The sequence below is a fragment of the Azotobacter armeniacus genome (assembly GCF_054779355.1).
Window position 1 is genome coordinate 1 of sequence record NZ_BAAGYK010000132.1, and the last position, 51,281, is coordinate 51,281.

Annotated in this window: 50 protein-coding genes and 5 pseudogenes; 22 read left to right on the plus strand and 33 right to left on the minus strand. The window is 64.0% G+C overall.

Annotated elements, in window-relative coordinates; translation table 11 throughout:
- The 3 genes from tnpB to ACYVD0_RS17470 all read right to left on the minus strand — a co-directional run.
- Positions 1-245: IS66 family insertion sequence element accessory protein TnpB (gene tnpB, locus ACYVD0_RS17460; RefSeq protein WP_460427986.1), on the minus strand; the 245-nt coding region annotated here is incomplete at its 3' end.
- Positions 246-412: 167 nt separating this feature from the next.
- A complete protein-coding gene (locus tag ACYVD0_RS17465; protein WP_460427987.1) occupies positions 413-1,648 on the minus strand; it encodes a PDDEXK-like family protein in 1,236 nt (411 codons plus the stop codon).
- Between the two features lie 167 nt (positions 1,649-1,815).
- A complete protein-coding gene (locus ACYVD0_RS17470) occupies positions 1,816-1,965 on the minus strand; it encodes a hypothetical protein (RefSeq protein ID WP_460427988.1) in 150 nt (49 codons plus the stop codon).
- A gap of 48 nt (positions 1,966-2,013) precedes the next feature.
- On the opposite strand from ACYVD0_RS17470, the gene ACYVD0_RS17475 reads away from it, so the two are divergent.
- A complete protein-coding gene (locus tag ACYVD0_RS17475) occupies positions 2,014-2,181 on the plus strand; it encodes a hypothetical protein (RefSeq protein ID WP_460427989.1) in 168 nt (55 codons plus the stop codon).
- A 393-nt stretch (positions 2,182-2,574) separates the two neighbouring features.
- Here the strand turns inward: ACYVD0_RS17475 and ACYVD0_RS17480 are convergent, their stop codons facing one another.
- Positions 2,575-3,426 carry a CAP domain-containing protein gene (locus ACYVD0_RS17480; protein WP_460427990.1) on the minus strand — a complete coding sequence of 284 codons (852 nt, stop codon included), beginning with the start codon at positions 3,424-3,426 and terminating at the stop codon, positions 2,575-2,577.
- 243 nt (positions 3,427-3,669) lie between these two features.
- Between ACYVD0_RS17480 and ACYVD0_RS17485 the strand changes: the two genes are divergently transcribed.
- The 6 genes from ACYVD0_RS17485 (at position 3,670) to ACYVD0_RS17510 (ending at position 8,845) form a co-directional block, all read left to right on the plus strand.
- Positions 3,670-4,203, plus strand: a complete 534-nt coding sequence (locus ACYVD0_RS17485) for an REP-associated tyrosine transposase (RefSeq protein WP_460427991.1) — start codon at positions 3,670-3,672, stop codon at positions 4,201-4,203.
- A 91-nt stretch (positions 4,204-4,294) separates the two neighbouring features.
- Positions 4,295-4,696: a hypothetical protein gene (locus tag ACYVD0_RS17490; protein WP_460427992.1), complete on the plus strand. Its 402-nt coding sequence runs from the start codon at positions 4,295-4,297 to the stop codon at positions 4,694-4,696.
- A 281-nt stretch (positions 4,697-4,977) separates the two neighbouring features.
- Positions 4,978-6,978 (plus strand): peptidase U32 family protein, encoded by a 2,001-nt coding sequence (locus ACYVD0_RS17495; RefSeq protein WP_460427993.1) that lies wholly within the window; start codon positions 4,978-4,980, stop codon positions 6,976-6,978.
- Positions 6,979-7,644: 666 nt separating this feature from the next.
- Positions 7,645-7,974 carry a hypothetical protein gene (locus tag ACYVD0_RS17500; RefSeq protein ID WP_460427994.1) on the plus strand — a complete coding sequence of 110 codons (330 nt, stop codon included), beginning with the start codon at positions 7,645-7,647 and terminating at the stop codon, positions 7,972-7,974.
- Between the two features lie 330 nt (positions 7,975-8,304).
- Entirely contained in the window at positions 8,305-8,436 is a 132-nt protein-coding gene (locus ACYVD0_RS17505; RefSeq protein WP_460427995.1) for a hypothetical protein, read from the plus strand.
- A gap of 127 nt (positions 8,437-8,563) precedes the next feature.
- Positions 8,564-8,845: a peptidylprolyl isomerase gene (locus tag ACYVD0_RS17510; protein WP_460427996.1), complete on the plus strand. Its 282-nt coding sequence runs from the start codon at positions 8,564-8,566 to the stop codon at positions 8,843-8,845.
- Between the two features lie 149 nt (positions 8,846-8,994).
- Here the strand turns inward: ACYVD0_RS17510 and ACYVD0_RS17515 are convergent, their stop codons facing one another.
- From ACYVD0_RS17515 to ACYVD0_RS17545, 7 genes and pseudogenes are all read right to left on the minus strand, one after another.
- A complete protein-coding gene (locus tag ACYVD0_RS17515) occupies positions 8,995-9,276 on the minus strand; it encodes a cell division protein ZapA (RefSeq protein WP_460427997.1) in 282 nt (93 codons plus the stop codon).
- Positions 9,273-9,500: a hypothetical protein gene (locus ACYVD0_RS17520; protein ID WP_460427998.1), complete on the minus strand. Its 228-nt coding sequence runs from the start codon at positions 9,498-9,500 to the stop codon at positions 9,273-9,275. The genes ACYVD0_RS17515 and ACYVD0_RS17520 overlap by 4 nt, the downstream gene beginning before the upstream one ends.
- 117 nt (positions 9,501-9,617) lie before the next feature.
- On the minus strand, positions 9,618-9,734 hold the full coding sequence (locus ACYVD0_RS17525; RefSeq protein WP_460427999.1) for a transposase DNA-binding-containing protein: 117 nt from the start codon (positions 9,732-9,734) through the stop codon (positions 9,618-9,620).
- A 557-nt stretch (positions 9,735-10,291) separates the two neighbouring features.
- Positions 10,292-10,705: an HPF/RaiA family ribosome-associated protein gene (locus tag ACYVD0_RS17530; RefSeq protein WP_460428000.1), complete on the minus strand. Its 414-nt coding sequence runs from the start codon at positions 10,703-10,705 to the stop codon at positions 10,292-10,294.
- A gap of 253 nt (positions 10,706-10,958) precedes the next feature.
- Positions 10,959-11,162: pseudogene (locus tag ACYVD0_RS17535) on the minus strand (MBL fold metallo-hydrolase); the annotation flags it as partial.
- Positions 11,163-11,308: 146 nt separating this feature from the next.
- Complete coding sequence (locus ACYVD0_RS17540) at positions 11,309-12,067, minus strand: DUF1176 domain-containing protein (protein WP_460428001.1); 759 nt, start codon at positions 12,065-12,067, stop codon at positions 11,309-11,311.
- Positions 12,067-12,429, minus strand: coding sequence for a DUF1176 domain-containing protein (locus ACYVD0_RS17545; protein WP_460428002.1), 363 nt, complete (start codon positions 12,427-12,429; stop codon positions 12,067-12,069). The genes ACYVD0_RS17540 and ACYVD0_RS17545 overlap by 1 nt, the downstream gene beginning before the upstream one ends.
- A 202-nt stretch (positions 12,430-12,631) precedes the next feature.
- Here ACYVD0_RS17545 and ACYVD0_RS17550 point away from each other — a divergent pair, with 202 nt between their 5' ends.
- Together ACYVD0_RS17550 and ACYVD0_RS17555 are read left to right on the plus strand one after the other, a co-directional pair.
- Positions 12,632-13,018: a DUF3597 domain-containing protein gene (locus tag ACYVD0_RS17550; RefSeq protein ID WP_460428003.1), complete on the plus strand. Its 387-nt coding sequence runs from the start codon at positions 12,632-12,634 to the stop codon at positions 13,016-13,018.
- A 358-nt stretch (positions 13,019-13,376) separates the two neighbouring features.
- Positions 13,377-14,075: a YebC/PmpR family DNA-binding transcriptional regulator gene (locus tag ACYVD0_RS17555; protein WP_460428004.1), complete on the plus strand. Its 699-nt coding sequence runs from the start codon at positions 13,377-13,379 to the stop codon at positions 14,073-14,075.
- Between the two features lie 123 nt (positions 14,076-14,198).
- Here the strand turns inward: ACYVD0_RS17555 and ACYVD0_RS17560 are convergent, their stop codons facing one another.
- Positions 14,199-14,444, minus strand: coding sequence for a hypothetical protein (locus tag ACYVD0_RS17560; RefSeq protein ID WP_460428005.1), 246 nt, complete (start codon positions 14,442-14,444; stop codon positions 14,199-14,201).
- A 223-nt stretch (positions 14,445-14,667) separates the two neighbouring features.
- Between ACYVD0_RS17560 and ACYVD0_RS17565 the strand changes: the two genes are divergently transcribed.
- A complete protein-coding gene (locus ACYVD0_RS17565; RefSeq protein WP_460428006.1) occupies positions 14,668-14,943 on the plus strand; it encodes a DUF3144 domain-containing protein in 276 nt (91 codons plus the stop codon).
- A gap of 77 nt (positions 14,944-15,020) precedes the next feature.
- Here the strand turns inward: ACYVD0_RS17565 and ACYVD0_RS17570 are convergent, their stop codons facing one another.
- The gene (locus ACYVD0_RS17570; RefSeq protein ID WP_460428007.1) at positions 15,021-15,485 is read right to left on the minus strand and encodes a MaoC/PaaZ C-terminal domain-containing protein; all 465 of its coding nucleotides are present in this window, start codon (positions 15,483-15,485) and stop codon (positions 15,021-15,023) included.
- 389 nt (positions 15,486-15,874) lie between these two features.
- Between ACYVD0_RS17570 and ACYVD0_RS17575 the strand changes: the two are divergent.
- A pseudogene (locus ACYVD0_RS17575) lies at positions 15,875-17,133 on the plus strand (IS701 family transposase).
- Positions 17,134-17,230: 97 nt separating this feature from the next.
- Here ACYVD0_RS17575 and ACYVD0_RS17580 read toward each other — a convergent pair.
- Positions 17,231-18,493, minus strand: coding sequence for an OprD family porin (locus ACYVD0_RS17580; protein WP_460428008.1), 1,263 nt, complete (start codon positions 18,491-18,493; stop codon positions 17,231-17,233).
- A gap of 706 nt (positions 18,494-19,199) precedes the next feature.
- A complete protein-coding gene (locus ACYVD0_RS17585) occupies positions 19,200-19,460 on the minus strand; it encodes a hypothetical protein (RefSeq protein ID WP_460428009.1) in 261 nt (86 codons plus the stop codon).
- Between the two features lie 344 nt (positions 19,461-19,804).
- Here ACYVD0_RS17585 and ACYVD0_RS17590 point away from each other — a divergent pair, with 344 nt between their 5' ends.
- Positions 19,805-20,161: a heavy-metal-associated domain-containing protein gene (locus ACYVD0_RS17590; RefSeq protein ID WP_460428010.1), complete on the plus strand. Its 357-nt coding sequence runs from the start codon at positions 19,805-19,807 to the stop codon at positions 20,159-20,161.
- 180 nt (positions 20,162-20,341) lie between these two features.
- Entirely contained in the window at positions 20,342-20,686 is a 345-nt protein-coding gene (locus ACYVD0_RS17595) for an alkylphosphonate utilization protein (RefSeq protein ID WP_460428011.1), read from the plus strand.
- Between the two features lie 180 nt (positions 20,687-20,866).
- Here ACYVD0_RS17595 and ACYVD0_RS17600 read toward each other — a convergent pair whose 3' ends face one another.
- Positions 20,867-21,574 (minus strand): DUF2076 domain-containing protein, encoded by a 708-nt coding sequence (locus ACYVD0_RS17600; protein ID WP_460428012.1) that lies wholly within the window; start codon positions 21,572-21,574, stop codon positions 20,867-20,869.
- 125 nt (positions 21,575-21,699) lie between these two features.
- Between ACYVD0_RS17600 and ACYVD0_RS17605 the strand changes: the two genes are divergently transcribed.
- Complete coding sequence (locus tag ACYVD0_RS17605) at positions 21,700-21,900, plus strand: hypothetical protein (RefSeq protein WP_460428013.1); 201 nt, start codon at positions 21,700-21,702, stop codon at positions 21,898-21,900.
- Between the two features lie 156 nt (positions 21,901-22,056).
- On the plus strand, positions 22,057-22,497 hold the full coding sequence (locus ACYVD0_RS17610; protein ID WP_460428014.1) for a DUF1772 domain-containing protein: 441 nt from the start codon (positions 22,057-22,059) through the stop codon (positions 22,495-22,497).
- 42 nt (positions 22,498-22,539) lie between these two features.
- Here the strand turns inward: ACYVD0_RS17610 and ACYVD0_RS17615 are convergent, their stop codons facing one another.
- Together ACYVD0_RS17615 and ACYVD0_RS17620 are read right to left on the minus strand one after the other, a co-directional pair.
- Entirely contained in the window at positions 22,540-23,139 is a 600-nt protein-coding gene (locus tag ACYVD0_RS17615) for an NADPH-dependent F420 reductase (protein WP_460428015.1), read from the minus strand.
- A 25-nt stretch (positions 23,140-23,164) separates the two neighbouring features.
- Positions 23,165-23,915: pseudogene (locus ACYVD0_RS17620) on the minus strand (3-oxoacyl-ACP reductase family protein).
- 112 nt (positions 23,916-24,027) lie between these two features.
- Here ACYVD0_RS17620 and ACYVD0_RS17625 point away from each other — a divergent pair.
- From ACYVD0_RS17625 to ACYVD0_RS17635, 3 genes are all read left to right on the plus strand, one after another.
- Positions 24,028-24,990: a LysR family transcriptional regulator gene (locus ACYVD0_RS17625; RefSeq protein WP_460428016.1), complete on the plus strand. Its 963-nt coding sequence runs from the start codon at positions 24,028-24,030 to the stop codon at positions 24,988-24,990.
- A gap of 105 nt (positions 24,991-25,095) precedes the next feature.
- Positions 25,096-26,799 carry an ATP-binding protein gene (locus tag ACYVD0_RS17630; protein ID WP_460428017.1) on the plus strand — a complete coding sequence of 568 codons (1,704 nt, stop codon included), beginning with the start codon at positions 25,096-25,098 and terminating at the stop codon, positions 26,797-26,799.
- A 99-nt stretch (positions 26,800-26,898) separates the two neighbouring features.
- The gene (locus ACYVD0_RS17635; protein ID WP_460428018.1) at positions 26,899-27,294 is read left to right on the plus strand and encodes a group II truncated hemoglobin; all 396 of its coding nucleotides are present in this window, start codon (positions 26,899-26,901) and stop codon (positions 27,292-27,294) included.
- 138 nt (positions 27,295-27,432) lie between these two features.
- On the opposite strand, the gene ACYVD0_RS17640 is transcribed toward ACYVD0_RS17635, so the two are convergent.
- From ACYVD0_RS17640 to ACYVD0_RS17670, 7 genes and pseudogenes are all read right to left on the minus strand, one after another.
- On the minus strand, positions 27,433-27,816 hold the full coding sequence (locus ACYVD0_RS17640) for a DUF1850 domain-containing protein (protein ID WP_460428019.1): 384 nt from the start codon (positions 27,814-27,816) through the stop codon (positions 27,433-27,435).
- Positions 27,813-29,840, minus strand: a complete 2,028-nt coding sequence (locus ACYVD0_RS17645; RefSeq protein ID WP_460428020.1) for a TRAP transporter permease — start codon at positions 29,838-29,840, stop codon at positions 27,813-27,815. The genes ACYVD0_RS17640 and ACYVD0_RS17645 overlap by 4 nt, the downstream gene beginning before the upstream one ends.
- A 177-nt stretch (positions 29,841-30,017) precedes the next feature.
- Positions 30,018-30,974: a TAXI family TRAP transporter solute-binding subunit gene (locus ACYVD0_RS17650; protein ID WP_460428021.1), complete on the minus strand. Its 957-nt coding sequence runs from the start codon at positions 30,972-30,974 to the stop codon at positions 30,018-30,020.
- 311 nt (positions 30,975-31,285) lie between these two features.
- Positions 31,286-31,663 (minus strand): annotated as a pseudogene (locus tag ACYVD0_RS17655) (MFS transporter); the annotation flags it as partial.
- Positions 31,664-31,767: 104 nt separating this feature from the next.
- The gene (locus tag ACYVD0_RS17660) at positions 31,768-33,099 is read right to left on the minus strand and encodes a sigma-54-dependent transcriptional regulator (RefSeq protein WP_460428022.1); all 1,332 of its coding nucleotides are present in this window, start codon (positions 33,097-33,099) and stop codon (positions 31,768-31,770) included.
- Positions 33,100-33,101: 2 nt separating this feature from the next.
- Positions 33,102-34,886: an ATP-binding protein gene (locus ACYVD0_RS17665; RefSeq protein ID WP_460428023.1), complete on the minus strand. Its 1,785-nt coding sequence runs from the start codon at positions 34,884-34,886 to the stop codon at positions 33,102-33,104.
- A 10-nt stretch (positions 34,887-34,896) separates the two neighbouring features.
- Positions 34,897-38,979 (minus strand): SNF2-related protein, encoded by a 4,083-nt coding sequence (locus ACYVD0_RS17670; RefSeq protein WP_460428024.1) that lies wholly within the window; start codon positions 38,977-38,979, stop codon positions 34,897-34,899.
- 211 nt (positions 38,980-39,190) lie between these two features.
- On the opposite strand from ACYVD0_RS17670, the gene ACYVD0_RS17675 reads away from it, so the two are divergent.
- A complete protein-coding gene (locus tag ACYVD0_RS17675) occupies positions 39,191-39,535 on the plus strand; it encodes an HNH endonuclease signature motif containing protein (protein WP_460428025.1) in 345 nt (114 codons plus the stop codon).
- A 258-nt stretch (positions 39,536-39,793) separates the two neighbouring features.
- Complete coding sequence (locus tag ACYVD0_RS17680) at positions 39,794-40,348, plus strand: magnesium transporter (RefSeq protein ID WP_460428026.1); 555 nt, start codon at positions 39,794-39,796, stop codon at positions 40,346-40,348.
- A gap of 164 nt (positions 40,349-40,512) precedes the next feature.
- On the opposite strand, the gene ACYVD0_RS17685 is transcribed toward ACYVD0_RS17680, so the two are convergent.
- Both ACYVD0_RS17685 and ACYVD0_RS17690 read right to left on the minus strand, forming a co-directional pair.
- The gene (locus tag ACYVD0_RS17685; RefSeq protein ID WP_460428027.1) at positions 40,513-40,941 is read right to left on the minus strand and encodes a universal stress protein; all 429 of its coding nucleotides are present in this window, start codon (positions 40,939-40,941) and stop codon (positions 40,513-40,515) included.
- Between the two features lie 75 nt (positions 40,942-41,016).
- On the minus strand, positions 41,017-41,253 hold the full coding sequence (locus ACYVD0_RS17690; RefSeq protein ID WP_460428028.1) for a DUF2789 domain-containing protein: 237 nt from the start codon (positions 41,251-41,253) through the stop codon (positions 41,017-41,019).
- A gap of 322 nt (positions 41,254-41,575) precedes the next feature.
- Between ACYVD0_RS17690 and ACYVD0_RS17695 the strand changes: the two genes are divergently transcribed.
- Positions 41,576-41,785 carry a cold-shock protein gene (locus tag ACYVD0_RS17695; RefSeq protein WP_460428029.1) on the plus strand — a complete coding sequence of 70 codons (210 nt, stop codon included), beginning with the start codon at positions 41,576-41,578 and terminating at the stop codon, positions 41,783-41,785.
- A 79-nt stretch (positions 41,786-41,864) separates the two neighbouring features.
- Positions 41,865-42,056: a hypothetical protein gene (locus ACYVD0_RS17700; RefSeq protein ID WP_460428030.1), complete on the plus strand. Its 192-nt coding sequence runs from the start codon at positions 41,865-41,867 to the stop codon at positions 42,054-42,056.
- Between the two features lie 14 nt (positions 42,057-42,070).
- Here the strand turns inward: ACYVD0_RS17700 and ACYVD0_RS17705 are convergent, their stop codons facing one another.
- The 6 genes and pseudogenes from ACYVD0_RS17705 to ACYVD0_RS17730 form a co-directional block, all read right to left on the minus strand.
- Positions 42,071-43,063: a lysylphosphatidylglycerol synthase transmembrane domain-containing protein gene (locus tag ACYVD0_RS17705; RefSeq protein ID WP_460428031.1), complete on the minus strand. Its 993-nt coding sequence runs from the start codon at positions 43,061-43,063 to the stop codon at positions 42,071-42,073.
- Positions 43,060-43,830, minus strand: coding sequence for a DUF2334 domain-containing protein (locus tag ACYVD0_RS17710; RefSeq protein ID WP_460428032.1), 771 nt, complete (start codon positions 43,828-43,830; stop codon positions 43,060-43,062). Before ACYVD0_RS17710 ends, ACYVD0_RS17705 begins: the two co-directional genes overlap by 4 nt.
- Positions 43,823-44,938: a glycosyltransferase family 4 protein gene (locus ACYVD0_RS17715; protein WP_460428033.1), complete on the minus strand. Its 1,116-nt coding sequence runs from the start codon at positions 44,936-44,938 to the stop codon at positions 43,823-43,825. The genes ACYVD0_RS17710 and ACYVD0_RS17715 overlap by 8 nt, the downstream gene beginning before the upstream one ends.
- A 613-nt stretch (positions 44,939-45,551) precedes the next feature.
- The gene (locus ACYVD0_RS17720; protein ID WP_460428034.1) at positions 45,552-47,150 is read right to left on the minus strand and encodes a SulP family inorganic anion transporter; all 1,599 of its coding nucleotides are present in this window, start codon (positions 47,148-47,150) and stop codon (positions 45,552-45,554) included.
- A gap of 83 nt (positions 47,151-47,233) precedes the next feature.
- The gene (locus tag ACYVD0_RS17725) at positions 47,234-48,925 is read right to left on the minus strand and encodes a proton-conducting transporter transmembrane domain-containing protein (RefSeq protein ID WP_460428035.1); all 1,692 of its coding nucleotides are present in this window, start codon (positions 48,923-48,925) and stop codon (positions 47,234-47,236) included.
- A 186-nt stretch (positions 48,926-49,111) separates the two neighbouring features.
- A pseudogene (locus ACYVD0_RS17730) lies at positions 49,112-51,181 on the minus strand (YbcC family protein); the annotation flags it as partial.
- Positions 51,182-51,281 lie beyond the last annotated feature (100 nt).

The following is a 51,281-nucleotide window of genomic DNA, read 5'->3' on the forward strand; positions in this document are numbered from 1 at the left end:
TCCGGCGGCGCCTTGAAGCGCTCGGCCTCCAGGCGCTTGAGCCAGAGACAGAAGCCGTTGCGCTCCCAGTACAGGATCTTCACCCGGTTGCGCGCCCGGTTGAGGAAGACGAACAGCACCGGATCGAACACCGCCACCCGGATGTCCAGCTCGACCAGGGCGGCGAGGCCGTCGATGGATTTACGGAAGTCGACGGGCTTGGGGTAGAGATAGACCTTTTCGACCTTGGCGTCGGGTCGCATCATGATGACGGGCTCCAGAAAGAAATCGGGAGCACAGCATCTGCGGGCCTTTACCTCGGTTGAAGATGGGGTTCATGGATCACTTACCTTGCTCCCACCGGGAGCCATTGGACGATAGCACTGTAAAAGATCGACACGACCGTCAACAGATGGGGTTTATGGATCGCATTCTAAAGACTGGTGGAACAGCCTGCACTTACCCCGTACTCAACTGCCCTTCTCTTGACATCCTCCATGAATACGTAAATCCCATCAGATTGCTTTTTCAGCAAATCCCTGACATCACCACCTCTAACCCTATTAGCCTTTGCCTCATCCCCCGCCCACAGATGCTTTCCACTATCCAAAACACCAAAATATGCATACTTCTCAGCGAGCACAAAGCCGATGCGCCTCCCCTCAGCGTTATAAATAACAAACCCAACGCGTTTCCAGTCTCCTCTGCCACCCCTCAACCAACTCTTCAGGTTTTCTGGCGTAAACAGCTTGAAGTCGCCACTGTTCTCAAGCGACTGCTCACCAAACATTTCGACCATGCCAGAAAACAGCTTATTCTGGATAAACTGATCAATCAGCTTACTAGCCTCAATCATGAAGGCGTACATTTCCTTTTGTTCCTGCTCAGGCTGCGCCATCATGTATTCATCAAGATTCATAATTTTTTTCCATTTACCCTTACCCTTCAAACGCTCAAGCACCAGCAGGTACTCGTCAAAGGCATTGCGTACTCCACCCAGAGGAGCGATTTCAGCGCACTTCCGGGCCCACTCATTTAATCCCGGAAAATAAGGCAAGTGAACGAATGGCATACGAGTGCCAGGAGCAAGATTTGGCCTACTGCCAGCCGGGAGCTTTGTCTCGTCGTCAGGCACGCCAACCCAATGAAGTACACTATTATCCAGCTCAAAGCCAATAAGGCTTTTTGAATCTACACTTGGACGAACCCTGATCTTTGAAAGGTAGACAATGGCAATACGATCGGAGAGGTCCTCACCTTCGATAAACAGTCTATCCTGAACATATCTGACATATCGCGTTATTTGATAGAGCTGATCCTTTGCATGCACCTTGTTTTCAATGATCAAAGCGCGTGCATCATCGTGAATCAAGAGATCCACACCTCCTTTCTCGCGATTCACCCGAGCGCGCTCTGGATTGATAAACCCTTTCAAACAATTCGGCAACTGATCGAGGAACAACTTCAGGAAGACATTTCCCTGGTAGTGCAACCCCTGAGAATTCAACATTGAGTAGAGAAACCTTGAATGAAGGTTCACTTCGTTTGAAGGCTTGAGCAGCGATGCAATCAAACTGTAGTCATGAACGCCTTCTTTTTTTCGCTGCTCATTAATAGCGAGCATCTGGCGATAATGCCCTAGACACCGCCTGGCAACCGAGCCATCCATTTTTGCTTTCCCTAATCCTTGAATAGAAATTTTGCTTGGGAAGAATATCTGCTTTTGATCGTTTTGATCGCTCCCACGCTTCCGCGTGGGAACGCGACCGCGAGAGTCAGTCCACCCTTCACCCAGCTGCTCCCAAACCAATTCAGGGCCAGTAACAGGAAGACCTGTTATTGCCCAGCCCTAGCCTCATAAACCGGATTTCCCTCAATCTCGAAATAATCCTGACCATAGATAAGCGGGATATACCAAGCCCCGCGCTTGACCGTCACATCCGAAAGGGCAACAGCCCCCGGCGCTTTTTCTATGGCGTTATCCATGGCTTCTTTCATATTCGGATACAAGCCGGTCGGAATGAAGGAAATGATATGGATAACATCCCGGCCCTGGACTCTTCGCCTCGTATCGACACGATGCTCCTCGGATTTGATATCGATATTTTTTGTCGAAGCGACGGTGAAATCACCAATTCGGTTAAGTGCTCGAAGAAAAATAAACCGATATTTTTCCCCTGTATTGCCCGTGCAAGCCTCTGAAATACAGGGGTTAGCCTGGTTCGGAGCAGCAGAAAATCCGGGAAAATTTCGTTCGAGTACTTAACGCAGCCTGGCAGAGCAGACAAGCAAGCACAGACAGCAGCAGCTTTTTCATTTCCAATCCTTTGCTCGTTGATGTGGAGTCGTTCCCATAGGCGCCTGACGATGAGGCGGGCACAGCGCTGAACGAACACGCATGATATCAATTTGGCATCCATTACTCTCATGCCACAGCGTGACGCAGAGTGTCACCCACCCTGCTCCCACGCTGGAGCGTGGGAGCAATCGGGGGAACAGGTACGGATCATCCTCGGGTCGCAGCAATAGGCGGATATCATGCCGGAGCTTGGCGGACTGCTGCGTTGCGGTGAGTCCACCCTGTGCACCGAGCGCTCAAGGCGCCCCGAACAGCGCCGTCCAGTAGATCCCCGCATCGCTCTTCGGATCGATCGCGTAGGCGGCGCCCAGCTCGCTGAACTGCGGGTTCATCAGGTTGGCGCAGTGACCGGGACTGGCCAGCCAGCCGTCGACCACCTTGCTCGCGCTGTCCAGCGCGGCGGCGATGTTCTCGCCGACCAGAGCGCCGCTGTAGCCGGCCAGTTCCGCCCGGTCGCTCGGGGTGCGGCCGTCGCGGTCCTTATGATCGAAGAAGTTGCCGTTGGCCATGGCCCGGCTGTGGCTTTCGGCCGCGGTCGCCAGCGTGGCATTCCAGGCCAGCGGCGCCGCCGCGGCGAAGTGGTGCCCGCCGCACTGGCGAGGCTGCGCGCGGGCGGCGTTGATCTGTTCGAGCACCTTCTGTCCTTCCGCCTGCCAGTCGCCCATGCGCCCGGCCAGCAGCGGCCGCGCCAGCACGATGCGCCAGTCGTGCCCCGCGCGACTGACACCGATATCGACGAACTGCGGGTCCAGCAATACCTGGCAGAAGCTCTGTTGCAACGCCGTCATGGCCGCCTGCGCGTCACGCGGCCCGGACAGGCTGATCGCCTGTGCGTTGACCAGCGGATAGGCAGCGAGGCTCAGGGCCTCCCGCAAGTCCCCGCTATCGCCAGCCGGCAGGACCAGCCGCGGATCGTCCGCCAGCGGCGGCAGCTCCCCGGACGCCTGGCCGGTACAGCGCTGCACCTGCGCTCGGTAGGCGTTGATCGACTCCACCAACTGCGCCTCTTCGCTGGCCCCGGCAGCGACGGCCAACACCAACCCCAGCGACAAAGCGGCAAGCCGCGCCACGAATGAAATAATGCGCATGGAAACCTCCTTGATCTGACTACATCCATGATGCGTGATTGCAGGCCTTTTGATCACACCCAGGGTCCTACGCAAGAACGCAAAACGAGGCGCAGCGAGGTAGCCTGGAGGTTCATGGAGGGCAAAGCTGCGCCGTTGCCCTCCCTACGCACTGCGCAGGGTGCCAGGGGTTGGTAGGGTGGACAACGCTTCGCTTGTCCACCGACCATGGCCGCGGCTGGCGCAAGGCTCAGGGAGGAGCGCATGTCCAATTACCGACGTGCCCGGGTGCCGGGAGCGACCTGGTTCTTCACCGTGAATCTGCACGACCGGCGCAGCGAACTGCTGGTACGGGAGATCGATCTGCTGCGCGCCACGGTGCGGGCGACCCGGGCACGGCATCCCTTCCATATCGATGCCTGGGTGGTGCTGCCGGATCATATGCACTGCCTGTGGATGCTGCCGCCGGGTGACGCGGACTTCGCCTTGCGCTGGCAGGTCATCAAGTTCGGCTTTTCCAGGCGGCTGCCGGCGACCGAGGTGCGCAGCGACACGAACCTGCGCCGGCGCGAGCGTGGGATCTGGCAGCGGCGCTACTGGGAACACCTGATCCGCGACGACCTCGATTACCGGCGGCACTTCGATTACATCCACGTCAATCCGCTCAAGCATGGGCATGTGGCGCGGGTGGCCGACTGGCCGTATTCGAGCTTCCACCGAGCGGTGCGGGAGGATTTGTATCCGTTCGATTGGGGCGGGAGCGTCGAGGTGGCGGGACTGGTGGCCAGGGAAGCTTGAGGCGGACAAGGCTGCGCGTTGTCCGCCCTACGAGGCTGAGGCATTGCGGCCGCCTGGGAAGCCTCGAACGGGGCGGCTATGATCGAGCACCATGAACAGTTCACCGCCGATCCGCCAACCCTGCCCGCCCGGCGCCTGCACCTGCAGGCGCGAGGAGCTGCTGGAAAGCCAGGACGGCGATCTGCGCATCCTGCTGCTGACCCGCCACGAGGAAAAGCGCCTGCTTGAACGCCTGGAAAACCTGCAGAGCCTGGCCGATATCGAGCACATGCAGCAGCGCATGTACGAGCAGCTGGGCATCCGCCTGACCATCGCCCCCAGCCTCAACGAAGTGCGCAGCATGCGCGGCATCGCCATACAGCTCGCCGAGCAGCCTGGACTGTGCCGCATGACTCGCCGGTCGATCCCGGCAGCGATTCGTCGCGCCCTGGAGAGCCGCCCGGAAATCGCCTACCGCCTGCTCGACGCCCACGATCTACTGCACGACACCTGAGCGAGTCGGCCCGGACCTTCGCGGCGGGCAAGACTTCGCCCCCTTTCCGTCCTGCGGGGCTACGCCGAGGGCGTGGCGACGAGCGGTGGACAAGGCTGCGCCGTTGTCCACCCTACGGGGCATCATTCTCCTTCATCGCGTTCCTTGGCTACGGATGGCGGACAAGGCTGCGCCGTTGTCCGCCCTACGGCATCCCTGGCATGCCCACGCATCACGCGAATGCTCCCAAAGCGCGCCGGGCCGCTACAATGGCCGCCCTGTTTCGTACCGATTTCAAAGCCATGTCATTATCCAAGCACCATCTGGAACTGCTGAGCCCGGCACGGGATGTGTCCATTGCCAAGGAGGCCATTCTGCATGGCGCCGATGCCGTGTATATCGGCGGCCCCAGCTTCGGTGCGCGGCACAATGCCGGCAACAGCGTGGCGGACATTGCCGATCTGGTGGAATTCGCCCATCTGTTCCGTGCCCGGGTGTTCGTCACCCTCAACACCATCCTGCATGATGACGAACTGGAGCCGGCCCGCCAGTTGATCCGGCAGCTGTACGATGCGGGTATCGATGCGCTGATCGTGCAGGACATGGGCATCCTGGAGATGGACATTCCGCCCATCGAGCTGCATGCCAGCACGCAAACCGATATTCGCACCCTGGAAAAGGCGAAGTTCCTGGCGGATGCCGGCTTTTCCCAGCTGGTACTGGCGCGTGAGCTCAACCTGCAGGAGGTCCGCGCCATCAGCGCGCAGGTGGACTCGACCATCGAATACTTCATCCATGGCGCGCTGTGCGTGGCGTTTTCCGGGCAGTGCTACATCTCCCACGCGCAGACCGGGCGCAGCGCCAATCGGGGCGACTGCTCGCAGGCCTGTCGCCTGCCGTACACCCTGAAGGACGATCAGGGGCGCGTGGTGGCCTACGACAAGCACCTGCTGTCGATGAAGGACAACAACCAGAGCGACAACCTGCGGGCGCTGATCGATGCCGGCGTGCGCTCTTTCAAGATCGAAGGCCGCTACAAGGACATGAGCTATGTGAAGAACATCACAGCCTATTACCGGCAGCTGCTGGATAAGGTCCTTGACGAGCGTCCTGAGCTGGCCCGCGCCTCCAGCGGCATTACCGAGCACTTCTTCGTGCCGGATCCGGACAAGACCTTCCACCGGGGCAGCACGGATTACTTCGTCAGCGAGCGCAAGATCGATATCGGCGCCTTCGATTCGCCGACCTTCACCGGCCTGCCGGTGGGCGAGATCATCAAGGTCGGCAAGAAGGACCTGATTGCCAATACCCATGAGCCACTCAGCAACGGCGATGGCCTGAACGTGCTGTACAAGCGCGAAGTGGTGGGCTTCCGCGCCAGCATCGTCGAGCAGCTCGGCCAGTTCGAGCAGGACGGCAAGCCCCGCTGGCAGTACCGCATCGAACCCAACGAGATGCCGGCGGAGCTGAAACAGCTGCGCCCGCAGCATGCGCTCAACCGCAACCTGGACCACAACTGGCAGCAGGCGCTGCTGAAGACTTCCGCCGAGCGCCGTGTGGCGGTCAGTTGGCAGGCCCATCTGCGCGAAGAACAGCTCAGCCTGACGGTGACCAGCGAGGAAGGCATCAGCGCCTCGGTGAGCCTGGCCGGGCCGTTCGGTCTGGCGAAGAAGCCGGAGCAGGCACTCGCCCAGTTGAGCGACCTGCTCAGTCAGCTGGGCACCACCATCTACCATGCCGAAGGCGTGGAGATCGACGCGCCGCAGGCCTTCTTCGTCCCCAACTCCCAGCTCAAGTCCCTGCGCCGCGAAGCCATCGATGTGCTGACCGCCGCCCGCCTGGCGGCCCACCCGCGCGGCAGCCGCAAGCCGGTCAGCGTGCCGCCGCCGGTGTATCCGGAATCGCACCTCAGCTTCCTGGCGAATGTGTACAACGAAAAGGCCCGCGCGTTCTATCAGCGCTACGGCGTGCAGCTGATCGATGCGGCCTACGAGGCCCATGAGGAAACCGGCGAAGTGCCGGTGATGATCACCAAGCACTGCCTGCGCTTCTCCTTCAACCTGTGCCCAAAACAGGCCAAGGGCGTGCAGGGCGTGCGCACCAAGGTCGCGCCGATGCAGCTGGTGCATCAGGACGAGGTGCTGACCCTGACCTTCGACTGCAAGGCCTGCGAAATGCACGTCGTCGGCAAGATGAAAGGCCACATCCTCAACCTGCCACAGCCCGGCAGCACGGCAAGCATCGTCGGCCACATCAGCCCCGAGGATCTGGTCAAGACCATCGGGAACAAGCCGCAGAGGTGATCCTGGCTGCTCCTCTGCCTTGAAGGGGCTGATTGATCGCTCCCACGCCACACCGTGACGCAAAGCGTCACTCATTCTGCTCCCACGCAGGAACGCAGGATCACCAACGATCAAGTGCGTAAGTCATATTGATCGTTCCCACACCCCTGCATGGGAACGATCGGTTTCCGGGGCGGTTCAGTAAACACTCCATGTAGCACTGCAAAAAAAACACTACAAAACCGTTGACACCGCCGTGCTTGTCCTTGGATGATGAAATCGCTTCCCTAACAGGGAGCCCTGGTAAGGGTGTTCGCAGTTTGCTCGGCCCACTCGCCGAGCCAGCTCGCGACTGTACTGCCCACAAGGCGGACTGATGAAGTTGACTGGCAGTAATCGTCTTTGGCGGCGAGAAGTGCGGGCGAGACATTCTGATGATGCTTGTGGCTGGCTGTACGAACCCTTGCGGTTCGCTACCCAATATCATCGGGTGCTCGTCCTCTTCCCCCCTCGCGATCCTGTCATGGCTTCTCCAGGCTCTACCTTGTGTAGTTAGCCAAGATCGGCGCTACATAAGGCTCATGTTGTGATCTGAACCTGGCTGGCACGGCATGCAGGCCACCGGCCTGAATCCGAACGACAGCACACGTTTTTCGCGAAACGTTCGATCAATAGAGGACCTTGAACATGAACCTGAACAACACACTCTCCCCCGATGACTTGGCTCGGCTGTTCGCCCAGCACAGAGACAAGGATGAAAGCCATATCCTTTGGGTCAGCGAGTCAGGTGAAGTCCATCTCGATTGTCTTCCGGCAGGCATGGTGGAAGAGGAATTCGAGAAACGCATCCCCAACATGCGCGTCAGGCTCAGAACCTATCGCCGGGGGAAGGGCTACGTCGGGAAAAAGGCCGCGGCTGACAGGGACTTCATCGGGCGCGTTCATCAGACCCTGACGGAACACTGGCGCGTCGCACGGAGCAATCCTGGCGTTTACTATCTGGACAGGTACTGCTGATCGCCTCGGTACGAACTGTGCCTACCCGAACCCGGAGCCAGCGATCCTCCGCCTCCTTCGCTGAAGGGTTTCACCGACTCGGGTAGGCTCGCTCCTTCTCGATCTCTTTGATCCTTGACGTTCCCACGCTCCCGCGTGGGAACGCCGCTCCGGACGCTCCGGCGTCCATCCAGCGGGTTCACAAAGGCACTCATCCACTGACAACCCAACGCCGCCCGCCCCGTACTAGACTGAAATCAACTCCACAACCAAGGCCCACGCCAGGGAGGTGACGATGCACGACCCGCGCATCCCCAACTGATCCATTCCCCCTCCCCGGAGACCACCGCCATGAGCAAAAGCCACGAATCACACAAGAAAGCCAAGAAGAAACCGCTGAAGAACGCCCAGGAAAAACGCCTGGCCAAGCGCGCCAAGAAGTCCGACAACACCCTGCTGGGCAGCCACAGCTCCACGCCCTGAACAGCGGCATGACCCGGCGCCGCGCGCCGGGTCGCAGGCCTGCGCATCGCGCCTGCACGATCCCGACGACTTGCATGGCCACCGCATTAGGGTAGGCTGGGCGCCTTCATTGAACAGGAGCTTCCTCATGGCCCGCGCCACTGCCCGTCATATCCTGGTTTCCACCGAAGCCAAGTGCCTCGAACTGAAAACCACCATCGAAGCCGGCGCCGACTTCGCGCAGGTTGCCCGTGACAACTCCACCTGCCCGTCCGGCCGAGACGGCGGCAACCTCGGCTCGTTCAGCCGGGGCCAGATGGTGAAGGAATTCGACGCCGTGGTGTTCAGTGCCCCGCTCAATGTCGTGCAGGGACCGGTCAAAACCCAGTTCGGCTACCATCTGCTCGAAGTCATCAGCCGTCAGGATTGAGCTGTCTGGCGCCACGCCGAGAAGCCCCGGCGTGGCGCTGACGATCTTGAGCGTTACCACACTGCACCGTGACGCAGAGCGTCACCCATTCTGCTCCCACGCAGTAGCGTAGGAACGATCACTAACGATCAAGTGCGGAAGTCATCAATCTAGTCTTGCAACTGACGGGTGATTCGCTCGAGGCAGGCGGCGAGGCGCTGCTCGACTTCGCGCAGCTGTTGGCCCTGCTGAAGCAGTGGGACGCAGAGGTTGAGTGCCGTAAGCACCAGCAAATCATCTTTACTGGCACTGGGGAATCGCCGCTGGCTCTCCACAAGACGCTCCTGGAGCAACTCTGCGGCCTCCTGCAGGACGCTCCCCTCGCTGGCAGAAGCCCTGATCGAGTAATCGCGCCCGAGAATCGTCAGGACACGGACGCCATTCCCCCTCATGCGGCGCTACTGGCACCGGCACGTTCCACCAGCGCCTGCAAACGGGCGAGAGCAGCGGCCTGCTTTTCTTCCTGTTCAAGGGCTGCCAGCTGAAGGTTGTCGTTCTCCTCCCTGGCCTGGCGCAGTTCCTGCTCAAGCTGGTTGCAGTTTTCGGTCAGCGTCCGGTTTTGTTGCAGCAGATCGGCCACAACGCGTTCGAGTTGCGCGAGGGTTGTTTCAAGCATGGGAAATATCTGAAGCCCGTAGAAAGAGGGGGGGAAGGTTAACCAAGAACACAGGCAAAGGGGAAACTTTTCGATTTCATCATCCGACAGCAGCCGATACGCCGTACGCATCTCGGCTCAGCCGCCACAAGCCGCCGGAATACTTGCCGTTGGTTCGACCAGCAACACGGCGCGCCGGCTCAAGCACTTGTCGCCCAGATCGATGGTTTCAAACTCGCCGGCAGCCCAGCTCATGCGCGTGATCAGGGAGAAAATTCAGTATGTTACGGGATGACTGTGGAATTGGGTTGCTCAAATCCTTTTGCAAGCGGGGCTGTGATCTAGAGCGGCTTCACCCTGACCGGCCATAACCGCAATGACGGATAGAGCATTCGCACTCGCCGGAAGTGAATCGGTCCAGCCGCGTGCCGATAGCCGACCATAAGGCATCGACCGTGCGGGCTGCGGTCTTTCGCAGCAGCACCTTCAGCTTCGCGAACACCTGCCCGCAGGCTTGCCCTCGACGCCATCCCATGAGCACACCTCCCGCGGTTGCCGAACGCAGACTTCCTTTTCAGCTTGGCAGTCCGCTTCAGCCGCGGCCACAACAGCCAGTCAGGTGAAAATGGCTCTAGAAGCACGGGAAGCAGGCCTGCGTTGCGGTCTCTGAAATTGGTGCAAGCTCGGTATCTGGAATAAGTGCCTGTCAGCGCAGGCTGAGCATCTCAGTGGCAAACGTAGCTGCGCGCAGATTGCCGCCAGGGATAGTAGGCAGCAGGCAGAGCAGCGACCTGCTGCCTTGGGACCAGCCCTTACGAAGTGTGGTCTTGTTCGTCGGCAAGGAAATCTTCTTGCAGTAACGCATCCTGATTTTCAGGATCGAGGTTGTCGCCCTGCGGCTGCGTAGCCGTGCGCTTGCTGCGTAATTTACCGTACTGGTGGTTCAAAGCATTGCCGAGTTTGTCGATGGCACCATCCACCGCCAGATCCAGTGACCCGGCTTTATGCGTGACGGAGATCGGCTGCAGCCCCTTGGGCCGGGCCTCTATCTGACAACGTTTGTCATACGAGCCGGCCTTTTCCCCGTTCTCGTCATTCAAATGGATGACAACACGAGTCAATTCGTCGTTAAAACGCTCCAGCTTGCTGGCGACATTGGCACTTACCCACTCTACAAGCCGGGCGCTGCCTTCGATGTGGTTATCGCTGTGAACCTGGATTTGCATACGTCTTCCTTTTCCGTCGTGGGCCACTGCTATTTTTCAAACAGCTTGCGCCACCATCCCACCCTTCGTGCGTTTGGGCAAGGCCGAAATATTTAATCGTTTCAAGCGCGCCCACGACAAGAAGGACCGTACCTAAGCCTTGGCTTTGCTCGGGTTCTGGCTATGGATAAAACCCAGTTCCCGGGCGGCTGTCGCCGCATCACGGAGCAGTGGCGCACCATGCCTGCATCCGCTCAAGCTCCTTGGCATCGTGGCGGCAGAAGCGGCTCAGGCGCTGGCCCGGCGCACTTACGTCCTGGCTGCCAAACCCGCTATCCACCAGCACCAGCCCGTGGTGCTCCGTCACTATCAGCAGGCAGTGGCAGACCAGAGAGGCGGTCAGCCCCTTGCTGAACCCGTCGACCAGGGCGCCACCGAGGGGACACATGCAGCCGCAGTTCAGGTGATGGACATGCATGGAGGGGCTCCTCCGGCCAGATGAGGGCGAGCCGTCGCCGATGCCATGCAGGTGAGAGGTGGATGACGGAAGGAGTTCAGCGAATGGCCTGGACATCGCTGGTGTGCCGTAAGCAGCGGAAACAGGAGGCAGACAAGCCCCCGCCCTCACCGCTTGGCCATTCGCCACAGCTCCGGCCAGTCGTCGGGGTTGCTGCCGGCGCAACGCTGCATCATCAGTGCGGACTGCAACTGGAAACGCTCGCCGTCGAACAGCCAGCTGCCAGCGTCACCGCAATCGGCAAGGCCACGGCCCTTCATGAAGCAGCCCAGTTCCCCTGTACCTTCGTTGTAGTCGACCCAGCCGCCAAGGCTTTCGCCGCCGAGTGGCAGGGGCTCGATGCGCAACGGCTGCTGCGGATAAAGCGCCTTGCGGGCGACCCGGTAGAGGGCGAAGTTACAGTTGTAGGCCGCACATGAAGTCTGGATCAGCACCAGCGCCTCCCGCTCGTTCAGTGCATAGGCTTCGGCCTCGGACTCTTGATTGTCCATGTCGGCTTCCTGCCACTCGTTGCGGGTGGCTGCCATCACCGCCTGGGCGATGCGCTGGCGCTCGGTACCGGCCAGCGGCACGACACCGGGGAAGGGGTGCAGTTGCGGCAGCGGCGGCGCTTCGGGCACCTCGCGGTTGTCGCGCTCGCCAGGGCGGTACAGCGCGCCGCGGGAATCCAGCCGGCCCTGCACCGAGTCCATCAGCAGCAGCGCAGCAGACAGGCCAGCGAGGGAAACCACTGCCTCCTCTCCTGCTGCCACATCCATGCGCAGGGGCTCACCGTTGCGCCACTCGGCCAGCAGGCCGCGCGCCGTGTCGCCTTCGGCGCTGAGGCTCAACTCGTCCTTGCTCGCTTCATGCTGCAGGGCGTCCATCAGCGCATCCGGCAGCAGGCGGTCGTCGGTCGTCGGTCGTCGGTCGTCGGTCGTCGGTCGTCGGTTGACAGCGGGAAGTAGTCGGTCTGCCCGATATAGGTCAGGCGAACCCAGGGCTGTGCCTTGGGTCCCGCATCGCGGCTGACCACCAGCCTGAGCGGGCTGTAGTAGTAGCCAAAGGCTGCGGCGCTGATGGCCTGACAGCTGCGCAGGTTGTCGCAGACCACCACCCAATCCTTGATCCCGCGATACAGCAGCACCGGCTCCGGCGCGGCCAGGACGGCGGTTCCGAGCAGAAGAAGGGGCATCGGCAGCAGGCGCAACATGGGGGCCCCGTTCTTATGGGCGGTTTTGCCGCGCATCTTGCGCTCCGGGCCATGGTGCTACAAGCGCGACCGCTGACTGCTTCTGGCTGTCGCCTGCGGCACGCCCTTCCCCGCTCCTTGCCAGATATCGCTACTTTCCGGCCAATTGCCAGCAGATCCCTGCCGCTACCGCCAGGATAAACAGCGCTCCCCTGATCTATGCTCCCCTCGCCACAATCAAAAACCGGAGGGAAACCCCATGGGTCTGTTCAGCAAGATTCTCAATTCGCTCGGTTTCGGCTCGAAAGCGCAGGCGACGGAGGCAGCGCCCACCAGCACGCCGACGGCGACGCCTGCACCGTCCGCCCCGGCAGACACCGGCATGGTGGATGTGGTGAGCAAGCTGGAAGGAATGGCAGCCGGGCATCCGGAAAAGCTCAACTGGAGAGCTTCCATCGTCGACCTGCTCAAGCTGCTCGATCTGGACAGCAGCCTGCAGGCGCGCAAGGAACTGGCCGGCGAGCTGGGCTGCCCGCCGGAAAAGATGGGCGACTCGGCGCAGATGAACATATGGCTGCACAAGACCGTGCTGCAGAAGCTGGCGGAAAACGGCGGCAACGTGCCGCCCGAGTTGCTGCACCGATAGGCCGGCGCGCCTGACAGCCGCTCTCTCCTGAGGGGATGCGGGCACCGCGCCCCAGGGCAATCGCATGAACGACTTTTCATGGGAGACGACTGCATGGATGCAGGAGGTAGGGCGACGCAGGAAGCCAAAGCCGAGGGGCCGGGGGAGCGGGCAAATGAGCAGCGATGGCTTGTTTTCCCTCTCCCCAGCCCTCTCCCGCACGCGGGAGAGGGAGTGAGCGGCTGCACCTGCCCCTTCATGCGATTGCCCTGCCCCGCACCCGACCGGCAGGTGCCGGCCTGCCCGCGAGGCGCTAGAATCGCCCACTTTCCGTTCCCGGGTCGGCCCGGGACTCAACCGCCACAGCGAGAGAACCGATATGGGCGCCCAGTGGAAAGCCAGACCTAAAGAAATTGCCGCCAACGCCAAGGGCAAAATCTTCGGCAAGCTAGTCAAGGAAATCATGATTGCCGCGCGCAACGGCGCGGATCCGGACATGAACCCCAAGCTGCGCCTGGCGGTGCATCAGGCCAAGAAGGCATCGATGCCCAAGGACACCCTGGAGCGCGCGATCAAGAAAGGTGCGGGCCTCTCCGGCGAGGAGGTCAACTACGAGCGCACCCTCTATGAAGGCTTCGCCCCGCACCACGTGCCGGTGATCGTCGAGTGCCTGACCGACAATGTGAACCGCACCGTGGCGGAAATCCGCGTGCTGTTCCGCAAGGGCCAACTGGGCACCTCGGGCTCGGTGAGCTGGGACTTCGACCACCTTGGCCTGATCGAGGCGACCCCCGAAGGCGGTGCCGATCCGGAACTGGCCGCCATCGAGGCCGGCGCCCAGGACTTCGAGCCTGCCGAGGAAGGCGCCACCCTGTTCTACACCGAGCCGACCGACCTGGACGCCGTCTGCCGCGCCCTGCCGGAGTTCGGTTTCACCGTGCAGTCAGCCCAACTGGGCTACAAGGCGAAGAACCCGGTGAGCCTGTCGGGCGCCGAACTCGAGGAAGTCGAAGCCTTCCTCGAAGCCCTCGACGGTCACGACGATGTGCAGAATGTCTACGTCGGCCTGAGCAGCTGAGCCCTTTCTCATGGATTGCTCCCATGCCGCCCTGTGGGAGCAGCTCCGAACGCTCAGGCACGCTTTCGCCGGGGCCGCTACTCTGGCCCTGTCCCTAGTAAGCTCACTGCACTGCCTGGCGCCTCACATCGCATTGGGCTCCCAGATCAGCTCCCCGTCGTCGCGGACTTCGATTACCTTGGTTAGCGCAGCCTCAGCCACCGCGTCGGCTTCGGAGGCCAGGTCGTAGCGCTGGCCGTTGGCTACATGATGCACGCGGGCGTTTTCGTCGACACCCCGGCGCTTGACGGCGATGACAGCTTCGAAGGCCTCGTCGACAGGAACGGCCGAGGAAATGGCGTCAAACTTGGCGAAATGCTTGCGGGCCATACGGCTCTCCCTTGGTGGTCGCTGTGCAGTAATTAATGGACAACGCAAGCAAGGGAAAGCTTCGACGGCCAGCGGCGACAGCTTCGATTTCGCGAGTTCCCATGCAATGGCCGGCCCCTGAGCGTAGCATTGCTGCTGCATGCCAACCGTTTACTTGCAAATCCGCGCCACGTATAAACGGAACAAACCTCCGCTCAACCTTTAATGCCAACAGGATCTGAACATGTCCGAAAACCCGGTAAACATGGAAATCTTCGACATGGCTGATGAGTTCATCGCCGTTGCCAACCGTCTGCTCGAGGAGGAACAGAAGGATCTGGGGCACATCAGCACCGCCATCCGCTACGCCGCGGCCAGGTTCAGCGCCCACGAAGCCACGTGCCGCTCCGGCGACCTGGCGACCGACAAGGAAAAAGCGCACAGTTGGTACAGCGACCAGTTCAACAAGATGCTGGAGGAAAACCTCGACCAGCATATTGAGATGTCGAAACAGCGCTAAAGAGGCGCCGGACAGGCGAGGCTCCTGCCGAGCCCGCCTGTAGCGGTGTCGATCTCGGCGATATCCCCCCGCTGGAGCTACGCAGGTCGGCGGAACACGACCAGCTTGGCCAGCAGCCTCTGCACCACCTCGCCACGTTGATTCAGCGTCAGGCTTTCCAGGGCGACGATGCCGCATCTGGCCTGGATTGCGACGGTGTGATCGCCTGGATGCAGCTCTCCACATGCAGAATGTCCCCCCGCCCGCATGGGCCTGGGCCAGTCGATCTCGCCGCCGGCACCGATCAGCCCGTCGGCCAGCGGCATGCCGCTGGTGACCAGGAGGCGCATGGTGATGGCTGCGGTATGCCAGCCGCTGGCCGCCAGCCCGCCGAACAGGGTCTGCCTGGCCGCCTCGTCATCCAGATGAAAGGGCTGGGGAACGAACTGCGCGGCGAAGGCCTTGAGACCGGCCTCGTCCAGCACGAACTCGTCGCTGCGAAAACGCGCGCCCGCCACCAGATCGTCCAGGTACAGGGTTGCTTGCCGTCGGCTGTCGTTCATGGTGCATTCCTCTTGTCCCATTGCGGGCATCCTCCCGTGCAGGCCTGCCCCATGGCCTGTTAACACTACTCTCCGCGAGCCGCGTTGCCGCGCCAAATGGTGCCAGGCGAGGCGCGGGACGCAGGGAATGGCATTCCCTTGCCAAGTCCCGCAACGACGCATGGCGCCATTTGGCGCGCAACCCGCAGGGACGGGCCTGTTTTTGCGCGGTGTGTCGTTGCTCGTCGTTCGTTTGGAATGACCAAACTTCTCTCCTCGCGCCTAACCCCGCGCAAAAACAGGCTCCGTCGTGGCCGCGCGGAGTAGTGTTAACAGGTAATAGCACTACAGTTGCATATTTAGCCTTCATCTGCCTTGCTTGATGTATTCCCTTGCCTGGGAGAGACCGGATGACAAGTGCATCGTTCGAGACAACCCTGGAGCTGTGGGCTTCATCGCTGCGCGAAGTCAAGGCGCGTATGCGCCCTCTGTTTACCCAGGAGCGGGGGGCGGCCTCTGCCGGCTGGTTCCTCGATGGCCTGCTGGGCAACGAGCCACGCAAGACCGGCTGGATGCGCGCCGAGGCCGCCGGCGATCCCGGCCCCTGGCGTCAGCAGGCCATTCTCGGCCGCGGCCGCGGGGAGGCCGATGCCCTGCGTGATCTGGTGCGCGCCTATGTGCTCGAGCATCTGGCCGACGACGAGGCCGTCCTGGTTCTGGACGAGACCGGCTTTCTCAAGCAGGGTCACGCCTCCTGCGGCGTGGCCCGCCAGTACAGCGGGTCGGCCGGCAAGATCACCAACTGCCAGATCGGTGTTTTCGCGGCCTATGTCTCGCGTCACGGGCATGCCTTCATCGACCGGGCGCTGTATCTGCCCGAAGCCTGGACGGATGATCCCTTGCGTCTGGCTGCCGCCCAGGTACTGAAAGGTATCGGGTTTTCAACCAGACCCCGGATGGCCCAGGACATGATCGAGCGGGCCATCGCGGCGAATACGCCTTTTGCCTGGGTGGCTGCCGACAGCGTCTACGGCGTGGGTCATCTCGAGACCGCCCTGCGACGTGCCGGGAAGGGCTACGTGTTGGGTGTCAAGGGCACTCATACCGTCAAGGCCTGGATTGACAGGCCCTGGATCTCCGGCACGGCCGAGCAGGTGGCGCAGGCGTTACCGCTTTCGGCCTGGAGATGCTGCTCGGCAGGCGAAGGCACTCAGGGACCACGTCTGCACGAGTGGGCCTATCTGGAACTGGCAGACCTGGAGGCCAGTGACTATGGCCTATCCGCGACAGGACTGTGGACACGGGGCCTGCTGATTCGCCGCCGCCTGGTCGATGGAGAGCTGACCTATTTCACCACCTGGGCGCCGGCTGGAACGCCCCTGGAAAAGCTGGCCTGGGTAGAAGGGCATCGTTGGGCGATCGAAAGTGCCTTCGAAACGGCCAAGCACGCGTGGGGGCTCGATCATAACGAGACCCGCTCCTGGCATGGCTGGCATCGCCATGTGTCGCTGGCCATGCTGGCGTTTGCCCTGCTGGCCGCGATCCGCCACCGTGCCAATGCCCTGCCGTGCTCAAAAAACAGACACAGCCTCTCGTCCCCGTGCAGAGTTGATCCGCTGGTCCATGCAGGAAATCCGCCGCATCGCCACCCGCCTGGCACAGCGCCTGATCGATCCGGCACAGATCATTGCCTGGTCATGTTGGCGAAGGGCTCATCAGGCCGGGGCCAGGCGGGCTCATCTCATTTCCAAAATGCAACTGTAGTGCTAGAGCAAGGGCATGGTATAGGTGACGACCAGGCGGTTCTCGTCGAGGTCGTTGCCCCTGCCGTCGTTGCGCAGCGTGGCGTTGCGCCATTGCAGGCTGAGGTTCTTGAGGGGGCCGCTCTGGAACACGTAGTCGATATAGGTGTCGCGCTCCCACTCCTCCCCCTTGCTGCCATCGGCCCGGCGGATGTCGCGACCGCTGATGTAGCGGGTCATGAAATTCAGTCCCGGAATGCCCAGGGCGGCGAAGTCGTAGGTGTAGCGCACCTGCCAGGACTTTTCGCCGGGGTTGGCGAAGTCGTTCACCTGGGCGAAGTTGACCAGATAGGGGTCGGTTCCTGTGATGTAGGCGAAGCCGGTGTCGCCGATCATCTTCTGATAGCCCAGGCCGAAGCTGTGGGCCGCCAGCTTGTAGACGAACATGGCGTTGATCGCCTTGTTGTCCACGTTGCTGTCGCCGTCGTCGGAGGAGCGCGCGAAGCGCAGGTCCGTCGCCAGGGACTGTCCGGCAACGATGGGCAGCAGATGGTTCAGGGTGAAGAAATGCTGGTGGTAGTTGTTGTCCAGGTTGGCGTAGTCGTAGGCGGTGGTCAGGTTGTCGCTCCACTTGTACTTGGCCCCGGCGAAGTCGAACTGGTCGGTGGCATCCAGTCCCCTCATGCCCTTGTTGTTCATGGTGATGTCTTCGCTGGCACTGGAGTTGCGCTCGATCAGGTGGGTCAGGCGACCGACATTCAGGGTCAGGCCGTCGATCTCCTGGGAAACCAGGCTCCCGCCACGGAAGTAGGTGGGGAACAGGCGCGTCTCGTTGGGCATGACCGTCGGCATCCTGGGAAACAGGCTGCCGTAGCGCAGCAGGCTCTGGGAGTAGCGCAGCTTGAGCGTGGCGCCCACCTTGCCGTAATCGTTGGGCACGTCGCCGTCGTTGTGCACCGGCAGCAGGCCGGTGCCCGCCCGGCCGGGACTGGAGTCGAGGCGGATGCCCCACATGCCGACGGCATCAATGCCGAAGCCCAGTGCGCCTTCGGTGAAGCCGGATTCGTAATTCAGGATGAAGCCCTGGGCCCATTCGTCGGCGTGGGACTGTCCCGTGCTGCTGCCGCCCTCCTGGCGGAAATCGCGGTTGTAGTAGTAGTTGCGTATCAGCAGGCTGGCCTTGCTGTCGGCGAAGAAGTCGGCCAGTACCGGCGAGGGCGTGCCGCCGGCCAGCGCCAGGCCGGAAAGGGGAAACATCATGCTCCTGAGGTGGGGAGACTTGAACATCGCATCGGGGTCCTTCTGTCTTGTTGTTCTTGTCGGGCACGGTGGGCATCGCCACCGCTCGGCCATGACCGGCCGCCGCGCCGGGTAACCGCGCAGGCAAAGGCTGGCCGTCACGCCCATTCGGCCGAATCGGGCGAGTTCCGCTTCGGATCGGTGTCCACGGCAGGGCCGGCGACGTGCCTGTCGCTTGCGAGCCGGCCGTACCGGCTCAGCGCAGCGACAGAGCGACGCCCGGCATCCCGAGGGGCAGCCGGCTCAGGCGGGATCGATGGAAATTCGGCAGGAGCTCCGGGCCTGGCCGGAGAGCGGAGTAGCGAAAGGCTGACTGTTCCGGCCATGAACGCCGGAGCCGGATCGGCGGGGATACGACTGTTCAGGCCACCGCCATGGCCCTCGGTCGCTGGAGACATTCCCGTGGGAAGGACTGCTTTCCATGCTTGCATGAGTCTTTTTTCCGAATGATTGTTGTGAACTCATTGCCAGAACTACTGCCCGCCATGGGGTTGGCCGGATCGCCAGCCAGGCGGAGTGGCATTAGAGTGGCTGGCGGGCAAGGGCGCGACAATAACGCTTGCAGCCTAATCCTTGACATTAACGGACAGGAGATCGCGGCAAAGCCTTTGCGACACCGGGGATCGCGGTGGTCAGGGGTGGAAAAGCACCTTGCGGCTTTTCCACCCGATCCTGAGGCGAGGATGCCAGCCGTTCAGGCGACCTGGGGAAAGAGCGGCTTGCCATGGTCGAGGCACTGGTCGACCAGCCACTTGCCGTGGGCGATGGAGGCGTGCTGAGCCTGCTCCAGCTCGGCCATGAAGGCGTACCCGAGCGGCAGGGGCAGCCGCCGGGTGGTGCGGCCGTCGGGTGCGGTGATATGGCAGCCGCCGGCCCAGGGCATCGGGCTGCCCTCATGCTCCAGGACGTCGGCGGTGATGGTGTGGTCGCGGTAGGTGCATTGCATCAGGGTCATGGTCTGAACCTCGCTGTCTGCAGGCCGCCCGCGGGTCGGCCGACGGCATCCGCTTCGTTGGCACGGCCGGCGATACGGCCCGGATGGCGCCGCCGGATTTCGGCAGCTCAAGCGCCGGCAGGGATCGCAGTCCTTGCGCCCTCCTCCTGTCCAGAGAGGGTATAGCACAGGCCATTGCCGGCGAGCCGCCGTCAGTCGGCAGCCGGCTTGGCGGTCTTCTATAGTTGCTGGTGAACCAGGCAGCGACTCGGTCTTTGATTGATTTCCAGGGTACGGAGCCGAAGCTCCCTGACGTTCAGGCACCGCCATAACAGGATGCAACTCAAGCGCGGGAGAAAAAACTCATGTCTGATATGGATCACAGACCGGGAGTTCACGAAGCCTACCTGGTGAAGCGTCATCTCAAACTCGAAGCGCTGAATGCAGTCCGGGCCGCAGCCATTGCGCAGGAGATCGATCAGTTGCTGGGCGTGGACAGCGTCGCACTCGACAAGGCCACCGGCCGTCTGGATGTCGCCTACGATGCCTCGCACATGCGCATCGAGCAGGTGGAGGAGATCGTACGCAAACACGGTAGCGATCTCGATCATGGCTGGTGGACGCACTTCAAGGAGGGCTGGTACCGCTTCACCGACCAGAACCTCAGGGACAACGCCCATCACGAGCCCTGGTCCCACCACAAGGTACTGCCCAGGAGATAAGGGCTGCGAAAAAACAGGCGGCGCAACGACCGCCGCGCGGGACCCCGTCCGCGCTGACCAACGCCATTCGCCCGCCAGGCTTCCTGCCGATGGCCTGGCGGGCCAAGTGCGGCCGCTTCCCTGCCCTGCCAAAACCTATACAATCCCCGCCCCTTTCATCCCTGTACCGGAGGAGTCCTCATGAGCACCCTGCCGCCCTGCCCCAAATGCGCTTCCGAATACACCTACGAGGACGGCACGCAGCTGGTCTGCCCGGAATGCGCCCATGAGTGGTCCGCTGATGAGACGACCAAGGCGACGGCCGAAGGCGACAAGGTTATCAAGGACTCGGTCGGCAACGTCCTGCAGGACGGCGATACCGTCACCGTGATCAAGGATCTGAAAGTCAAGGGCTCGTCCCTGGTGGTGAAGGTCGGCACCAAGGTGAAGAACATCCGTCTGTGCGACGGCGATCACGACATCGACTGCAAGATCGACGGGATCGGCGCGATGAAGCTGAAGTCGGAGTTCGTGAAAAAAGTTTGAAGCGAGGAGCCGGGAGCATTGCGCTCAAGGGCGCCGCCACCCGGCATCTCCTGGATGGGCAGGGCGCAAGCCGTAACCCATCCACAGCCGCAGGTGCTTTCTCTGGCAGCGTCGCCGCCGACCACCCGCGGCAAGCGGAAACTGCCACTGGCAGCTCCCGGCGCCTGCCAAAAGAACCGATCAGACGAAGTCTTCGTCGTCCCCGCCGAAGAAATCGCCACCTTCCTCGCCACTGTCAGCGAAGTAGTCCTCTTCCGGTGCCTGGCTCTCTTCCGCGATCTGGGGTGCCGGCTCCGCTGCCGGCTCGTGCGCGGCCTCGGTTGCGGCCACCTGCTCCTCGTCCCCCTGGAACAGGTCCATCAGCACGTTCCCCAGCACCATACCGCCGGCCACGCCGGCAGCGGTCTGCAGGGCCCCGGAAAGGAAGCCGCCACCGCCCGCCTGGGGAGCATAAGCGCCGCGCTGGAAGCCCGGCTGCTGGCCGAAGCCACCCTGGTTGCCGTGGCCGGGCTCGCTCCACCCCGAAGTCGCCGGACGGGCCGCCGGCTGCGGGCGAGCGACGGGCTGCTGGGGCTGCGGCTCGCTGCGGCCACCGCCGAACAGACCGGCCAGGAAGCCGCCGCCGCTCTGCTGGCGGCTGGCGCTCTGGGCCTGCTGCTTCAGCTGTTCGATCTGCGCCTCCAGCTCCTTGGTGCGACCGTCGAGCTGCTGGATGGCGTTTTCCTGGACGATGATCGCCTGGGCCATGTAGTAGGGAGCAGCCGGCTGACGGGCAACGTGCTCCCTGATTACGCCTTCAGCCTGTGGATCGCGCGACGCGGATTGGCCTTCGACATCGCGGAGGCGGGAAAACAGGCCATCGATCAGATTCTTTTCTTCAGACTGCATGGTTTTCTCTTGACTGGGTTGCCGATAGAAGATCGCATACCCGAAAAGTATGCGCGACCTACATATAAGGTCAAATACTGGAAAATCAAACGCACTTCGTGTCGAAACTTTGCAAAACCTTGAAAGTGGACGCCAAAATCCATAAAAATCAGCAAATTTTAAGCAAAAAGCAGAGAACTGGCATAAATTGCCAAACCGGAAAATATAGCGCAATACTGCAATCCCGCCTTGGGAATGTCAAAGCTCAGCTATTACAAAACTTGTCCTCCAAGTGGCTGCATGTAATTGAACTGAATGCCATGCAGCCAACAATAAAAGCCGCCTGATCTGAAAACAGAAATGAATAGATGCTGTTTCAGATTTGCAAGCCATATATAGGGTCCGGTGCGATACGCACCCATGCCGCAGCCGACTGCCGAGCAGAACCGCCCCCGGCTAGACTTGAGGCTCCGGCATCCCAGCCCCACGGCGGGAGAGCATCCATGCTCCAAGCGGCCCAGTTCCTCGCCACCCTCTGCTGCACCCTGTTCACCGGTGCGGCAGTCTACATCAACCTCGTCGAGCATCCGGCACGGATGGGCTGCGCCACCGAAATTGCCGCGACGGTATGGGCGCCGAGCTACCGGCGGGCCACGCTCATGCAGGCTTCGCTGGCAGTCACCAGCCTCCTTGCCGGCATCCTGGCCTGGCTGCTCGGCGGGGGCATCGCCTGGCTCGGCGAGGCACTGCTGATCGGTCTGGTGGTGCCCTTCACCTTCGTCGCGATCATGCCGACCAATCATCGCCTGCTCGAGCCCGGACGCGATCTGTCGTCGACGGAAACCCGCCAGTTGCTCGACAACTGGGGCCGGCTGCACGGGGTGCGCAGCGCCCTGGGCCTGGCCGCCTCCGTGGTGTATCTGGTACGGCTGCTCGGCGCCTGACGCCCGCTGCGTCAGCCGGCTGGCGCAGCGCACCGGCCGGCCTCAGTCGAACCTGACCAGATTCAGCGCTGGCAGCGGGCCACCGGGGAACTGGGCGAGGCGACCGCCTGCGGCCAGTGAACCGAGGTCGACGCCGAAGAAGCCGAGCTGCTCGATAAGCCGCGCCACCTTGGCCTTGGCCCTGGCGTCGTCGCCAGAGAAGAACAGCACGCGGCGGCCGCCCTCGGCCTGCGGATCGGCGGACAACAGTTCGGGCCGCAGGTGGTTGAAGGCCTTCACCACCTGCGCGCCGGGCAACAACCCGGCGACCACCTCGCTGGAGGTGCGCCCGCCCAACTCGAAGGGCCTGAACAGCGGCGCCTCGATGGGGTTGTTGGTGTCGATCACGATGCGCCCATTCCAGGGTCCCAGCTCCTCTACCGCCGCGGGGATCTTCGACCAGTTCACCGCGAGGAACACCAGGTCCGCCCGGGCGGCCTCCTCCACGCTCACCGCGCTGATCCGCGGCCCGAGTTCGGCGACCAGCGCCGCCAGGCTCTGCGGCCCGCGACTGTTGGCGATGGACGCCGGGATTCCGGCGCGGGTCAGGCCCCGTGCGATGGCCGAACCGATGGCGCCGGCGCCGATGATGCCAATGTTCATGTTGTCTCTCCTGTGCAGTCGGGAATCAGGCGGTGAAGCCGCCGTCCACCAGCAGCTCGGCGCCGCTGACGAAGGAGGCCTGGGGGGCTGGCGAGCCAGGCCACGGCGCTGGCGATGTCCTGGCCGCGGCCATAGCGCTGCACGGCGATGTTCGGCCGCACGAAGTCGGCCACCGGGCCGTCCGCCGGGTTCATGTCACTGTCGGTCGGCCCCGGGTGCACAGTGTTCACGGTGATGCCACGTGGCCCCAGGTCGCGCACCAGGCCACGGCTGAAACCGGCCAGCGCGCCCTTGGTCAGGGTATAGGCGGAGGCGGTGGCAAAGGCCGCGTACTGCACCATGGAGCTGCCAATATGGACGATCCGCCCGCCCTCGCCCATGTGCCGCAGCGCTTCCTGGGTGGCGACGAAGACACCAGTGACGTTCACCGCGAGAATGCGCTGGAAGTCCTCGAAGGCGATTTCCTCCGGTGCGCCGAGCACGCTGATGCCGGCGTTGTTGACCAGAATGTCGATCCGGCCGAAGGTTTCCGCCACCTGGCGGACCGCGGCGCGTACCGCCTCGGGATCGCCGGCATCGGCCCGGATCGCGATGGCGCGGCCGCCGGCGCGCTCGATTGAGGCGACCAGCGCGGCGGCCTTGTCCGCCGAGGCGTGGTAGGTGATGGCGATGCTGGCGCCGTCGGCGGCCAGGCGTGTGGCGATGGCGGCGCCAATACCGCGCGATGCGCCGGTGACGATGGCGACCTTGCCGTGCAGGGGTTGGAGAGTGTTCATGTGGGTGACCTCGGGGTTGGGGAGTGGATGGGTCCACTATGCAACCTGGATATCCCGGTCAGTAGCGGGCAATGGTTAGAATCACTTTCAAGCAATACTTGAAGGTGAACCCATGGAAACCCTCACCAATCTCGAATCCTTCGTGCGCAGCGCCGAAACCGGCAGCTTCTCCGCCGCCGCCCGGCGGCTGGCACTGACCCCTGCCGCGGTGAGCCGCAACGTCGCCCGGCTGGAGGCCAACCTCGGCGTGCGCCTGTTCCAGCGCAGCACCCGCCGGCTGACCCTGACCGAAGCCGGCGAACGCTTCCTCCAGGCGGTCTCCGGCGGACTGGCGAGCATCCAGGCAGCGATCGCCGAGCTGAGCGGCGCGGCCGGCGAGCCCGCCGGGGTACTCAAGCTCAGTACCGCCCCCGGCTTCGGCCGCGACTACCTGCTGCCGCTGATGCCAGACTTCATGGCCCGCTACCCGGCGGTGACGCCGGACTGGCAGTTCGAAAACCGCCAGGTGGACCTGATCGCCGAGGGCTTCGACGCCGCCATCGGCGGCGGCATCGAGCTGACGCCGGGGCTGGTGGCGCGTGAACTGGCCAGGGTGCATATCGTTGCCGTGGCCGCGCCCGCCTGGCTGCAGGGCCGGCCGCTACCGCAGCGCCCGGAGCAGCTCAGGGACTGGGACGGCGTACTGATGCGCTCGGCGCTGAGTGGGCGGCTGCGCCTGTGGTCGCTGCGCGACAGCGCAGGCGCGGAACAGCCAGTGGAGCTCAGGGCGCGGCTGCTGGTGAACGACCCCGACGCCCTCTGCCATGCCGTGCGGCTGGGCCTGGGCGTGGGTCTGCTGGCCCTGCCGGATGTCCTGCCGCACCTGCACAGTGGCGCCCTGGTGCGCCTGCTGCCGGACTGGCACGCCGACGCCGGGCCGCTGTCCCTGTACTTCGCCGGCGGCCGGCTGCTGCCGGCCAAGATCCGAGCCTTCGTCGACCATGTCACCAGCAGCTTCGAGGAACGCCACCTGGCCCGGCTCTTCAGCGCCAGCGGTTTGTCCTCTACCCCACACAGGCACCGACCCGTTATGTAGAGAAACGCACAGTAAACCTGAAATAATCTTGCAAAATCAAAAACTTATCCAATGGCATGGAGCTTGCTAGAACACTTGCCCCGTGATTACCAAGGCTGGTCCGGCATGAAACTTCTCATCGATCGACCCCACGTCGAAGCGTTGGTCAGCGAATTCCCCGAGCTGTCGGCGCTGACCCATCAACTGAAACTCGGCAACCGGGCCGAAGTAGTCTTCGAGCAACTGACGATGGCGCAGCTGGACCATCTGCACCGGCTCTACCTCGCCGCCGGGCCGAGCATGGAGCTGCGCGCGGCGCAGATCGCCACCCTGCGGCGGGCGGTGAGCGACGGCGGCGAGCGCTTCGGCGAACGCGACCTGGAGCGGATGGTGCCGGCGGTTGCCGAGTTCCTGATCCGGGGCGCAATCCGCGGCTGGCTGTTCAAGATCAACATGGCCGGCAAGCCGCTCGCCTATCTGGTGTCGCGCATCGACTTCACCCCGCCAGGCGAGGAGGAAAGCGGGCGCATCCTGATCGAGCTGAAGGCCAACTCCATGGCGCGGGTCACATCGCTGACCCTGACCATCCTGGAGCGCGACATCGTCGGCCGGACCATCGCGGAAATCCTCATCGCCAAGGGCTTCCTCAAGGAAACCGCGGAGCTTATCGCCGCCTACGCCCACTCCACGGCGCGCTTCTTCGAGTTCCGCTCCGACTACGGCCGGCAGTTCTCCGCCAGCGGCACCGGCATCTTCGCCGACGACCCCACCGCCACCCATCGCAACACCGACTGGACCCGCAAGGAGCGGGTGGTGCTGTCCTCCACCGGCGGCAGCGCGCGGCTGGTCAACGACGAGGAGATCCTCAAGGACCGCGCCCTCGTGCTCGACGCCAGCGGCGACGTGCTCGGCAAGTACTTGCGCAAGGCCGGGCGCAGCGTGAAGTACGACGAGCGCGTGGAGAAGGCCACCGAGGCCGTGCGCGGCGACATCCCCGAGGGGGTGTTCGCCGAGCTGCCGGTGCACGGCTACATCCTGATGTTCCACCTGGACCTGCACCACCACTTGTGGGTGCACGTCGACGACATGCAGCCCTACGTCTACCAGCCGAAGCTCAAGGACAAGCTGATCCTGCCGCCGGAGCAGACCGATCTGATCGACATCCTCACCGCCGAGATGGACGTGCTGATGGACGACATCGTCGAGGGCAAGTCCGGCGGCACCACGGTGCTCTGCGCCGGCCCGCCCGGGGTGGGCAAGACGCTGACCGCCGAGGTGTATTCGGAGATCATCAAGCGCCCGCTGTACCGCGTGCATTCCGGGCAGCTCGGCCTGAACGTCGCGGAGATGGAGAAGACCCTCAAGGCCACCCTGACCCGCGCCCAGCGTTGGGGCGCGGTGATGCTGATCGACGAGGCCGACGTGTACATCAAGCGGCGCGATGACAACATCACAGCCAACGCGGTGGTCGGCGTGTTCCTGCGCGTGCTGGAGTACTTCAACGGGCTGCTGTTCCTCACCACCAACCGGGTGGACGACATCGACGAGGCGGTAGTGTCGCGTTGCATCGCGCTGATCAAGTACCACCCGCCCGGTCCGGAAGACCGCCGGCGGATCTGGCAAGTGATGACCGAGCAGTTCGGCCTCAAGGTCGCCGCCGAGCTCACCGAGCGCCTGGCCACCCTCTTCCCCCAGGCCAGCGGCCGCGACATCAAGGGCCTGGCCAAGCTAGTGGCCAAGTACTGCCACCACAAGTCGGTGGAGCCGAGCCTGGCGGTGTTCGAACGCTGCAGCATCTTCCGCGGCATGGACATGGGCGGGCATGACTGAGGGCAAAGACGGCACGCTGTCGCCAGTGACTCAGGTCAAGGTCGCCCTGCTGCCAATCGGCAGCAGGGCGGCAATCGAAATATCAACGGAGTGTTTTGCATGATCAACGTCCTCACCCCCTATCAACTGCTCGGCGGCGAGGAAGGCGTGCGCCGGCTGTGCAACGCCTTCTACGACAACATGGAGCGTCTGCCCGAGGTGGAGGACATCCGCCGCATGCATGGCGCGGACACCACGCCGGTGCGCGAGAAACTCTTCGAGTACCTCTCCGGCTGGCTCGGCGGCCCCAAGCTGTACCTGGAGAAGTACGGCACGGTCTGCATGACCCCGGCACACAAGCCCTTCGCCATCGGCCCGAAGGAGCGCGACCAGTGGATGCTGTGCCTGAACAAAGCGCTGGACGATGTCGGCGCCAGCGAGGCGGCCAAGGCGCTGATCAAGGACCCGATCTACGCCTTCGCCAACCGCGTGCGCAACCGCGCGACCTCGGACTGAGCCCGAAACCTTTCAATGGCTTGCCGTAGGGTGGAAAACCGCGAAGCGTTTTCCACCATGACCGCGCCGATGGTGGGAAAGGCCTGCGGCCGTTTCCCACCCTACAAAAAACCCTATGGCCTTGACAGCACGATGGAATCACTGCGCGCAACTCCACAACTCCACCGTCGGCAGCTCGGTCCGGGGTGGACCGAGCCATTCGCCCAGCGGATGACAGGCGTCGTCGAAGCACAGCTGGTAGTCGCCCGCCTCGGGCGTGCGCCCCAGGCGCAGGGGCTGCAGCGGCGGCAGCTGGCGCCGGTAGTGCCAGCTGCCGTCGTGCAGCACGGCGCCGTCCGGGATCTCCATGCCGGCGCCGCTGCCCCTGACCCGTGCCTCGCCGAGCAGCAAGCCCTCCGGCGTGACGCGGTAGTCCTCCTCCCAGCGGATCTTCTCGATGCTGTGGTCCCAGGCCAGGGTGAAGGCCGGCACGGGCAGCTGTGCCCACACCGCGCCGGCCAGCCCCAGGCACAGGCCGATCACGCACCGACCACCGCAGTGGCCCGGCGTGCCCGCCAGACGTGCAGGACCAGCACCAGCGCGCCAAGGGCGAAGCCGAGCTCGTCGGTGACCGGCAGGGCGAGGATCAGGCTGGTGCCAGCGGCGAAGGCCAGCAGGCGCTCCCACCAGTCCAGCCGGCGCTGCAGATAGCCAATCGAGGCCACGCCCCACAGGGTGATGGCGAACAGCGCCTTGACCGTCACGTAGGCGGTCGCAGCCAAGCTGTCGCCCTGCAGCATCAGCGCCGGACTGTATACCGCCATGAACGGCACGACGAAGCCGGCCACCGCGATGCGCACCGCCCACAGGCTGATCTTCAGGCCCTTCTCGCCGGCGATCGGCGCCGCGGCGAAGGCCGCCAGCGCCACCGGCGGGGTGAGGTCGGCGAGGATGCCGAAGTAGAAGACGAACATGTGCGAGACGATCAGCGGCACGCCGAGATCGAGCAGCGCGGGAGCGGCGATCGAGCTGGTGATGATGTAGTTGGGGATGGTCGGGATGCCCATGCCCAGCACCAGGCAGGTGATCATGGTCAGCACCAGGGAGAGGAACAGGTTGTCCTGGCCGATGGCGAGGATGTAGCCGGCGAAGGTGGAGGCCACCCCGGTCAGCGAGACCACGCCGATGATCACCCCGACCAGGGCGCAGGCGATGCCCACCGGCACCGCATGGCGCGCGCCCTCGACCAGCGCGTCGACACACACCCGCAAGGTGTCGCGGCCGCCCTTGACGAACCAGCAGGCCACCACCAGCAGGCCGATGACCGCGAACACCACGCCGATGCCGAGCTGGAAGAAGCCGGCGCAGAGCACGCCGAGGGCGATCCAGAAGGCCATGCGCAGGCCGAAGGAGGAAACCTTGAGGATGATCGCCGAGCCAAGGATGACGATGGCGGTCAGCGCCAGGCCGACGGTGCCGGAGAACATCGGCGTGCGCCCGGAGAACAGCAGGGCGATCAGCACGCCCAGCGGAATCAGCAGGAACCAGCGCTCCTTGACCGCCGCCCAGGGGTCCGGGCACTGCTCCTTGGGCAGCCCCTCGAGGCCGGCGCGCTTGGCTTCCAGGTGAACCATCCAGAAGGTCGAGCCGAAGTACAGCAGCGCCGGAATCAGTGCGGCCTTGGCCACCTCGACGAAGGGCACGTTGATGGTTTCGGCCATGATGAAGGCCACCGCGCCCATCACCGGCGGCATCAGTTGGCTACCCATGCTGGCAGTGGCCTCGACGCCGCCGGCGAAGCCGGCCTTGTAGCCGAAGCGCTTCATCAGCGGAATGGTGAACTGCCCGGTGGTGACCACGTTGGCCACGCCCGAGCCGGTGATGGTGCCCATCAGCGCCGAGGAGAACACCGAGACCTTGGCCGGACCGCCGAGCTTGTGGCCGAACAGGCCCATGGCGAAGTCGGTGAACAGCTTGATCATCCCCGCCTGCTCGAGGAAGGCGCCGAACAGGATGAACAGGAAGATGTAGGTGGCCGAGACATAGGTCGGCGTGCCGTACAGGCCCTCGGTACCGAAGGACAGCTGGTTGACGATCTGGTCCAGACCGTAGCCGCGGTGCGCCAGGTCGCCCGGCAGGTATTCGCCCAGCAGCCCGTAGGCGAGGAACAGGCCGCAGATCAGCGGCAGGGCGATGCCCATCACCCGCCGCGCCGCCTCGAACACCAGGGCGATCAGCAGCAGACCGATGGCCATGTCGGCCGTGGTCAGCTCGCCGGAACGCTGGATCAGGTCGGCCTCGAACACCCACTGGTAGGCGAAGGTGGCCATGCCGCCCAGGCCCAGCAGCCAGGCCAGCGGCTGGAACGGGCGGGCGGTGCCGCGCGCCGGATAGCAGAGGAACACCAGCAGCAGCAGGAAGCCGACGTGGCCGGCGCGCAGCACCTGGCTGGTCACCGGGTGGAAGGCGGCGGTGATGATCTGGTAGGTGGAGAACAGCAGAGCCACATAGAACAGCGCCTTCGGCCACTGACTGGGGCTGGCGGACATGCCTTGGCTTTCGCTCATGGAAATACCTCGGAGCTGGAAATCGGGAATTGACGAGAGCCGCCGACAAAGCCGACGCGATGCGTCACGCTGGCCTTGCTGGCTCCTCTGGAGGAGGCAGGCGCCACGCAGGGTGCAAAGGCACCGGAAGAGCCGCCGTCAGGCAGCACCCCGACAGGCTGCGCGGCACTCGATGCCTTACTGGAGCACGCCGGCTTCCTTGTAGAACCGCTCGGCACCCGGATGCAGCGGGATCGGCAGGTTCTTCGTGGCGGTTTCCAGCTTGATCTCCTTCGCCGCCGAGTGCGCCGTGGCCAAGCGGCCGAGATTGTCGAACATCAGCTTGGTCATCTGGTAGGCCACCTCGTCGGAGACCTTCTCGTGGCTGACTAGCAGGTTGGTGACGGCCACGGTGGGCACGTCGGCCGACTGGCCCTCGTAGGTGCCAGCCGGAATCACGCCGGGCTGGTAGGCCGGGCTGCCGATCTTCGCCACCACCTCGGCGGGAATCGCCACGAAGGTCACCGGCATGGTGGTCGCCAGGTCTCGGATCGCCGCCATGCCGAGGCCCGAGGACTGCAGAGTGGCATCCAACTGACGGTTCTTGATCAGCTCCACCGACTCGGCGTAGGGCAGGAACTCGACCTTGCCGAGGTCCTCGTAGGACATGCCGGCGGCCTTGAAGATGGCCCGGGCATTCAACTCGGTACCGGACTTCGGCGCACCCACGGAGATGCGCTTGCCCTTGAGATCTTCCAGGGTCTTGATGCCGGCGCCGGCGCTGGCGACCACCTGGATGTAGTTGTTGTAGGTGCCGGCGATGGCCCGCAGCTTCTTCAGCGGTGCCTTGAAGCCAGCCTCCTCGACACCGTTCCAGGCATCGCTCACCGAGTCGCCGAGGGCGAAGGCCAGCTCGCCGCGGCCGGCCTGCAGCAGGTTGAGGTTCTCCACCGAGGCCTTGGTCGCCTGCACCGAGGTCTTGGCGCCCTCGATGTTGCTGCCGTACAGCTGCGACAGGGCCACGCCAATCGGGTAGTACACCCCGCTGGTGCCGCCGGTGAGGATGTTGATGAAAGTGGGCGCGGCAATAACCGCGGTGCTGGCAGTGAAGGCCGCCGCGGCGGCGAACAGGCCAAAGCGCTTGCTCGATTTCATTTTTGTTCTCCGGTTTTTCATGGGTACTTCATTCGCTGCCAATGGGCAGCGAAAGGAACGGCTATCCGGCAGACGGAGAAACAACGGGCGCAGGAAGGATCCGCAATCGCCAGGGCGTTGTTCTTGTAGGCAGCCGGCATAACGGTATAAGCATATAGCAGTCATCGTGCCATGATCGGTGATGGCTCTGGGACGCGGGTTCGCACAGAACAACCGAAGAATGGCGAGCGGACTCTTGCCGATGACGATCAATCCGTCGGCAAGAATCCGCCGACACGACAGTCTGGAAACGGGAGCGGAAAGGAAGCCGGAATGCCCGAAACATACCAGTAGAAGGCTTCCTCATGGCCGAGGGACTTCAGGCCCAGAGCCACGTATTCGGCAGTGCCGCCGAACATGGCGTTGGCGATGGCGTAGGACAGGCCGACGCCCAGCGCGCGCACTTCCGGCGGGAACATTTCGGCCTTCACGATGCCACCGATCGAGGTGTAGAAGCTGATGATGGCCATGCCCATAATGATCAGCAGGCCGGCCAGAACGGGGCTGCCAACGGTCTTGAGGGTCATCAGGATCGGCAAGGTGCACAACGTACCCAGGGCGCCGAACCAGAGCATCGAGGCGCGCCGGCCGATCCGGTCGGACAGGGGCAACGGAGGGTGCTTTAGCAGGAACCAGGCCAAGACCAGGAAAGGCTCTGGCCTGCTGGTTTACGCCGGAATGGCAGGCGCAGTCGGCCGACTTTCGCCAATGCCGGAAGGCCGATCGGCAAGACTCCGCCGATGCCCGTTGCCCGTCACTCCTCGCCGACGGGGAGAAAGTCGCCACGCCTCAGTCCGTGGCGCTGCATCTTCTCGTTGAGGGTGCGCCGCGGCAGCTGCAGCAGCTCCATGACCTCGGCGATGTTGCCGCGACACTGCTGCAGGGCCTGGCGCAGGCACAGCGCCTCGAAGGCCTCCAGCTGCGCGGCCAGCGACTGCGGCGCCGCCGCACCGGCGCCGCCGCCCAGGCCGAGAGCGTGGCGTTCGGCAGCGTTGGCCAGTTCGCGCACGTTGCCCGGCCAGTCGTGGGCCAGCAGCCTGGCCAGTTCGGCGGAGCCGAGCGGGCGCGGTTCGCGGCCATGGCGCTCGGCCGCGGCGCAGGCGAAGTGTTCGAACAGCAGGGGAATGTCCTCGCGCCGCTCGCGCAGCGGCGGAATGTGCAGCTCGGCGACATTGAGGCGGTACAGGAGGTCCTCGCGAAAGCGCCCGGCGCGTACCTCGGCGGCCAGGTCCGGCTTGACCGCGCTGATCACCCGCAGGTCGACGGCGATGCTGCGGTTGGAGCCGAGGCGCTCCAGGCTCTTCTCCTGCAGCACGCGCAGCAGCTTGGCCTGCTGCGCCAGCGGCAGGCTCTCCACCTCGTCAAGGAACAGGGTGCCGCCGGCGGCGTGCTCGATCCGCCCGACGCGCCTGCCCTGGGCGCCGGTGAAGGCGCCGCTCTCGTGGCCGAACAGCTCGCTCTCGAACAGCTGCTCGGGAATCGCCGCGCAGTTGAGCGCGACGAAGGGCTTGCCGGCGCGCGGACTGAACTCGTGCAAGCAGCGCGCCACGCACTCCTTGCCGCTGCCGGTTTCCCCCCGGATCAGCACGTTGACCGAGGTGTCGGCCAGCTCGAGGATCAGCCGGCGCAGCTGCTGGATCGCCGGCGACACGCCGAGCAGGCGGCTCTCGATGCGCCCCTGCTGCGCCACCTGGCGGCGCAGGGCGCGGTTCTCGCAGACCAGTCGGCGCTTGTCGAGGGCACGCTGCAGGCTGCCGAGCAGGCGCTCGGGGGTGAAGGGCTTCTCGATGAAGTCGTAGGCGCCCTGCTGCATCGCCGTCACCGCCATGGGCACGTCGCCATGCCCGGTGACCATGATCACCGGCAGCTCGGCATCCAGCGCCTTGAGGCGCTCGAGCAGGGCCAGGCCGTCCATGCCGGGCATGCGCACGTCGCTGACCACCACCCCGGGGAAGTCCGCGTCGAGCAGCGCCAGCGCCTCCTCGGCGCGGGCGCAGGTGCGCACGGCCAGGCCGGACAGCTCCAGCCACTGCTGCACCGCCTCGCGGATCGGCGCTTCGTCGTCGATGAAGAGAATCTGCTGCATGCTCACTGCTCCTGCGGGCCGACGTGCAATGTATCCGGCGGCGCCGCGGCCGGCAGCCGAATGCCGAACTGCGCCCCGCCCTCGGCGTTGCGCACCTCCAACTGGCCGCCCGAGTCGCGGATGATGCCATAGGACACGGCCAGCCCCAGGCCGAGCCCCTCGCCCACCGGCTTGGTGGTGAAGAACGGCTCGAACACCCGCGACAGGTGCTCGGGGGCGATTCCGCCGCCGTTGTCGGCGACGCTCAGCAGCCAGTCGTCGCCATCCCGCCGCAGCTCGATGCGCAGCTCGCGGCGCTCGCACCCGGCCATGGCATCCAACGCATTGTGCAGCAGGTTGACCAGCACCTGTTCGAGACGAATCGCATTGCCCTCGACCCAGGCCTGCGGCTCGCGCCGGCGCAGCACCTGCACGGCGTCATGGCGGATGCGCGCTTCCAGCAAGAGCAGCGCATGATCGACCACGGTGTCCAGCTGCAGGCGCTCGCGCAGGCCGCCCGGAGTGTCGCGGGCGAAGGTCTTGAGGTGCCCGGTGAGTGCCGCCATGCGGGTGAGCAGGCCGTCGATGCGCGCCAGGCAGGTGCGCATCGCCGCCGGATCATTCTTCGCCAGCAGCAGGCCGAGGCTGCCCAGCTGCATGCGCATCGCGGTCAGCGGCTGGTTGATCTCGTGGGCCAGGGCCGCCGACATCTGCCCCAGGGCAGCCATCTTCGCCGCCTGCACCAGCTCGTCCTGGGCCTTGCGCAGCGCCGCGGTGCGCTCCTCGACCAGTTGCTCCAGCTCGGCCCGGCGGCGCAGCAGCAGACGGCGGTTCTTCTGCCGCTGGCCGAGGAACAGCAGCAGGAAGACCAGCGCCAGCCAGATGCCGGCCGCCGCCAGGCGATAGCTGCGCAGCGCGCCGCCCGGCACGCGCGCCTCATGCAGCAGCTGCAGCGTCCAGCCCTCGTCGGCCAGCGGCTGGCGCAGGCGCAGGTAGTCGCGACGGCCGTCCGGGCCGTCGATGCGCAACAGCTCGGCGCCGCCGTCGAGCTGACGCAGCGGCCGTACTGCCAGGGGCTGCAGATCCCGGTCGCCATAGCGACGGGTATCGACCAGGCGGGCGCGCAACTCCGACGACAGCCCCTGCTGGTAGCGGAACCGCCAGGCCGGCCGGCTGGAAAGGATCGAGATGCCCTGCCGGTCGGTCACCAGCAGGATGCCCGGCTGCCCGGCCCAGTCGCGCTGCAGGCCCTCCATCACCAGTTTGAGCGCCAGCACGCCGAGGATGCGGCCATCGGCGTCGCGCACCGCCTGAGAGAGGAAATAGCCGGGCACCCCGGTGGTCACGCCAACGCTGAAGTAGCGGGCACTGCCCTCGCGCAGGGCGTCCTGGAAATACGGGCGGAAGGCGTAGTTGCCGCCGACGAAGTTGCCTGGCTCCTGCCAGTTGCTGGCGGCAATGGCCTTGCCCTGCAGGTCGAGCAGAAAGATCACCCCCGCTCCCGCTTCCTGGTTGAGGCGCTGCAGGCGCCGGCTGAGGCGTTCGCGCGCCAGCGGATCGGCGCCGTCGCGCAGCAGCGCCTGGATCTCGGTGTCCAGGGCAAGGATCGCCGGCAGCGCGCGGAAGCGCTCAACCAGGATGCGCAGCGACTGGGCGTACAGCTCCAGCTGGCCGCGCGCCTCGACGCTGCGCTCGCTCCAGTGGCGCCGCTCGGCGTAGAGCCCGGCCAGCCAGACGCTGGCCAGCAGCCCGGCCAGGATCGTCAGAACGACCAGCAGCACGCGCCGGCGGGCGGACAGAAGTGGCATAAGGATCCTGCTAGCCGCCGCGCAGCAGGCGCAGCAGCGCCTCGGCGTCGAGCTTGGCGCTGACCTCGCCGCCCTCCAGCAGGCTGTCGGCCAGATCGCGCTTCTGTCCGTGCAGGGCGAGGATGCGCTCCTCGATGGTGCTCTCCGCCACCAGCCGGTAGATGGTCACCGGCCGCTGCTGGCCCATGCGGTGGGCGCGGTCGCTGGCCTGGTCCTCCACCGCCGGGTTCCACCAGGGATCGAGGTGGATCACGTAGTCGGCGGCGGTCAGGTTGAGGCCGGTGCCACCGGCCTTGAGGCTGATCAGGAAAATGTCGCCGTCGCCGCCCTGGAAGGCATCCACTCGCGCCATGCGCTCCTTCGCCGGGGTCGAACCGTCGAGATACTGATAGCGGATGCCGCGCTCCTCGAGCCAACTGCGGACGATGCTCAGGTGATCGACGAACTGGCTGAACACCAGCGCCTTGTGGCGGCTGTCGAGCAGCTCCTCGACGATCTCGGCGAAGGCCGCCAGCTTGCTGCCGGGCAGGTCGCTATCCGGTACCACCAGGCTGGGATGGCAGCAGAAGCGCCGCAGCCGGGTGATTTCGGTAAGTACCCGCAGCGACTGGCTGCCCTCCTCGCTGGTCTGGCTGAGAGAGTCCAGCGCCTGCTGGCGCATGGCCTCGTAGAGGTGCAGCTCGGCGTCGGAGAGCGGCACCCGGTAGACCACCTCGGTGCGCGCCGGCAGCTCGTCGAGCACCTGACTCTTCAGGCGGCGCAGGATGAACGGCTGGATCAGCGCCTTGAGCGCCTTGCGGGCGCCCTGGTCGCCACGCTCGATGGGCCCGGCGAAGCGCTGGGCGAAATGTTCGCGACTGCCGAGCAGACCGGGGTTGATGAAGCGGAACAGGTTCCACAACTCGCCCAGATGATTCTCCAGCGGTGTGCCGGTGGCGACCAGGCGGAAATCCGCCTGCAGCGCCATGGCCGCCTGGGAGCGCTTGCTGGCGGCGTTCTTGATCGCCTGCGCCTCGTCCAGCACCACGGTAGTCCAGTGCCGGGCGGCGAACGCTTCGGCGTCCTGCTGCAGCAGGCCGTAGCTGGCCACCACCAGGTCGCGCGCCCCCAGCCCGTCCAGGCTGCGACTCTCGCGGTAGGCGTGCAGGCGCAGGGTCGGCGCGAAGCGGATGGTCTCGGCCAGCCAGTTGGGCGTCACCGAGGTCGGTGCCACCACCAGCTGGGGGCCAGCGGCGGAACGGTGCAGCAGCAGAGTGAGGGTCTGCAGGGTCTTGCCCAGACCCATGTCGTCGGCCAGGCAGGCACCAACGCCCCACTTCGCCAGACGCGCCATCCAGTCGAAGCCCTCCAGCTGGTAGTCGCGTAGCTCGGCCTGCAGGGTGCTGGGCACCCGCGGGCGGTAGTCGCGCAGCGATTCGAGGCGGGCCAGGTGCTCCTTCCAAGCGGCGTCGGCCTCGAAGCTGCCCACCTCTTCGGCCAGCTCGGCGAGCAGTGGCGCGGTCAGCGAATTGAGACGCAGGCCCTCATCGCCGTTGCGTTCGGCCAGCCGACCCAACTCCTCCAGGCGCCGCCGCAGGCTGGCATCGAGGGCCAGCCAGTCCTGCTCGCCGAGCCGGACGAAGCGCCCGGGGCTGGCCTGCAGCAGCTTGAGCAACTGGCGCAACTGCAGCACGCGGCCGTCGTCGACGACCACCTCGCCGTCCAGCTCGAACCACTCGCCCTGCTGGCGCAGGCGCAGCTGCAGCTGGTGCAGGCCGGGCTGGGCCTTGATGCGCATGCGTTCGCCCTCCGGCCAGACGCACTCGAGCAGCCCAACGTCCAGCCCCTGCAGCTCGCTCAGCACCTGCAGAGCGGCCTGCGGTTCGGCCAGCTGCCATTCGTGGCCGTCGCTGTCGGCCTCGGCCAGCGCCGGGCAGGCCTGCAGCACCTGCTGCAGCTTCTTGCGCTCGGCTGGCAGGTCGCGGACCGCCTGCTGCGGCCTACCGTCCTGCTCGCCGAGTACACTCTCCGCCCCCTGCCCCGGGCGGAACCAGCTGCCGCTGGCCAGCGGCCGTACCAGCAGCTGCAGGCGCAGGCCTTCCAGCAGCGGCAGCAGGTGGGCGTACAGCTTGCCGTCGGCGGCCACCTTGTCGATATTCACCGCCAGCTCCGGCAGATCCGAGTGAATCGGCAGCAGCGGCGCAATGCTGCCGATGGTTTCCATCAGCTGCGCCTTGGCCGTCTGCGGCACGCTCAGCCCGCCGCCGAGAATGTCAGCGATCTGCTGCGCCTCGCGACCGAGCGGATAGATGACCAGGCGGGTCGGAGTTTCCCTCTCGATGAACAGCCCGTCGCACTCCGCGATCCCTTCGGGGGTCAGCGCCAGATGGATCTGCGAGCCGCGCTGCTGCAGCTGCAGAGCCACGCTACCGGCCAGCAGATCGATACGCACCTCCGGCGCATCGCTCCAGAACAGCGCCGGATGGCCGACCAGATGCGACAGGGCACGCTTGCCGTCGAGCTGGTAACGGATGCCGTAATAGTCACTGTGCATCTGGATCTGCTGGATGACCCGACGGTCCTGCTCCAGCAGGTAGTCGAAGCTGTCGGTCTCCTCGAGCAGGCGCTTGAGCGACACCGCCCGGCCCTTGCTCCACTGGCCCTTGGCGCCGAGCTTCTGCTCGCGCGGCTCGACGCTCGGGACCTGCGAAGCGACGCTGCCGATCATCCAAGCCAGGCGCTGACTGCTCTGCGACTGTGCCGGGGCGTCGCCGCGGGAGCCGGGACGCAGCGCGACCAGCGCGGCGAGAGCATGCTCCCAGAGCTCCTGGCGGCGGTACAGCTCGACCAGCGGGCGCAGCCCCTGGCGCCGGTGCCAGTCCGCCTCCGCCGGGGGCGTGCCGAACTGCCGCTCGAGCAGGGCATCCAGCTCGGCCACCAGCCAGGCGTAGCCCTCCCCAGCCAGATCATCGCCGAATTGCTGCAGGCGCCTCCGCCAGGCGGAGGACACCGGGGCGTCCATCCAGTACAGCGCGATCGCCGTCAGCAGGCCGTCGAAACCGTTCAGCTGCTGCACCCTATAGGCCGGATCGGCGCAGCGCGAGCCCTTGCCCTGGAACTGCTCGAAGAGTTTCTCGAACATCTCGTAGGCAGTGCCGAGGCCCTTCTTCAGCCCCAGCCCCAGCGCCTGGCGCAGCGCCGCATGCTGCTGGCTGTCGCCATCGATCAGCAGGAGCAGGCAGTAGCAGGCGTTGAGCATGGCCGGCAGCTCGACCCGGCGCTTGCGGCTGCCACGCTGGATACGGATGAATTCCTGAATGTGCTCCAGAGCCCGGGCAGATTCCCCGCGCAGCAGACTCTGGAAGATCCTGCCGAACGGCACCCGCTCGTCCCGGCCCAAGGCTTCGAAGCGTGGCCAGTCACCACGCCAGAGCGCCTGCAGAAACAGCTGGAGAATCAGCTCGGCGGACTTCGCCTGGCCGCCATCGAGCAGGGCCAAGCCCTGCCGATAAGCTTCCCCGGCCTCCACCAGCCCGCCGTTGGCGCAGGTCAGGTAGTCCTCCAGCAGTACCTCGCGAACACCCGGAGTAAGCCGGGCGAAGAGCTGCCGGCCGGTTTCGTCGGCCAACAGCTGGCCGCAGGGATGCGGGGGCATGCCGGCCTGCCGCGGCCGTCCCTGCTCCATGCCAAGCAGCAGCTGCGCCAGCTCCGGCACCTCCCCTGCCAGCAGGGCCAGCCAGAGGCCGCGCCACAGGCTCACCGGAAGGCCCGGGCCGGCGACGGCGTGCTCGATCAGTCCGCTGCGCAGCTTCGGCCACCACTGCGGCTCGCCCTGTAGCAGCAGCAGCACCTGGTTGCAGGCTGCCGGGTTCAGCGTGAAGAAGCTGCGCTCGTCGCCGCGCTCCAGCCAGTTCAGACGCTGCAGGGTTTCCAGCATCTCGCCCAGCACCACGCCGTCCATGGCGCGGCTAGCTGTGGCACGCACGCCCAGGCGCTTGAGCTGCTCGAGCAGCGCGGTCTTGTTCCTCGGGGTGGCCAGGAAGAGGACGTAAAGCAGCGCCTTGTAGGCATCGGGAAGGCTGGCGAGGGTCGAGCGGGCGGCAGAGCTGGTCATTAGGAACCCGGAAGCGGCGAAGCAAAAGATTGGCGGAATTTTAACAAGCTAACTCGTCTGTCTGGCGAGAGGCCGACAGCAGCATGATGAAGCTACCCGCAAGTCCTGCGGACAATCGCACGGTTGCCCCCCAGGCCCTGATGCTCGTAGTCTCGGGAGCCAGGCTTTTCATTCACCAAACGATCGGAACCAGCAGTCAGGCAGGCCCACCATGAGCACGAACAAGACCAATATCCCCTATGCCCAGCGCGAACAGGGTTACCGGGAAAAGGCCCTAAAGATGTACCCCTGGATCTGCGGCCGTTGCGGCCGGGAGTTTTCCGGCAAGCGCCTCAGCGAGCTGACAGTCCACCACAAGGACCACAACCACGACAACAACCCCGAGGACGGTTCGAACTGGGAACTGCTCTGCCTGTACTGCCACGACAACGAACATTCACGCTATACCGACAGCCAGTACCAGACCGCTCCCCGTCCCGGCGGCGATCTGGGTCCGAAGACGACCTTCAAGGCCTTCGCGGGTCTCGGGGATTTGCTCAAGGACAAGCAGGACTGACGCCCCCTGTCCGCCCGCCGCGCCTGCTCCTGCCGCCGGAGCGGACGCGACCGTTTCCGTCCGTCGCCGGAAATCAAAATTTCCGATATGACCTCTCGTCCGCCGGACGGACGCGTCCGGCGCCAACCAGCACCCCGAAAAAGTCCCGCTGCTAGACTCAAAAAGGGGACATTTCCCCGCCCCGGCCCCGGCTCTTCTGCCGTGGGCCATCGGTCAATCCTTCGCCGGAAGCTTTTTGCGATGCAACGGGAGGTGAACATGAACCGGCATTACTATGTCAGCGACGACCTGGGCGATTTGGAGCAGGTTGAGCAGGAATTGGAAGCCAGGGGCATCGATACCGAGCAGATCCATGTGCTGAGCGAAAAGGATGCCGAACTCGAACAGCATCACCTGCACAGCGTGCCTTCGATGATGAAGACCGATGTCGTCAAATCCGGCACACGGGGCTTGTACATAGGCTTGCCGCTGGCTGTCCTGGTGCTGGTCGTCGCCTACTTCAGTGACTGGACAAACACGGTCTTCGGTTGGGTGCCCTTCATCTTCCTGGCCCTAATACTGTTCGGCTTCAGCATCTGGGAGGGCGGCTTCTTGGGCTTCCAGAAGAGCAACAGCTACTTCCGTCCCCTGCAGGACAAGCTACGTCAAGGCAAGCACGTGTTTTTCGTGGATGTGGAGCCAGCCCAGGAGTCGGTGCTGGAGCAGGTCATTAGCCATCATCCGAAGCTGGAGGTCGCCGGAACCGGCACAGCCATGCCCCGCTGGATCATGAACGGGGAAAAGAAATGGCACCGTTTCAAAAGCAGGCTCTGACTGCATCGGACTGAAAGGCCAAGTGGAAAAATCAGAAGTTTCTACCTGGATTCAAGGCCTTTTTTGACCGGAACAGTTTCGCCCCTTGCAGACGGGCACAGGCACAGGGGAAAGGAGATCCTCCTCTCCCCTGCAGGCTCCTGCAGGTTGGACAGTGGTTTCGCTTATTTGACCAGCAGCACGGGCACCGCAACCTCATGCACCACGCGCGTGGCGACCGAGCCCATGACCAGATTGGAGAAGTTGCTCATCCCCCGGGTCCCCATCACCACGGTGTCGCAGCCGAGTACCGCGACTGCCTTGGCGATCTCTCCTACCGTCTCGCCCTGCTCCTCGTGGGCGGTGACTTTAAGGCCGTGCCCCTGGAGAAGCTCGAGTCCCTTCGCATTGATCTTGCGCCCATGCTCCCGGGCCGCGTTGACCAAGCTTTCCAGCATGGGGCCGGCGACGTAGTCGCCATACATGATCGGATGCCCCTGCACGTTCAGCAGATGCACCTCCAGATCCGGCAACTGCTTCGCCAGATCTACGAGATAGAGCAACGCGCGCTTAGCGCTTTCGGAACCATCGAACGGAACAAGTACTTTCTTCATGGACTGCACACTCATTGTGCCTAGTGGACGGAAAGGCCCCCGACGGGCCTGGCGCCGCCGGGAACCCTCGCTCAATCAGTGCCTGGGATGCAGGCACTCGTTGAGTTCGTCGACGATCGGCGCCCAGTCGGCGTCATCGAGCATCTCCTCCTTTAGCAACGCGGCCTGCGCAGGTGTCCAGAAGGCCGCCTCCGATACCTTGACCTCCTCGGGCAGCCGGTGGCTGGCGATGAAGGCATCAATGCTGGCTGGGTCGGACTTCAGACCCAGCTGATCGAACAGATCGGACAGACTGTGGTTGGACATTTCCATCTTCCTTCCTCCTCTGTTGCGCTCATGGGAACGTGTATCGCATTTTCTAACCATAGCGGAAAATCCAGCGGCGAACGGTTGATCCAGGACAGCTATGACCTACATCCATCGGCAACGATTGCAGCGCTCCATCCATCAAGCATTCGAGAAAAGGCTAGATGATCCACCGCCAAGAGAGTACAGTGGCCCTACTGTGCTGCATGCGTCACCGCGAAACGATCTGCTTGAATTCCGTTCCGATCCTTTTTCGATTTCTCTTTGCACTCAGTCAACGCCCGGGCCAAGCCGGCTCGGGATTCAACTTTGTCCAAGGAGACAACCCATGTCCAATCGCCAAACCGGCACCGTCAAATGGTTCAATGATGAAAAAGGCTTCGGCTTCATCACCCCGGAAAGCGGCCCCGATCTGTTCGTTCACTATCGCTCCATCCAGAGCGCCGGCTTCAAGAGCCTGCAGGAAGGTCAGCAGGTTTCCTTCGTGGCGGTGAAAGGCCAGAAAGGCATGCAAGCGGATGACGTGCAAGTCGTCTGATCACTTGCGCTGTCAAAGAACCGGCCTTCGGGCCGGTTTTTCATTTTGGGCAATCCACCCTGGCAGAGGAGAAACCATCATGATCACGCGGGTTGCAGGATCGAACAGGAAGGCCAAGCCGGAACCGGCTCAGGAAACCCATGAATCCCTCGACGCCCTGATTTCCGCCTTTCTCCAGGACGGCGGCGAGATTCAGCAGATCGCCAATGGCGTCAGCGGCCAAGTCGCCACGCCACCCAGCCGACACCTCAAGCTCGGCAAGAAGCAATAGCCGCGTGCACTCGCTCAGGATTGCCGATAGCGCACCAGCCGCCGCAGCAGCGGCCGGCCAGCCAGGTGCAGGAACACCGGCGCGCCGGCGATCAGGTAGAAGTAGTAGGTCACGGCGCGCCAGATCAGGATCGCCGCACCGCTGGTCGACTTGCCGACCAGCGGTGCGAGCAGCGCCGCCGAGGCCAGTTCCGCCCCGCCGGCGCCGCCCGGCAGCAGGCTGGCCTGGCCGGCGCTGAGCGCCAGCATCTGCACCAGGAAGGCCCAGGCCCAGGACAGTTCGCTGCCCAGGCCGCGCAGGGTCAGATAGAGCACACTGTAGCGCAGCACCCAGTGCGCGACGCTGAGCAGGAACACGCCGAGCAGCACCGGGCGGGGCAGACTCAGGCTCTGGCGCAGAGCGTTGCGAAAGCGCATCACCTGGCGGGCGTATCTCAGCCGGCGGCGCGGGCTCACCCCCAGGCGCCGCAGCAGCCGGCCGTTGAGGCGGAACATTTGCCGATGAAAGCGGCCGAGCAGGAACAACAGGACGAACACCCCGAGCAGCAGGCCGGCACTGGTGCCGAGCAGCCAGGCGAGGTGTGGGCTCAGGGCATGGGACAGGGCATAGACCAGGATGCCGAGCAGCGCGCAGGCGAACACCAGCAGATCGGTGAGCTGCTCCACCGCGTAGGTGGCGGTGCCCTGCGCCGCCGATACCCCGCGGCGCATCAGCAGGGCCATCAGGGTCAGGGGACCACCGGCGCCGCCCGGCGTCGCACAGATGGCGAATTCGGTGGCCATGATGATGCCCAGCGCGCCGCCTTGGCCGAGCCGATAGCCGGGCAGCAGCAGACGCAGGCGCAGGGCGTTGAGGTTCCAGCAGACCACGATGATGCCGAACATGGCCAGCAGCAGGTTGGCGGGAAAGCTCTGCACCTGCCGCCACAGCCCGCCGCCGCCCAGTAGAAGGGGAATCATCAGGGCCACTAACAGGCCACCCAGCAGCAGCCACAGGCCACGGCTCATGCGGCGGTACTCGTCGGCAGGCGCGGGAGCTGCCGGTCCAGCCAGCCGATCTTGGTCAGCGGCTGGCGCCCCTCCTCCAGCAGACGCATGAGCAGCTCCACCCAGTAGCGGCGGGAGAACTCATGACGCATGTCCACCGGATGCAGCCCCAGGCGCAGCAATGGTGCCTGCCGATAACAGGCGGCAAGGCCCGCGCAGACCAGCCGGGATAGCCCGCGGCGCCAGCGGCTGCGGGCGCTCCAGGTCAGGCCGGGGGCATCGATGGCCTGGAAATCCGGCAGCCGGTAGAGATAGCGCAGGTCGCTGGTATAGCTCAGCGGGGTTTCCCGCAGGGCCAGACGGGTGCCCTCGCTCATCAGCCAGGAGGGGGCGACGAAGCCGTGCAGCGGCCAGCCGAAACGGCGGAACACCTCCATGCCCTGCTCCAGGCGTTGCCGCGCCTGTGCCTGATCAAGCCGGTAGAACTCACCCTCATGGGTGTAGACGCGGCGCATCAGCCACTCCCCAGGGGTTCGCGGCGGCGGTGCGTCGTCATGGTGGTGATAACCGTGCAGGACCAGCTCGTCACCGCGCGCCAGCCGCGCGTCGAGCCGCTGGCGCAGGTCGGCGTGGGCTGTCAACGGCTGGCGGTGATGGAAATCCGGCACTACCAGCCAGGTGATGGGCACCTTGCCCAAGGCGTCCACCGCAGCGATGAAATCCTCGTAGTCGGCCCAGGTTTGCGGGGCGACGTCATGCAGTACCAGCAATAGATGGCTTTCAGACATTTACGGCGACCGGCAACTCGGCCGTGCCCAGCACGGCATGGTAATGGGCGAGCAGGCCGGCGACCACGGCATCCCACGCATGGTGAGCCTCGACGTGCTGGCGCGCCTGACGTCCCAGCCGCTCGACACCGCCCTCGAACAGCTCGCGCACGGTCGCGGCCATCGCCCGCGCATCGTTGGGCCGGCACAGGCGTCCGGCACTGAACGGCACAATTTCGGCCAGCGCCCCGGCGCGCGCGGCGACCACCGGAATGCCGCAGGCCATTGCCTCCAGCACCACCAGACCGAAGGTTTCCTGGTCGCCGGCGTGCAGCAGCACGTCACTGCTGGCCATCAGCCGGGCGACCGCGGCGGCCGGCTGGAATTGATTGATCACCGTGACGTTGTCCGGCACCCGCCGCGGCATGTCGGCGCCGACCAGCAGCAGATGGTAGGGATCGCGGAGGCGCCGGGCGGTCTCCAGCAAGATGTGCAGGTTCTTCTCGCGCGCCCCGCGGCCGGCGAAGACCATCAGCCGGGTTTCCTCGCGAAGCCCCAGCTCACGCTTCAGGCCCGGATCGCGACGCGCCGGCTGGAAGACCTCCAGGTCGACGCCCAGGGGCTGCACGAATACGTCCTGCACACCCAGGCGCAGCAGCTTCTCCGCCATGATCCGGCTGGGTGCCAGCACCCGGTCGAACTGGCCGTAGAGGCGCGCCACGTAATCATTCATCCGGCCGCCGCACCAAGTGCCGACGCGCTTGGTGGCCAGCCGCGGCAAGTCCGAGTGATAGAAGCCGATCACCGGGACGCCCAGACGTCGGCCGGCGTCCAATGCAGCCCAGGCGGTCAGGTAGGGATCGCCGACTTCGATCAGGTCGGGCTGCAGGCGCTGCAGCTGGAGGCGCCAGGGCGCGCGGCGCAGGGGGAAGCGATAGCCCTTGCCGAACGGCAGCAGGGGCGAGGGAACCTCATAGATGCCGGCCTGCTCACGGTAGTCGGCACCGGGCACCAGCACGCTGTGGCGTACCCCGGAGTACAACCGCAGACGACGGTGCTTGGCCTCCAGATAGGTCCGCACGCCGCCGCTGGCGGGGGCATAGAACATGGTCATATCAGCAATGTGCACGAGCTTCCTCCGTCCCAAGGTCTTCGGAGCGGACCGCCTCGGCTGCGGCGGGAAGTCCCGCCCACAGACAAGCGGTCCCGCCAAGAAAACCGCAGTACTGTAACAAAAGATAGCCGCTGCCTGTTCCAACGTCAGGAAATAGACCAAGACAATCACATGAGCAACTTTCTCCCCTCTCCCATTCATGGGAGAGAGGCCGGAGGAGAGGGCAAATGAGCAACAATGGCCTGTTTTCCCTCTCCCCAGCCCTCCCGGGCGCGGGAGAGGGAGTGAACGACTGCACCTGCCCTTCATGCGATTACCCTGGCAAATCGCCCCCCGGCAGATACGAGCGAACGGCACTCCCGGGCGCTGCAGCGAAACGGGAGCACCGCTGTAGACAAACCCGAACGATCCGGAGTTTCCGCGGCCGCGCAGGGAGGCGTTGTCACTGATAAAGACACTACAGAGCCAGGCGGGCTTTGGCATGACTGGCGTCCGGAGGACGCCGTGCGCAAGAAAGGGAGCCGCACCGACGCGTCTCGCCTGAGGGAGTGGCCGTCCATGGCCGGTGGATCAGCTGTCGAGGCCCGTCGATGCGCGGGGAGCCTTCATCGGCGGCGGCAAGGCCCGGTCAAGCCAGCTGGACATTGCCAGACAGGCGTTTACGGGCCGCCAGGGGATGGTTCGAGAATGGCTTGAAGCGTTCGAATCCAACGACGATCAGAGCGCCTCCGGCATGCTGGAACTCCTCCCTAAGATGGCTCAGAAACTCCATGAAAGTGTGATCCACCAGATGGGCTCCCGAGAAGTCCATCATCACCTTCGTGCTGCGGTCCAATTGGCTGAAGAACTTCTTGAAGCCCAGCAGGTTGGAAAAGATCGCCGCCCCCCTGACCTCGATCAGGTCTTCGCCCTCATGCCGGGAATACTCATAGCGGGCCTTGAAGAAGTTGCCGAGCGGAACCCGATGCACCAGGTTGAGTGCCATCTTCGTGGCGATGCCGGCCCCGACGCCGATCAACAGGTCGGTGGACAGCGTCACCAGCACGGTCGCCATGAAGATAAGCAGCTGTTCTGGCCCGATGCGATAGACCTTGAAGAACTCATGGGGCGAGGCCAGCCGGTAACCTACGGCGATCAGCAGCGCCGCCAGTGCTGCATTGGGAATCATCTCGATGACCGGAATGAATAGCAGCATGGCGACGAACAGGAACAGGCCGTGGAAGAAGTTGCTCCAGCGGCTGCGGGCGCCGAAGGTGGCGTTCGCCGAGCTGCGGGCTACCTCGGAAATCATCGGCAAACCGCCCAGCAACCCGGACAGGGCGTTCCCCGCCCCTACCGCGACCAGGTCCTTGTTGAAGTTCGAGGCCCTTTTCCAGGGGTCCAGTCCATCGATGGCCTTGACCGTCAGCAGGGACTCCAGGCTGCCGATGAAGAGGAACATGAGAACGTATTTCCAGAACACCGCGGTTCCGATCAGGGAAAAGTCCACGTTCAACCCGACATTGGCCCAGAAGCTGCCGATGGTCACCATGTCGAACACCGGCTCGGTGTGCCTGAAGTCCATGAGCAGGGCCATGGGCACAGTCACCAGCAGGACGAGCATCGGTGCCGGGATCCTCTTCAGGCCGGGAATCTTCAGGAAAGGCATGCCGAAGATGATCGCCAGGCTGACGACGCCCACCAGGGCCACGTGGGAGTCGGCATGCATGATCGAGGCGGGAATCCGCTCGAACAGCTCGATGAGTTCGAGACCCTTGAGGGTGGCCGGATCGATGCCGAGCAACACGTGAATCTGCTTGGCGAAGATGATCAGGCCGATCGCCGCCAGCATGCCGTGCACGACCGAGTGAGGAAAGAAGTCGCTCAGGGAGCCGAAGCGGAGGAACCCGAAAACCATCTGAATCAGGGCTGCCACGAAAATCGCCCCGAGCGCCAGGTGCCAGCCTTCGGCGCCACCGCCGAACTCCACGACGGCACCGGCACAGATGGTGATCAGGCCGGCGGCCGGTCCCTTGATGGTGAGTCGCGAGCCGGCGAACAGACTGACGAACAGGCCGCCGATCATGGCGGTCAGCACGCCCATGGCCGGGGGAAACTCGCTCGCCTTGGCGATGCCGAGACTCAGAGGGAGCGCCAGCAGGAATACCAGAAAACCCGACACCATATCGCTGCGCCAGTTTTGTTTGAGGCCTTTCAGGCCATCTTCGGGAATTGCACGCGCTTTCATAAGGCAATGACTCCTTTTTTAATGTTTACCTGCGTTTTCAATTGCTTGGGGATAAATACCTCTATTCAAACTCCGGCAGTGGATCAGGAAGACTTGTACGGCACTTCATACACCGACTTGGAGTGCGGTCCGAGAAACACCCGTGCGTAGATACGAATGATCGACAAACCGACCACGATGAAACTGAAACTGGTCAAAAAGGCCAGCCCGACCTGCCCTTCCTTGATATGCGCGAACATCAGGTCTTCACCGATGAAAGTGGGACTGATCGGAAAGCCGGTCGCGCACAGACAACACAGCAGAAACACAAAGGCGATTTTCGGGTGATGCCGGGAATGCCCATGGAATCGATCGAGATCGATATCTCCTTCGAGATGCTTGAGTCGCCGCAGGCACAGGAAACCGATAACGCCAGCCAGTGCGACACCGCTCAAATAGATATAACTTTCGCTGAAGTCAAAGTTGGCGTTGAAGGAAGTGGCCAGGGCAATCCAGAAATGCGTCATGATCGCCAGGAGCCACGTCATCCGGGCACGCTTGCGTTCGGTAAAGGACTTGAGCACAAGCACCGCTGCCATCACTGAAAAGATCAGGGGTAGCACTTCCGTGACCATTCCGGGAAGTGCCTCGCGGTTGTAGACAAAATACAAACCCAGTAGATAAAACGGCACGAAAATGCCGACGACCCGCCAGAAAGTCAGAAAGTCCAGATACCGCCCCATGCCTTTCATGGGATTCCACAACTTGCGATACATGAAGGCGTCAAGATCGAACTCCCGCACCGAGAGCATGTAGAGGGAATACCTGAACTTCTTGGGCAGCAGCCATTTGCCATGGTGAGCCCTGGGCACGAAGTTGTAGAACTGCTCGCGAATCAGATAGGTCACCACCGACGGGGAAACCAGCAGCTGATAGGTGCGCAGGAAGGCATTCCCGGCAAAGTGCACCAGGGCCAGAGTGTCGAAGCCGGCGGCGATCTCGATGAAGATCAGGCCGATCTGGACAATGGAGGCATAGGCGATCTGGCTCTTGATGGCCGATTGCGAGCGGGCGATCACCGTCGCGACGATGCTGGTGGCGAACCCCAGCAGGCCAATGACGAGGCAGACGAACAACTGCTCCCGCCAGAGCGGCGCGGTGCGCAGCAGCAGGAAGACCCCGATGTGCACCGACAGGGAGCCGTAGAAGATGGCGCTTGACGGCGTCGGTCCCTCCATGGCCCGCGGCAGCCAGCTGGAAAAGGGCAGCTGCGCCGATTTGGCGGCGGCGGCCATCAGAATCATGAGCCCAATGAAGACGCCGACGAACGAGTGCGGCTGGAGATGCTCGAGCACGAAGGCTTGATTTTCGAGCATGTGGAAAGTGACGTTCTCGTGGAAGAGGTTGTGCATCATCCACATGGCCAGCAACAGGCCAACATCGCCGATCCGGTAGATGGAAAACACCTTGACGGCGTTCTTCACCGGCAGATAGCGGTCCCGGTAGAAAGCAATCAGCAGGAACGAGGTGATCCCCAGCACTTCCCAGCCGGTAAACATGGTTTCCATGTTTCCGGAAAACACCACCATGTTGTAGCCGGCATAGAAGAACAGCACCGTGCTGAAGAAGCGCTTGTAGCCCGCCTCGCGGTGCATGTAATGGCGGCTGTAGAGCAGCACCAGGAAGGTCAGGAACGCGCCGACGAACACGTAGGTCGCGGTGATCCGGTCGAACAGGAAATCGATATAGAACTCGTAATTTTCCGTCTGGAACAGGACGAAATCCTTCAGCTCCAAGGTGGGAAAGCCGTTGAACGCCCAATACACCAGGAACAGCTTGAAGCCGGCCAGATGGGCGCCGACCGTGATGAGGGCGGTGCGGGAAATCCGCGTCTCGTCCCGTTCCGGGTGCGTCAGGCTGATCAGGAATCCGAGCAGCGGTAGAAAGATGAAGATCTGCAGTACGGAGGCCATGGCAGTTCCCTAGCTCAGCGCGAGGACAGGCAGGTTGTCTGCCTGGGTTTCGAAGAGTTTCTCGAGGTCCGCGGCGACATCGATCCGTTCGGTCAGGGGGCGATAGGGCTCGAAGCCACCGTCCTTGAAGCGGAACAGCTCATGGGTCTCGGGGCTGGCGACCACCAGATTGAGCCATTCGTTGACGAACCACTCGTAGGTGGCCGGCTGCTGCTGGATGGTCTGCAGGACCACTTCCGGGAAATGCTCGACGATGATCATCATCCGCACCGGGTTGTGCACCTCGATCATCTGGCTCGGCAAGCCGGGACGCAGGTCGCCGTCGTTGCCATTGGCCACCCCGATCAGCCCCATCACGTTGTGCGGCAGCTTGCTGCCGGCCCCCAGCTTCTGGTTGTCCACGTGGGAGAAGAAATATTCCAGGTTGATTCCGCCGCAGACCGGCGCCGCGGCGCGCAGGATACCGAGCAGGAACTTCCCATCCGGGTCGATGCGGTAGTCGTAGGAGTTGAGGAACGAGCGCCGGTCGAGGAACAGCTTGCGGCTGAGCGCCCGGCGCCCGACGATGCACAGGGCATTGGTCGCATGGTTCAGCTCGGGACGCGGCTCGAACAGCGATACGGAGCGCGCCTTGACCGCCTCATGCACCTGCTCCGACGGCTGCTGGCTGTCGGTCAGCTCGAAGCGGCGCGAGCGCTCCTTGGCATTGCGCGCCAGGGCCTTGTCGAAGATGGCCACGTTGGCCTGGTGCCGGGAGCGGTTCTCCACATCGAGCGAAGACTCGTCGTAGAAGGCGATCTCGTCGCGGGTGGTGTCGTGCAGCGCGCCGACGAACTGCGTCCCTTCGGGAATCGCGATCCCCTTGCCGGCCAGTATCCGCCGCACCTCGGGATGGTTGAGCATGAAGCAGATCACCCGCGCATTCACCGAGCCCGGCCGGCCCGAGCAGGCACCGCAGTCGTAGGCGGCATAGTGCGGGTTGTTGGTGTTGCTCGCCCCGTGTCCGACCACGTAGACGATGGGCGCGAAATCCCGGATCAGGCCGATGCTGCCCAGCAGGTTCTCCGCGCGCAGGGCCATCTCCTCGAGGGTGAAGCCGATCTGCAGGCCTTCCTCGCGGTCGTCCGGCGAGCGGTTCTCGATGGTCAGGCGGGACATGCGATCCATGTGCCGGAAGGAGGAGGCGCTCAAGGGGCTTGCCGAGGGCTTGAAGAGGTTGTCGAAGAGCTTGACGGCCGACCAGAAGCCGAGGGTCTGCGAGAACACCCAGCCGCCGAAGAGGTCGTGGGAATGCTTGCTGAAGTGCAGCTCGGCCTTGCGCCTGTTCTGGCTGCCGGTTTCCTTGATCAGGTACTTGGGATCGATCGGCCCCGGACAGACCTTGGAATGGGACTTCGCATTCTCCGGCTTGAAATAGAACTCCACGCCGAAGAATCCCGGCGTCCCATAGGTTTCGCAGTGCAGATCGAGACTTTCGAGATGTCGACGGAACGAGCAAATCCGGTCGTCGATGCAGAACAGGCCCTGGAAGGTTTTGCTCTGCAGCACCGGACTTTCCGAAGGCTGGCGCTGGAGGGCGCTCAGCACGGGATCGTAGAAGCTCCACTCCAGCGCCTCCTGCCAGATCGACAGGACCTCGTGCAGTTCGGTCTTGGGCACTTCCGCCAGGATATCCAGCGGCTCGCCGGCCATGTCCGCCGCCAGGGGGCTCCAGCCTTCAGCAAAATGGTCGTCGAGCGCATCGATTTCGAGGAGCAGCTCGAAAATGATCAGTTCGCGCAGGGATATCTTGCGGCTGTCGATCAGGGTATGCGGCTGCGCCTCGATCACCGAGACGATGCCCGACCAGCCGGGATGGGCGAATTGCTGGTCGAACAGGTAATGCCTGAACAGCGCCGTGTCGCTCACCAGGAGCGTCAGCAGATCCTCGATGGAGCAGTCCTGTTCGAGCAGCAGCTTGCGTGCGCGCTTCCCACGGAAAAAACTGGTCAGGCTGTGGCCTTCCAGTTCCCGGAGCGCATTCAGGAAACCTTCGCCGTTCGCCGGAAAGGCCCATATCGAGATGCCCTGATCCAGATACTAATCTTTTAAAAAGTAATGTCATGCTGCTGTATATCGGCAGTCCGGGTGGCGGAAAAACGATCTCACCAGCTCCGGCAACTTCTGGATTCTGCGCAGC

Bases quoted from the DNA above. Each gene is read 5' to 3' on its own strand.
- ACYVD0_RS17465 (WP_460427987.1), bottom strand. From the start codon at position 1,648: ATGGATGGCTCGGTTGCCAGGCGGTGTCTAGGGCATTATCGCCAGATG.
- ACYVD0_RS17470 (WP_460427988.1), bottom strand. From the start codon at position 1,965: ATGGATAACGCCATAGAAAAAGCGCCGGGGGCTGTTGCCCTTTCGGAT.
- ACYVD0_RS17475 (WP_460427989.1), top strand. From the start codon at position 2,014: ATGGATAACATCCCGGCCCTGGACTCTTCGCCTCGTATCGACACGATG.
- ACYVD0_RS17480 (WP_460427990.1), bottom strand. From the start codon at position 3,426: ATGCGCATTATTTCATTCGTGGCGCGGCTTGCCGCTTTGTCGCTGGGG.
- ACYVD0_RS17485 (WP_460427991.1), top strand. From the start codon at position 3,670: ATGTCCAATTACCGACGTGCCCGGGTGCCGGGAGCGACCTGGTTCTTC.
- ACYVD0_RS17490 (WP_460427992.1), top strand. From the start codon at position 4,295: ATGAACAGTTCACCGCCGATCCGCCAACCCTGCCCGCCCGGCGCCTGC.
- ACYVD0_RS17495 (WP_460427993.1), top strand. From the start codon at position 4,978: ATGTCATTATCCAAGCACCATCTGGAACTGCTGAGCCCGGCACGGGAT.
- ACYVD0_RS17500 (WP_460427994.1), top strand. From the start codon at position 7,645: ATGAACCTGAACAACACACTCTCCCCCGATGACTTGGCTCGGCTGTTC.
- ACYVD0_RS17505 (WP_460427995.1), top strand. From the start codon at position 8,305: ATGAGCAAAAGCCACGAATCACACAAGAAAGCCAAGAAGAAACCGCTG.
- ACYVD0_RS17510 (WP_460427996.1), top strand. From the start codon at position 8,564: ATGGCCCGCGCCACTGCCCGTCATATCCTGGTTTCCACCGAAGCCAAG.
- ACYVD0_RS17515 (WP_460427997.1), bottom strand. From the start codon at position 9,276: ATGAGGGGGAATGGCGTCCGTGTCCTGACGATTCTCGGGCGCGATTAC.
- ACYVD0_RS17520 (WP_460427998.1), bottom strand. From the start codon at position 9,500: ATGCTTGAAACAACCCTCGCGCAACTCGAACGCGTTGTGGCCGATCTG.
- ACYVD0_RS17525 (WP_460427999.1), bottom strand. From the start codon at position 9,734: ATGAGCTGGGCTGCCGGCGAGTTTGAAACCATCGATCTGGGCGACAAG.
- ACYVD0_RS17530 (WP_460428000.1), bottom strand. From the start codon at position 10,705: ATGCAAATCCAGGTTCACAGCGATAACCACATCGAAGGCAGCGCCCGG.
- ACYVD0_RS17540 (WP_460428001.1), bottom strand. From the start codon at position 12,067: ATGGACGCCCTGCAGCATGAAGCGAGCAAGGACGAGTTGAGCCTCAGC.
- ACYVD0_RS17545 (WP_460428002.1), bottom strand. From the start codon at position 12,429: ATGCGCGGCAAAACCGCCCATAAGAACGGGGCCCCCATGTTGCGCCTG.
- ACYVD0_RS17550 (WP_460428003.1), top strand. From the start codon at position 12,632: ATGGGTCTGTTCAGCAAGATTCTCAATTCGCTCGGTTTCGGCTCGAAA.
- ACYVD0_RS17555 (WP_460428004.1), top strand. From the start codon at position 13,377: ATGGGCGCCCAGTGGAAAGCCAGACCTAAAGAAATTGCCGCCAACGCC.
- ACYVD0_RS17560 (WP_460428005.1), bottom strand. From the start codon at position 14,444: ATGGCCCGCAAGCATTTCGCCAAGTTTGACGCCATTTCCTCGGCCGTT.
- ACYVD0_RS17565 (WP_460428006.1), top strand. From the start codon at position 14,668: ATGTCCGAAAACCCGGTAAACATGGAAATCTTCGACATGGCTGATGAG.
- ACYVD0_RS17570 (WP_460428007.1), bottom strand. From the start codon at position 15,485: ATGAACGACAGCCGACGGCAAGCAACCCTGTACCTGGACGATCTGGTG.
- ACYVD0_RS17580 (WP_460428008.1), bottom strand. From the start codon at position 18,493: ATGTTCAAGTCTCCCCACCTCAGGAGCATGATGTTTCCCCTTTCCGGC.
- ACYVD0_RS17585 (WP_460428009.1), bottom strand. From the start codon at position 19,460: ATGACCCTGATGCAATGCACCTACCGCGACCACACCATCACCGCCGAC.
- ACYVD0_RS17590 (WP_460428010.1), top strand. From the start codon at position 19,805: ATGTCTGATATGGATCACAGACCGGGAGTTCACGAAGCCTACCTGGTG.
- ACYVD0_RS17595 (WP_460428011.1), top strand. From the start codon at position 20,342: ATGAGCACCCTGCCGCCCTGCCCCAAATGCGCTTCCGAATACACCTAC.
- ACYVD0_RS17600 (WP_460428012.1), bottom strand. From the start codon at position 21,574: ATGCAGTCTGAAGAAAAGAATCTGATCGATGGCCTGTTTTCCCGCCTC.
- ACYVD0_RS17610 (WP_460428014.1), top strand. From the start codon at position 22,057: ATGCTCCAAGCGGCCCAGTTCCTCGCCACCCTCTGCTGCACCCTGTTC.
- ACYVD0_RS17615 (WP_460428015.1), bottom strand. From the start codon at position 23,139: ATGAACATTGGCATCATCGGCGCCGGCGCCATCGGTTCGGCCATCGCA.
- ACYVD0_RS17625 (WP_460428016.1), top strand. From the start codon at position 24,028: ATGGAAACCCTCACCAATCTCGAATCCTTCGTGCGCAGCGCCGAAACC.
- ACYVD0_RS17630 (WP_460428017.1), top strand. From the start codon at position 25,096: ATGAAACTTCTCATCGATCGACCCCACGTCGAAGCGTTGGTCAGCGAA.
- ACYVD0_RS17635 (WP_460428018.1), top strand. From the start codon at position 26,899: ATGATCAACGTCCTCACCCCCTATCAACTGCTCGGCGGCGAGGAAGGC.
- ACYVD0_RS17645 (WP_460428020.1), bottom strand. From the start codon at position 29,840: ATGAGCGAAAGCCAAGGCATGTCCGCCAGCCCCAGTCAGTGGCCGAAG.
- ACYVD0_RS17650 (WP_460428021.1), bottom strand. From the start codon at position 30,974: ATGAAATCGAGCAAGCGCTTTGGCCTGTTCGCCGCCGCGGCGGCCTTC.
- ACYVD0_RS17660 (WP_460428022.1), bottom strand. From the start codon at position 33,099: ATGCAGCAGATTCTCTTCATCGACGACGAAGCGCCGATCCGCGAGGCG.
- ACYVD0_RS17665 (WP_460428023.1), bottom strand. From the start codon at position 34,886: ATGCCACTTCTGTCCGCCCGCCGGCGCGTGCTGCTGGTCGTTCTGACG.
- ACYVD0_RS17670 (WP_460428024.1), bottom strand. From the start codon at position 38,979: ATGACCAGCTCTGCCGCCCGCTCGACCCTCGCCAGCCTTCCCGATGCC.
- ACYVD0_RS17675 (WP_460428025.1), top strand. From the start codon at position 39,191: ATGAGCACGAACAAGACCAATATCCCCTATGCCCAGCGCGAACAGGGT.
- ACYVD0_RS17680 (WP_460428026.1), top strand. From the start codon at position 39,794: ATGAACCGGCATTACTATGTCAGCGACGACCTGGGCGATTTGGAGCAG.
- ACYVD0_RS17685 (WP_460428027.1), bottom strand. From the start codon at position 40,941: ATGAAGAAAGTACTTGTTCCGTTCGATGGTTCCGAAAGCGCTAAGCGC.
- ACYVD0_RS17690 (WP_460428028.1), bottom strand. From the start codon at position 41,253: ATGGAAATGTCCAACCACAGTCTGTCCGATCTGTTCGATCAGCTGGGT.
- ACYVD0_RS17695 (WP_460428029.1), top strand. From the start codon at position 41,576: ATGTCCAATCGCCAAACCGGCACCGTCAAATGGTTCAATGATGAAAAA.
- ACYVD0_RS17700 (WP_460428030.1), top strand. From the start codon at position 41,865: ATGATCACGCGGGTTGCAGGATCGAACAGGAAGGCCAAGCCGGAACCG.
- ACYVD0_RS17705 (WP_460428031.1), bottom strand. From the start codon at position 43,063: ATGAGCCGTGGCCTGTGGCTGCTGCTGGGTGGCCTGTTAGTGGCCCTG.
- ACYVD0_RS17710 (WP_460428032.1), bottom strand. From the start codon at position 43,830: ATGTCTGAAAGCCATCTATTGCTGGTACTGCATGACGTCGCCCCGCAA.
- ACYVD0_RS17720 (WP_460428034.1), bottom strand. From the start codon at position 47,150: ATGAAAGCGCGTGCAATTCCCGAAGATGGCCTGAAAGGCCTCAAACAA.